The organism is Pseudoalteromonas sp. P1-11, from assembly GCF_001399995.1.
In the GTDB taxonomy this organism is placed as follows: Bacteria; Pseudomonadota; Gammaproteobacteria; order Enterobacterales; family Alteromonadaceae; genus Pseudoalteromonas; species Pseudoalteromonas atlantica.
In genome coordinates, this window is sequence record NZ_LJSP01000011.1 from 1 (window position 1) to 40,594 (window position 40,594).

Consider the following 40,594-nt stretch of genomic DNA (forward strand, 5'->3'; position numbering starts at 1 on the left):
AGCGATGTGACGGGTTTTTTGCTGTCTGGGATTTAATAAATAGCCGAAATCAGTAGAAAAACGAAACAGCTCGAGGGCGAGCCCTACGAAAGGCCGACCCGACACAATGATAATGTCGCATTTGCTATGTGACTCTCTACCGCTGTGGGCACCACGACATCGCCAGGCTCCAAATACAAGAAAGCCCGACTCAAAAGAGCCGGGCTTTTTTACGTCCGCAGAAAAGTGAAATACATGTCTTTACGTAATATCACCACCTCCGGAGCGTGGGTTGAGTATCACGAAACCCGCGGATAAGGCTCGCCTCACCAATAACAACCCATTTTACATATAGTTAAGTAGCAGTTTGTTTCTGTATTTAAGCTTTAAGATAAACAGTATTTATTCAACATAGCTAGATTACAAATATAATTTTGCTTTGTTACTGGCTTTGATTTAGGATCAAAATAGTTTAAAACCAAGAACTAATAGCCAGTGTATAGATTATTAATTAGTGCCATATCATTTATATTTTGTTTCTCTGTATCGGCAGTTGAAGTAACTGATCTGTATCAAGATATATTAAAAGTCGATGATAAAAGTCGAGACACGCGTTTAGCCGCTAGCCGCAAAGCATTACTCAATGTATTAGTAAAGGTAAGCGGGGATGAATCTGCTGATCAAAATAGGCTTGCTCAACAACGCACCAAAAACATTTCAGATTACATGCTCAAGTTTGAATACGACGAAAAAGCGAATGGACAGCTTAATCTAGTTGTTAAATTTGAAGCGCGTAAAATAAATGAATTAATTAAAGAATTAAATTTACCTCTTTGGGGCGTACAGCGCCCATTAGTTGCTATTTGGTTAGGTATTGAAGATAACTGGCGTAGAGAGCTTGTTACGCAAGAAAGCTATCCTCAGTTAGAGCAGCTTATATATGACAAAGCGGGTCGACGTGGTTTACCCGTTGTAGTGCCGCTATTAGATTTACAAGACAGACGTTTGGTTGGCATTCCTGAAGTATGGGGTAATTTTTCAGAGCCTGTGGAAGAGGCGTCGCGCCGTTATAGTGCAGAGCGAAGCATTACAGCAAGAATGTATCAAGAGCCCGACAGCGAAACCTGGATTTTAGACTGGCGTTTTACTAATGACGACTTATTCGATTCAAACCGTCTTGAAGGTGATAAACAACAAATAGTAGGCCAGATGATAGACAGCTTAGCGTTGGGATTAGCCAATGAATACGCTATCGACCCTAACGCGTATTATGAACAGGCAGCGGCTACGCTTACCTTAAAAGGCACTCAAAGCTTTGTCGATATTGAACTTGCAAAGCGTCGTCTACAAAGTTTGAGTGTAGTGACGCAAGCAACAATAATGCGCAAAACCCCAGAATTTGTTGAGTTTAAGCTTAACCACACTGGCAGTGTGGGCGATCTTAAAAAAGGCCTTGGTCTTGATAGTGCCTTTAGAGATTATGTTGACCCTCGCGCATTTTACCATGTTGTAGACAAAAACAGTCTTGAGTATCAGTGGGTCGGTGAGTAATGCTAAGTGCTGAGCCAATGCAAATGGCACTACCAGTCACCTTGCCTGATGATGAAACATTTGCTTCTTATTTTGGTGGGGAAGACTCTTTAGAAGTAAACCACCTTAAAGCGAGCTTCTCAAAGCTTGCCAACAAATTTCAGTACACTTATTTGTGCGGCTTAGGCGATTCTGGTAAATCTCACTTATTGTACGCAACCTGTATACAAGCCCAAGAGCGTGGTTTGTCAAACATGCTGTTGTCTATGCGTGAAGTTATCGACTTTGGCCCTATGGTGTTAGATGGTTTAGAAGCACTCGATGTATTATGTATTGATGATGTGCACTTAGTCGCTAGCAATGATGCATGGGAAAAAGCCCTTTTTAACTTTTTTAATCGCTTTAACGAGCCCGGAAAAATGTTAGTGGTTACGGCCGATTTACTTCCTGACATGCTTAATATCAGCTTGCCCGACTTAGAGTCTCGGCTAAAGTGGGGAACTACCTTTCAAATTCGATCAATGAGTGATGATGATAAAGCACAAGCACTGGTTAAGCGAGCGCATATGCGTGGGCTTGAACTAAGCGATGAATGCGCGCGCTTTTTATTGACTCGCTTGAGTCGTGATATGCGTGCTTTATTAGACGTATTAGACAAATTAGATCATGCATCAATGGCCGCACAACGAAAATTAACAATTCCCTTCATAAAATCAACGTTAAAGCTGTAGTAGGTCTAGAATCTAGACCCTGCTTTCAGTTATCATTAGTCAACAAAATTGTAATCACCTTCTGTGAAAGATCAGGTATCGAATGAACTTAGAAAATATTTTAGCGCAAGCACTTGAGGCAGTTGCCAGTGCCAGTGAAATCGCGCAACTAGAAGAGATCAGGGTTAATTACCTTGGTAAAAAAGGCGAAATCACAAGCTTACTTAAAACACTGGGTAAAATTGCTCCTGAAGAACGCAAAGAAGCAGGCCAAGTAATTAACCAAGCTAAGCAAGATGTACAAGCAGCCATTAACGAAAAGCGTGAGCTTTTAGCAAGTAAAGCGCTTGAAGAAAAGCTAGCAGCTGAAACAATTGATGTAACTTTACCAGGGCGCGTAATGCCTACGGGTGGCCTTCATCCGGTAACACGCACAATCGAGCGTATAGAAAGCTTTTTTGGCGAGCTAGGTTTTGAAGTTAAATCAGGCCCAGAAGTAGAAGATGATTTTCATAACTTTGATGCGCTAAATATTCCTGAGCATCACCCAGCGCGCGCTGATCACGATACCTTTTATTTTAATCCTAAGTTAGTACTGCGTACCCAAACAAGTGGTGTGCAAATTCGTACTATGGAAACAGAGCAACCGCCACTGCGAATTATTTCGCCAGGTCGAGTATATCGTAACGACTACGACCAAACGCATACTCCAATGTTTCATCAGGTAGAAGGTTTAATGGTTGATACTGATGTAAGCTTCACAGAGCTTAAAGGTATTTTACACGACTTCTTACGTAACTTTTTTGAAGAAGACATGGAAATTCGTTTCCGTCCTTCATTCTTCCCATTTACAGAGCCTTCAGCTGAAGTAGATGTTATGGGTAAAGACGGTAAATGGCTTGAAGTATTAGGTTGTGGCATGGTTCACCCTAACGTACTTAAGTCAGTAGGTATTGACCCAGAAAAATACACTGGTTTTGCTTTTGGTATGGGCGTAGAGCGCTTAACCATGCTGCGCTATGGCGTAAACGACTTACGTGCATTTTTTGAAAATGACTTAAAATTCCTAAACCAGTTCCGTTAAGAGTGAAAATATAAAATGAAATTTAGTGAAAAGTGGTTAAGAGAGTGGGTAAATCCTGCTATTGATACGCAAGCTCTTTCGGAACAGCTTTCTATGGCTGGCCTTGAGGTTGATGCAGTTGAGAGCGCGGCAGCGGATTTTAACGGCGTAGTGGTTGGTGAAGTGGTTGAGTGCGCACAGCACCCAGATGCAGATAAACTTCGCGTTACTAAAATCAATGTAGGTGGCGATGAGCTGCTTGATATTGTGTGTGGTGCACCAAACTGTCGCCAAGGCATTAAAGTCGCTGTTGCAACAGTGGGCGCTGTTTTACCGGGCGACTTTAAAATTAAAAAAGCCAAATTACGCGGTCAGCCATCACACGGTATGCTGTGTGCCTTTGTTGAGCTAGGTATTAGCGAAGAAGGCGACGGCATCATGGAATTGCCAAGCGATGCGCCAATTGGTAAAGACCTGCGCGAATACTTAGGCCTTGATGACAACATAATTGATGTTGACTTAACGCCAAACCGTGGTGATTGCTTGGGTATAAAAGGCCTTGCACGCGAAGTAGGTGTATTAAACAGCGTTGATGTAAACGAGCTACAAATTCCAGCAGTTAGCGGCACTATTGACGATGAAGTATCTATTGAACTTGTTAATGCTGATGCATGTCCGCGTTACTTAGGCCGTGTAATCAGAGGCATTAGCCTTGATGCAGAAACACCGCTTTGGATGGTTGAAAAGCTTCGCCGTAGTGGTATTCGCTCAATTGACCCTGTTGTTGATGTTACTAACTATGTATTACTAGAACTTGGCCACCCAATGCATGCATTTGATTTAAATGCAATTGAAGGCGGCATTAAGGTTCGCAGTGCCAATGCAGGCGAAGAGTTAGTATTGCTTGATGGTAATACTGCAAAACTGAACGAATCAACACTTGTGATAGCCGATCATAATAAAGCACTTGCGATTGCCGGTATTTTTGGCGGTGAGCAATCAGGTGTAACAGAAAAAACGTCAGATATTTTATTAGAAAGCGCGTTTTTTAACCCTGTCGCAATTGCAGGTCAAGCTCGTAGTTACGGCTTACATACCGATGCATCACACCGCTATGAGCGTGGCGTAGATTTTACCCTGCAACACGATGCAATGGAACGCGCAACTGCTTTATTACTTGATATTGTTGGCGGTGAAGCAGGACCTGTTGTAGAAGCTGTGGCTGCTGATAAACTGCCAAAGGTGACAGAAGTACGCCTACGTCGTGCGCGTTTAGACCGAGTAATTGGTCATCATATTGACGATGAGAAAGTGACTGATATTCTGACTCGCTTAGGGTTAGACGTTAAGTTTGAAAACGACAGCTGGAGCGCTGATATTCCAAGCTACCGCTTTGATATTCGTATTGAAGAAGACTTAATTGAAGAAGTTGCTCGTGTTTATGGTTACAACAGTATTCCAAATGTTGCGCCAACCGCAAAATTAAAAATGACTACACATGACGAGTCAACAATTGCGCTAAGTAAGTTTCGAAATACGTTAGTGACACGTGGCTACCAAGAAGCAATTACGTACAGCTTTGTAGACCCTAAAGCACAAGCTATTATACACCCACAAAGTAATCCGCTTATACTGCCGCACCCAATTTCAATTGAAATGTCGGCTATGCGTGTAAGCTTAATGCCAGGGCTTTTAGCATCGGTTGCGTATAATCAAAACCGTCAACAACCACGTATTCGTTTATTTGAGCATGGTCTTAAATTCATCAGCGACGACAGCGCAGAAAATGGCCTGCAGCAAGTCCCTGTCATTGGCGGTGTGATCACTGGCCTTGCACACGGCGAGCATTGGGTTGAGCAAAAACGCAACGTTGATTTTTACGACCTAAAAGGTGATGTTGAAGCCTTATTAGCAATCACCAACGATACAAGCCGTTTTGAAATTAAAGCAGAGCAGTCAGACGGTTTACACCCAGGCCAATCAGCAGTTATTTATGTTGAAGGTAAAAAGGTAGGATTTTTTGGTGCTCTTCATCCTCAAGTGCAAAAATCGTTAGATATCAATAACGCAACTTTTGTATTTGAAATAGAAATGTCTGCAATAGAAAAAAGAAATTTACCGCAAGCTGTAGGGGTTTCAAAATTCCCTTCAAATCGCCGCGACATCGCGATTTTAGTGGCTGACAGCGTTAATTCAGGTGATATTTTAAGCACAATAGAAAAAGTTGGCGGAAATCAATTGGTTGACCTAAACTTATTCGATGTGTATAAGGGCAAAGGTATTGAGCCAAATTATAAGAGTTTGGCGATTGCTCTAACACTGCAGGCGGTTGATAGAACACTCGAAGAGAAAGATATCAATCTGGTAGTTGATAACGTGGTGGCCACATTGGCCGAAAAGTTTAATGCATCGTTGAGGGACTAGATATGGCGCTTACTAAAGCCGACATAGCTGAACACCTATTTGAAAAGCTCGGGATCAATAAAAAAGATGCCAAAGATTTAGTTGAAGCGTTTTTTGAAGAAATCCGCTCAGCGCTTGAAAAAGGCGAGCAGGTTAAGCTCTCTGGATTTGGTAACTTTGATCTTCGTGATAAAAAAGAAAGACCAGGCCGTAACCCGAAAACAGGAGAAGACATTCCTATTTCGGCGCGCCGCGTGGTGACCTTTAGACCAGGTCAAAAGCTTAAAACCCGTGTAGAAGTGGGCACAAGCAAAGCAAAATAAAAAAGGGCAGCGTAAGCTGCCTTTTTTATTTAAGAAAACCATCTGGCATCATGTTTTAAAACACATTAAATGCCAGGGGTTTTGCTTACCTAAAATTCTCGCGGCGATACAAACTCACCGTTTTGTATTTGTTCATACGTTTGTTGAGCAAGGGCATCGAGCGCATCTAAATTTTTACCATCGCTCATCAGTTGGTGCTCAATGGGTAGTAAATCTATATTCTCAATGCCAGCGCTTTGCGCCACTTTCGAAAAAATGTAAGCGTGCTTATATTTATCATGTTTATAAAATAAGCTGATTAACGAGGTATACACTTCAGGATTTGGCTGTTGGCCTTGTTTATTTAGCTCAAGCGTTTTATATAGCAAATCAATTGTTTTTTCATCGTCAAACTTAATGTAATAAGAAGCTAGATAAAACTGCATTTCTGCACTGTTGGTTACACTTTCATCATTTTCCATTGCAAGTAAACGAGTCAGCGCACTTTGCTCATTGTTACGTGACCAATGATAGTAAAGCAAACCTGGGTGGTTAGTGTTTTTTGTATCTTGATAAAGTCGGGTCATCTCTTTAATGCTAGTAAGCTGACCTTCAATACGCGATGTTGTTTTAGACTTTAGTTTAATATGTTCTATTTTTGCGGCTAAAGTAATACATTGATTATACGACTCAAATCCCTTAAGCAATTGGTATTTGTTTTCATCTGTGGGTTTTTTATATTCTATATAGCGTTTTAAAATAACCTCAGAGCGCTCATTTTTACAATGGCTATCTTTATTTAAATCACTACAAAAGCCAGGTGTTTCTTTACATACCTGAGCGAGAGTCAGTGGTTCTTCGCATCCTGTTAACGCTAGCATTGTTAGTATTGCGCTTGCTCTTAAAACCATCCCTTAACCTCAAATGAATATATACATTACTATTCTAGCGCAATCATTTGTGCGCTAACAGTAGAGAATAACTTTAGATTAACTTAGAATAGCCCTGCCTGAAGTGCATTACTCTCAAAATCTAATGCATTTTTAAAGGCTATCCGTTCAAAATGATTAAATTAGGTAAATAAAATGACCTCATCTCACGAATTAGAATATACAAATAGTTGGCAAGAACGCCAAGATTACGCTGAAAGCATGCAACCTATCATTGGTAAGCTTTATCGTAACCGTGGCATAGAAATCGCTGTATATGGCCGTCCTCTCGTTAATGCCAGTACTATCGATATTATCAAATCACACAAAACTGTAGCGCAATTTGAAGGCACTAAATTACGTTTACGCGAAAGCTTTCCGTTTTTAGAAGCCATTAGTAAAATGGAGCTAAACTCAGCACGTATTGATATTGGTAAACTTGCTTATAGCTATTTGTACAGCGATGCTGCTAATGGCCGCACAGTTGATGAATTTGTTAAAGACGAATTAGCCGAAATTGCAGACTCACCAGCCAAAGAGCCACGTGATGTTGTATTGTATGGCTTTGGTCGTATAGGGCGTTTGTTAGCACGTTTACTAATCGAAAAATCAGGCCCTTATGCCGACTTACGTTTACGCGCAATTGTGGTGCGTGGCGGTAAAGAAGGCGACCTTGAGAAACGTGCAAGCTTACTGCGTCGCGATTCAATTCATGGTCCATTTAATGGCTCAATCACAATTGACACGCAGCGTAATGCAATTAAAGCGAATGGCAGCTACATCCAAGTGATTTATGCTAACTCGCCAAGTGAAGTTGATTACACCGCTTACGGTATCGAAAATGCGCTCGTAGTTGATAACACTGGTATTTGGAAAGACGAAGCAGGCCTTGGTCAGCACTTAGAGTCTAAAGGGGCTGCAAAAGTACTATTAACAGCACCGGCTAAAGGCAACATTAAAAACATTGTTTATGGTGTAAATAACCAAGACATTAAGCCTGAAGATAAAATCGTGTGTGCAGCAAGCTGTACCACCAATGCGATTACGCCAACGCTTAAAGCATTAAACGATAAGTTTGGTATTAATAACGGCCACGTAGAAACCGTACACTCTTACACAAACGATCAAAACCTTATTGATAACTACCACAAAGCAGAGCGTCGTGGACGTGCTGCTGCACTTAATATGGTAATTACCGAAACAGGCGCAGCTAAAGCGGTATCTAAAGCGCTTCCTGAGCTTGAAGGTAAGCTAACAGGTAATGCGATTCGTGTGCCTACACCTAATGTGTCGCTTGCTATATTAAACTTAAACCTTAATAGCAGCACGTCTGTTGAAGAGCTAAATGCGTTTTTACGCGAAACAGCACTGCATTCAGAGCTGCGCGACCAAATTGACTACACCGCATCAACCGAAATCGTATCTACCGATTTAGTCGGTAGCCGCTACGCAGGTGTTGTAGACTCGCAAGCAACAATTGTTGAAGGTAACCGCGTTGTTTTATACGTATGGTACGACAATGAATTTGGCTACAGCTGCCAAGTTGTTCGTTGTATGCGTGATATGGCTGAAGTTGCTTTCCCAAGCTTACCTCGCTAATTTAAACGCAATTATACTAAGCCAGCTTTTTTGCTGGCTTTTTTAGTCGCGTTATATTTTTAAAGTGTACCCTGTGTGGTAGGCTTTAATTATTGAAATGCTTATTTGATTTCATTCAATAATGCATTTTACTATTTAACCTGCAGTCTGCTTGAGATAGCTTAATCATCCACAGTACAGGTTTTAAATAGTGTCAGTTCTGCACTTTTAGGCCGCTCTTTTTTGTAATTTAGTGACCCAAAAATAGAGTCAATTTAATCCAAAATATCAACGTGCCTAACAAAGCAGATAAACTTATTCTACCTTAAGGTTTTTTCATGAAAATCAGCAGCAATTTTGATAGTGGTAACATAAAGGTTATCGAAGCCAACGATCCGTTAAATATTCAATTAGAGATAAACAACGATCACCAGTCTGAATTTTACCAGTGGTTTCACTTTCGTCTAGAAACAACGCCTTATCAACTGCATAAGTTAAACATTAATAATTTAGAAAACTCTGCCTACCCAGATGGATGGGAAGGCTACCAGGCTGTTGCCTCATATGACCGTCAAACATGGTTCCGTGTACCTTCAAATTACGAAAATGGCACGCTTACCTTTGAACTAGAGCCTGAATGCCCCAGTGTATATTTTGCTTACTTTGCGCCATATAGCTACGACCGTCATTTAGATTTATTAGCCTGGGCGCAAAGCGAAGAGCTTTGCCAATTACAAACATTGGGTGAAACACTTGATGGCCGTGATATGAGCGTGCTTAAAATTGGTCAGCCTAGTGAAGATAAAAAAACAATCTGGATCACCGCGCGCCAACACCCAGGCGAAACTATGGCAGAATGGTTTGTAGAAGGGCTATTACACAAACTACTAGATGATGAAGACCCGCATGCCGCTGCGCTTCTATCAAAAGCTGTATTTTATGTAGTACCAAACATGAACCCAGATGGCAGCGTACGTGGTCACCTTCGTACTAACGCAAAAGGCGTTAACTTAAACCGTGAATGGCAAACGCCTAGCATGGAAAATAGCCCAGAAGTGTATTTAGTACTGAATAAAATGCGCGAAACTGGCCTGGATATGCATTTAGATATACACGGTGATGAAGCTATTCCTTATAACTTTGTGGCAGGCAGTGAAGGTATTCCAAGCTACGATGACCGCTTAAAAGACTTAGAAGATAGCTTTAAAGCTGCGCTGCTTACTATAACGCCAGAGTTTCAAGATGAGCACGGTTACGATAAAGACGAGCCGGGCAAAGCTAATTTAACAGTTGGCTCATCTGCAACGGCAGAAGAATTTAAAGCACTTACTTACACAATTGAGATGCCTTTTAAAGACAATAACGACTTACCAGACCCAGATTACGGCTGGTCAGACCGCCGCTCGTATCAATTTGGTCAAGATACTTTAGCGGCAATCGTAAATGTCGTTGATAAATTAAGATAAATTAGTATAAGGTAAGGGCAACATTAAAATGTTGCCCTTTTTTATTACAAAATTAACAAATAATAAAAGTGCGCAATAGCTTAGTTATCGTATTACCTAGCTCTGAGTAAGTAATAAACAATCAACAGTCTCAAATAAAATAATAAGAGGTATTTAGCGTGGATGCATTCGGACAACTTTTAGATAGCCTAGATGGCATGTTAGGGGGCGCAGTTTGGTTTCCCTATGTGCTGCTAGGAGTCGGTCTATTTTTTACTATTTATTTAAAGTTCCCACAAATTCGTTATTTCAAACATGCGTGTAAAGTAGTTACAGGTAAATTTGATAAAAAAGGCACCGAGGGTGACACAACTCATTTCCAAGCACTGGCTACAGCGCTCTCAGGTACGGTAGGTACAGGTAACATTGGTGGGGTAGCCTTGGCTATTTCTATTGGTGGCCCCGCGGCATTATTTTGGATGTGGATGACGGCATTTTTTGGTATGACCACCAAATTTGTAGAAGTTACGCTTTCACATAAATACCGCGAAAAAACCCAAGATGGCACCATGGCGGGTGGCCCTATGTATTACATGGATAAACGCCTAAACATGAAGTGGCTTGCTATTTTATTTGCCGTTGCCACTGTAATTAGCTCTTTTGGTACGGGCAGTTTGCCACAAATTAATAACATAGCGCAGGGTATGGAAGCCACATTTGGTTTTGCACCTATGGCAACCGGCGCTGTGTTATCTATTTTACTTGCGTTGGTTATTTTAGGTGGTATTCGTCGTATTGCTGCTATTACATCCCGCGTTGTGCCCATTATGGCCGTGATTTATATCATAGGTGCGTTAGGTGTTATTTTTTATAACATTGAAAACATCGGCCCTTCGTTTGCGTCAATATTTGTTGATGCATTTACAGGCTCTGCTGCAGCCGGTGGCTTTTTAGGTGCCTCTTTTGCGTATGCATTTAACAGAGGTGTAAACCGTGGCTTGTTCTCAAATGAGGCCGGTCAAGGTTCTGCACCCATTGCCCACGCATCGGCAAAAGCTGATGAACCTGTGTCTGAAGGCATGGTGTCAATTTTAGAGCCGTTTATCGATACCATTATTATTTGTACATTAACAGGCTTAGTTATTTTATCGTCGGGTGTGTGGAATGAAAAATTCGAAACACATTTTGAACGATCGTCAATGAGCATTATTAAAGGTGACTACTCAGAAACCAACGAAGCGCAGCGCCAAGAGCTATACAATTACCTAAACGGTAATGAGAGCAAGGTAGAGCTATTCAACGGCAACATTGATGTAGTTAATGGCGAGCCAACAAGTAATGGCTTTACCGTATTACATTCACGCTCAATTGGTGAAGACATACGTTTTGGTATTACCGACAAACATAAGTACACAGGTATTGTTGAAGTTAAAAACGGCATGCCAACCGACGACAGCATTAGTTTAATTGGTAAATCGTTAGTGCACTCAGCAGAGCTGACAACCAAAGCGTTTACCCGAGGCTTTTTTGGCGATAGCGGCCAATACATAGTATCGATAGGCTTATTGTTATTCGCGTTTTCTACTGCCATTGCGTGGTCGTACTACGGTGACCGTGCCATGATTTACTTACTTGGTAATCGCTCAGTTATGCCGTATCGCGTATTTTATGTTGCCGCGTTCTTTTGGGCTTCGTTTGCCGATACCACTTTAGTATGGAAATTAGCAGCCGTTGCAATTGTCGTTATGACCTTGCCTAACTTATTTGGCATTATGTTATTGCGCAAAGAAATGAAACAATCCGTAGATGACTACTGGGTTAAATTCAAAAAAGACAACGAGCAATAAAACAAGTACAATAAAAGGCGCCGCAAGGCGCTTTTTTTATGCGTAGTATGGAGAGTAGTATGGCGATTATTCATTGCCCCAAATGTGCAAAATCAATTTCAGATAAACATCAGCAGTGTCCGCATTGCAATAGTAACATTGGCGCGCTTAACTCTGAGCAGGTACAACAGCTTCAGCGCGAACAGCGAATTAAAAAACAGCAAATGTTTATGAACCATTCTTTCTTGGCGCTCATACTATTTTTAGGTGGCTTTTTTTGCTTATACTTTTTACAACCCGCAAAAGAAACCCTGCAATGGTACGCGTATACAGTAGCGATTGGTGTTGGCTGTATTTGGTACTTAGTAAACCGCGTTATTTTAGTGACTCTAAAAAAGAAAAGATGACATGAATATTGACAACCTTGTACAAAATATAACCCCAGAATTATTTGAGCGTTTACAGTACGGTGCTTCAACCGGCAAATGGCCCGATGGCACGCCGCTCTCTGATGAGCAAAAGCAACAAACGGTGCAACTTGTTATGCTTTACCAAGCTAAAATAGCGCAATCAAACGAGCAATTTACCATTGGCGCTAATGGCGAAATGATCCAAAAGACAAAAGCACAACTACAAAAAGAATTTAAATCAGAAAACGAAATAGCTAGGTTTAGTGAACATGATCTTTAAACACCTTTTTACACCTAAGTGGAAACACCCAAAGCAGCAAGTTCGTCTAGACGCAATTGAAAAACTTGATGTAGAGCGCGACGCATCAATTTTAAGCACATTAGCGCTGGAAGATAACTCAGCCGAAATACGCCGCAAAGCATTACAAAAAGTAAATAACTTACCACTGTGGTGGAAAGCCTATAAACAAGATCACGCGCTAAAAGATGTAGCTGAAATACAAATTTCAAACGCAGTGTTAAACAACGAAAGCGCACTGAGCACGCAAATTAAAAGTGAGTATATAGACCGTTTTGCACCGGTTAAAACACTAGAAAAACTCGCCTTTGCAGAGAAAGAACTGCAAGTACGCGTTAAACTTTTAAAGCGCTTAGCTAATCCTAAATTAATTGAAAAAGCGTTTAAAGAGGGCAGCGAAGAGCTTCAAAGCCAACTTGTAGAGCTCGTTATAACGCATCAACTTATTAAGCCATTAGTAAAGCACGCTAAAGGCGATGCTAAGCAGCAGCTTGAGCAACACGTTGAAAACGAACGCTTAGCGATTGAAATGCCCGCTCAGGTAGAGAGCGCAACACGCGTTATTTTAGCTAAGCTAAACGCCTTGCGAGATAAAAACGATTACGCCATAGTAAACCCACAAGCCGGCGAGTTAATGGCGCAGTGGCAAGCACTTGAACTTAAATGGTTAAGCGAAGAGCACGTTAAAGAGCTAGATAAAAAATACATCAGCATTACCGATAAACTCGATGCGCATATTGCTACTTTAAAAGCTCAGCACGAGCAACAACAGCAGCGTTTAGCCGAGCAACAACGTCAATTATTAGCCCTGGCAACACTTGAGGCATTGAGCGAAGAAATAGAAAACGCGTTGCAATTAGGCTTAGAAACCCCAGAGCAAATTCAGCAAGATTGGTTAGAGGCTAAAGTAGCGCAAGCTAAGCAAACGTTAACCGATGCCCAACACGGCGATAACGCACAAACTAAGCAAGTTATTACAAAGCTTGAAAAACTATTCAATCAGGTGGCTAAACTACCAGAGCTTAGTAGCGCAATTGCACAGTATAAAATTGCTTTTGAACAGCTTAAAGCAATTGAGCCTGCGCAGCAGCTAGCTGATTACGATGATGTTTTAACTTGTTTTAATAACGCATTTAAACAAACTCGTAGCCATTTAAATGTGGTTGATGGGGCATTGCAGCAAAACTTTAAATCGCAATTAAATACGCATAAAAAGCAGTTTTTAGCGCAAATGAGTGAGCTGACAAAACCGCTTGAAAAAAACCAAAGCACAGCCAAACGTAAAGCACGCGATGTAAAGCGCCTTATTGAGCAAGGCCGCTTTAATGTTGCTTTTGGTGTATTTAAAGGCTTTGAAGAGTTGTTTGATAAGTTAACACCGCAATTTCAGCAGCCACTCGTAAACTTAAAAGCCGATTTAGAAGCACAACTTGCAGAAGCAAAAGATTGGCAAAAATACGCAGCCGCGCCAAAACGCGAAGCCTTACTTGAAGAAGTGGCAGGTTTAGTCGACCAACCGTGTGACGACCCACAACATCGCGCTGAGCAAGTTAAAGCGTTTCGTAAGCGTTGGAACGAGCTTGGCCGTTTAGATACAGAGCAAGAAAAGCAACAAGGTGAGCAGTTTGATAGCAACATAGAGCTGTTGTTTGCACCGTGTCGTAGTTACTTTGCCGAGCAAGAAGTGGCGCGCGAAGCTGCAAAAGCCCAGCGTGAAGTACTGATAAACGATATGCAAGCACTAAGCGAGCAAGACACCGCTATTGAAAGCTTTGATTGGAAGCAGTTTGAAAGCCAATACAACCGTTTAAATAAAGCGTGGCGTAGCGTAGGTAAAGTTGACCCTAAAACATACCGCGTATTAAACGAAAGCTTTAAAACACAGCAGCAGAGCGTACTTGCTATATTAAATGCGTACCATAAAGGTAACGCAGCACAAAAAAATGCCTTAGTGGAGCGCGCCTCAGCGCTTTCGCAAAGTGAAGATTTAGCTGCAGCATGCCAAGAGTTAAAGCAATTACAACAGCAATGGCAAAGTATAGGTTTTGCAGGTTTAAAAGCCGAAAATGCGCTGTGGCAAAAGTTTCGCCAGTATAACGATGAAACCTTTAGCAAACGTAGCAGTGAGTTTGAGCAGCAAAAGCTGGCTCAAAACGAAATAGATAAACAAGCTGCAATAGAACTGGCTGAGCTAGAAAGTGCCCTTGAGCAAGTTAATCAAAAAGCCCAATTGCATGACCTAGAAACCAAAGTAAAAGGCTACGCACAATATAAATCGCTTGCGTCAAAAGTGGCAGCATTATTAAGTGCTATTGACGAAAAGCTAGCTTTACTTACAAGCCAAGCGCAGCATGCGCAATTTGAAGCGCTGATCACTGCACTTGAAAACAACGATGTAGTGCCGAGCCAATTTCAAGCTCCGTTAGCGACGTCGCTTAGTAGTGAACAGCTTATTACAAGAATGGAAATTCTTGCCAATGTAAGCTCGCAAAATGCAGCGCTTAGAATGGCAGAGCAAGTAGCCATGCTTGATGATAAACACCGTGGTGAGCATGCTGATTTAAACTATTATTTAAAGCAGCTATTAGCGCTCAGTAAGGGTTCAGTTGAGCCTGACACACTAGCTAAAATTAAAACTATTTTTACAGCATAATATGTAATTAACTTGTATTAAATACAGGTATTGCATAATAAAAGCCGCTGTTTAAGCGGCTTTTTTATAATTACAACGAGGATAAAGGTTAGCATGAGAATTTTATTACTGTTTTTAACCACACTATTTTTAAGCGCATGTAATTCTACACAAGGCGTGTCTGTTTACTCATTTACCAGCTCAGAAGTAGAAAGTGTGCTAGGTAAACAGTTGCCTAAGTTAAGCGAAAAGGTGAGCTTAATGGGGCTGCCAGTGCAGTTTGATGTAAACGATTTAAGTGTAAATATTGGTCCAGATAACCGTGATGTAGTAGTACTTGGTGCAGACTCAAGTGCAGAAATAAATGCATTTGCATTAAAATACCCAGTACGCTTAAAGCTGCAAATTGAAGGCAGCCCGTTTTACGACAGTGAAAAAAAAGCCGTGTTTTTACGCAATGTTAAACTACTAGATTCAAGTGTGGATGCAGGTGGCTTTAAAGGTAATTTAGCGGCGCTTGATAATGAAGCGATGGAAGTAATTAATGCTTTTTTAGCCCTCAACCCTGTTTATACGTTAAATATGGACGACCCTAAAATGATGCTGCTAAGCAAATTACCCCTTGATATGAAAGTGGTTGAAGGGGCAATTAAATTAGTACCGCGCCTTTAATGTACAGCACACTGCTTGCGATAGTTTTATTACCAAAACGTTTGGTTAATTAGATCGAGCCCAGTAAAATATACGTATTAATTAGCCTGTTTCTCAGGCTAATTAGGTTTTTATAATGGCAGCTTCGCGCAGCATACCTACCTCAAGACTCTCTCGATTTGCAAAGCTTGGCTCCTTAGCCGGTGGTGTTGCAACCAACATGCTTATAGATGGCACTAAAAGTGCGCTCTCGGGTAATGGTTGGAATAATAAAGCTTTACTCTTACAACCTAAAAACATAGAAAAACTAGCTGTTCAGCTAGCACACCTTCGTGGTGCTGCCATGAAACTAGGGCAATTACTTTCTATGGATGCTGGCGAGCTATTAAGTCCTGAACTTACTCAATTACTCGCATTGCTTCGCGCTGATGCAAACCCAATGCCGCACAATCAATTAGTTAAGGTACTTAAAAGTGAATGGGGTGAAGACTGGCTTAATCGTTTTTCGCATATTGAACTTAGGCCATTTGCAGCGGCGTCTATTGGCCAAGTGCACTTAGCTTATCAAGAAAATGGTGAAAAGCTGGCGGTAAAAATTCAATACCCAAGTATAGCGCAAAGTGTACATAGCGATGTAGACAATGTTATTGCACTATTAAACATTGCGCGGTTAATCCCTAAAGAGCTTGATATACAGCCACTAATAAATGAGGCTAAAGCGCAGCTACTTGCCGAGGCTGATTATGAACGCGAAGCACACTACCTTAAAAGATACGGTGAGTTGCTAAGCCAGCACGTTAATTTTAAAGTGCCTAAAGTATATGGCGTTCACAACACTAAACGCATTTTGGCAATGGAGTATGTGCAAGCAACGCCTATAGAAGCGCTTAGTAATTTACCTCAAGGTGAGCAAAATAACATTGCAGCTAGGCTCATAGATTTATTTTTTAAAGAAATGTTTGAGTTTAAGCTAATTCAAACCGATCCTAACTTTGCTAATTTTCATTATCAGACTCAGAGTAAGCAAATTGTGTTATTTGACTTTGGGGCAACCCGAGAGATCTCGAGTAAATTGAGCAAGGCTTACCTGTCACTATTTATTGCAGGCACTGAAAACAATAGGGCGGGCGTGTTAAGCGCAGCACGTGAAATAGGTTATTTTAAAGATACCCTACTAGATTCTTACAAAAGCCATGTTATTGATTTGTTTTTAATGGCGTGTGAGCCGCTAAGAACCACTGGCGAGTTTGATTTTAAAAACAGTCCCTTAGCAACGAATATTAAAAATGCAGGGCTAGAGCTGAGCGCACAGTCACAGCAATGGCATACACCGCCCGTTGATGCGTTGTTTATTCATCGTAAGCTAGCTGGGCTTTATTTAATTGCGGCAAAGTTAAATGCAAAAATAGATATTAACGCTTTATTTAAGCCTTATATTAAAGGCCACTTTATTTAACTGTTTAGCGCGTCACTTTATGGCATAATAATCGTGATATTTCGCGAGGATGATGCAATGATAAAACAATTTTTAAATGACCCCAAACTTTTACTTAATGCAGTAGGAGAGGGCATTTACGGCTTTGATTTATCGGGCAATGCGGTGTTTGTTAATCCAGCCGCTGAACGAATGACAGGCTGGAAAGCCCAAGAATTGTTGGGCAAAAAAATACACCAGTATCATCATCACAGCCACGCCGACGGCTCTCCTTATCCAGCCGATGAATGCCAAATATATTGCACCATGTTTGATGGCAAACGCCGCGAGGTTAAAAACGAAGTATTTTGGCGCAAAGACGGCACCTCGTTTGCAGTAGAATACACATCAACCCCCGTTTACAGGCAAGGTGAGTTAATTGGTGCGGTCGCGGTATTTCGCGATATATCGGCGCAGCAGCAAACCCAAAACGAACTTAAGCAAGCGCTTGAGCAAGTTAAGCATTTAAGTGAGCAGCTTCAAGATGAAAATAACTACCTAATTGCAGAGCTTAACGAAGACTGGCAAGACTCAGGTTTAGTTGGCCAAAGCCATGTTTTTCAAGCTATGTTGGCGCAAATTAAACTCGTTAGCGAAACCGACAGCACAGTATTAATTTTAGGTGAAAATGGAACAGGCAAAGAGCTGGTGGCGCGTAACTTACACCGGTTAAGTAAACGCAGTAATCAAGCTTTTATAAAAGTGAACTGCGCAGCGTTTACGCCAAGCTTGTTGGAGTCTGAATTATTTGGCCACGAGCGCGGTGCGTTTACCGGTGCAAACGAGCGACGTAAAGGCCGCTTTGAACTGGCCGACAAAGGCACACTGTTTTTAGACGAAGTTGCTGAGCTGCCATTAGAAGCGCAAAGTAAATTGCTACGGGTATTACAAGAGCAAGAGTTTGAACGGGTTGGCGGTAGTACTACGCTTAAGGTAAATATTAGAGTATTGGCAGCAACCAATCGCGACTTATGGCAAATGGTGCAAAAGGGCACCTTTCGAATTGATTTATATTACCGCCTTAATGTGTTTCCTATTAAAGTGCCAGCGCTTAAAGAGCGCAAAGAAGACATTCCTTATTTATGCACCAATTTAATTACTCAACTAAATAAACGCTTAGCAAAGCAAATAAAAGGGGTGAGTAAAAAAGCAATTAGCCAACTACAAGCTTATGATTGGCCTGGTAATATTCGCGAGTTACAAAACGTACTAGAGCGCGAAGCTATTTTAACTAAACATACTGTCCTTAAACTGAGTCAGCCATTGCATGGCGATGCAAGCACAGCTGTAAATACATCACTTACGCTTGCAGAGGCGCAAAAACAGCACATTATTGCGGTGCTTGAATTGTCACAGTGGCAAATATCTGGCGATAAAGGCGCTGCTTGCAAATTAGGTTTGCCCGAGAGTACTTTGCGCTCAAAAATGCGTAAACTAGGAATAAGAAAAAATACGTGATATATCGCGCTATTCGTTAAATATCGCGGATTAATTTTTCCGGTAATTTATAAATTTATTTAATATCAATTGGTTAGTTAAGCTTTCAGCTTGGTCTGAAAGTTGCAAAAGTAGCATTAATACCGTCACTATTAAGTAGCTACTATGAAGTTTGATATTAAAGAAGAAGATATGATCATCAAGCCCTATAACACACCAGGGCCTATTTATATTCGTGAGCAAAAAGGCTTTTACCAACAAATACGCCGTAACCTTGGTTGGTTACTTATGCTTATGTTTATTGCCATTCCTTGGATTCAATACAAAGGTGAGCAAGCCGTGCTACTTGATGTAGCCACGCAAAAGTTTACTATTTTTGGTTTAACCTTACTGCCGCAAGACTTTATGATTTTAGCGCTGCTATTTATGGTAGGCGCGTTTGCTTTGTTTTTTGTCACGAATTGGCTTGGCCGAGTGTGGTGTGGTTATACCTGCCCCCAAACAATCTGGATGTTAATGTTTAGTTGGGTTGAGCAACGTATAGAAGGTACTCGTAATCAGCGTATAAAGTTAGATAAATCGCCATGGAGTGCATTAAAGTGGCGTAAAAAAATAACAAAACATGCTGCGTGGCTTGTTATATCGCTGCTTACTGCAACGTCGTTTATGGCGTATTTTATACCCGCTAAAAGTTTATACCTTGAAATGTTTACCTTACAGTGGTCGGGCATTACCAGCTTTTGGGTGTTTTTATTTGCATTTTGTACTTATGGAAATGCTGGCTTTTTACGCGAAAAAATGTGTAACGTGGCGTGTCCGTATTCTCGCTTTCAATCGGTGATGTTTGATAAAGATACATTGGTAGTGAGCTACGATGCAAAGCGCGGTGAAAACCGAGGCCCTCGCAAACGCAAAGCTGATCCTAAAGCCCTTAATTTAGGCGACTGCGTTGATTGTAATTTATGTGTAGAGGTATGCCCCGCGGGCATAGATATTCGTAACGGTTTGCAATACGAGTGTATAAATTGTGGCTTATGTATTGATGCCTGTGACGACACTATGGATAAATTTGGCTATCAAAAAGGGTTAATTAAATACGCCAGCGAAAAACAGCTAGAAGGTAAAAAAACCAATCCATTTAGGCTTAAATTAGTGGGGTATGGTGTATTAACAGGGGTATTACTTATTTCTATGATTGCGTGGGTATTGCAACGTACGCCAATAGAGGCATCGGTACTGCGTGACAGAAACGCATTATACCGTGTAAATTATGAAGGCTTGGTAGAAAACCCATACACACTCACTATCATCAATAAAACCCAGCAGCCATTGCACTACGGCGTAGCCATTGAAGGCCTACCTGTGGCCACACTTAGTGCGCCAAGCTCTATTTTGGTATTGCCAGGAGTGATGAAAAAAATTCCGGTTACAGTCACCGCCGATGGCTACGACATAGCAACAAAAGTGACCCCAGTTAGCTTTGTGATTACCGCCTTAGAAAACCCTGACATAGCGATTACTAAAACAAGCCAGTTTTATAAAAACTAGCAATGGCTTGGGCTAAAGTTAGCTCACGCCATTATTTAATTGCGATGAAATAAAACGTTTTGCAGCATCTAGGTTATCAAATAAACATTGGTTAAAATCTACATCGCGTTTAGCGTTTTGCATTATTCGCTGCATTTGGCTTATAGCAATAGGGGAGGTGAGTACAAATGCACTTATCAAGCAATTAGTGTGCTGCATTTGTGTGCTTATGGCGACCATTTCTTGCTCTGCATCGGGCGTAGCTGCAAGTACACACGATGAGTCGCTTATGTAACCCCATTGCTTACCTTCAAATTCAGCCACAGTATCAAAAAGGGCAGTTTTAAAGTTGGCCAATAGCTCTAGGTCTAAATTTCCGCTAAATTGGGCAATAATTATATTGCCCTCAACGGATAAAGTTACCTCGGCATGCTTATTTTTATACTTCATCGTAGGTTCCTAATTTAAATTAGTTTATAACTTATACCAATTTGCTTAATTAAGTTAGCTATCTTGAGGCTAGAAAAACATGTTGATAGCTTGGCAAAAAATTCGCTATTCAGTTGTTCTTGGCAATTGCTCCTGCATTGCTCTCCCTTCTGCATCCATGCAGTCGTAAATGAGCTTTTTGTAACGAAGGTAGCGACACGTTCAACCCCGCAAAATGATTAAGTATTATCGCACATGGGTATTTAAAGCCCCTAAAGCGACTTTAAATAATCTAACGCGCCGGTAATAACAGCAACTTGCGCTTGAGTACACTGCTCATCTGAGGCAGTTGGGCTATCTGGGTATACTTCGGTTGTCGTTACATAAGGGGCATTAGTAAAGCCCATGCATAAGCCCAATTCGCGAGCGGCGTAATTTATAACGCCAAATTGCTCCTGCGGTACACCAATTAATTGATTGTTTTCGTCACTGGGGGCTATGTGCGTTACCTTTTCAACACTATTTAAAATGGCTTTTTGAAAATCAGGTGCTGGCTTTTTGCTATCAGCCACTAAATAAAAACCATCTGGTATGTTCCAGTTGGTGTTAATTTTACCATCGCGCGCCGCCAAAGCGGGTCTAAATTCACTGTTGTCTGTGTCTGTGGTTTCGTGCAGATCAATATGCGCAACTAACTCAGTGTTAAGCGAGGCTACATATTTCATAATAGCTGCAGATTCTTGGGCAGGGCTGTTATCGTAAAAAGAGCGATTTGGATCAATAGCTTCTGGGTTCCAGCGGTTTATGGTTTCAAAACCCCACGGGCTAATACAAGGCGCAATAATAAAGTTAAAACGCGTTGTATAAGGTGCAACAGCAGTTTGAGCAAATGCCAGCGCACCCATAACGCCGCTTGTTTCGTAGCCGTGCACACCCCCAGTAATTAACACGGTAGGGCGATCACTTTGCCAATTTTTACTTTTAAATAAATAAAGTGCAAAGCTAAGTGGCGAATAATTTAATTCGCCGTACTGCTCTACATCTAAAAACTCATTAGGCTGGGTGATTTTACTTACTACGAGCTGGTTATAATCGCGCTTTTTTTGTTGAAGTTGTAACCATGCAGCTTTATCACTGTCGTTCCATGGTTTATTAGGGGTACCAATTGGGTATAAAGTGTCGCTCATTGTGTGCCTTTAACTTGTCGCTTTATAAAGGCGTTAGCTTATCGCTGCAATTAACAGCCTGCAACTAGAAATGCTCAGTTACACCTGCCGTGTTTTCGTACAAGGTGGCGTTTTCGCGTTTATGTTTCTCAAATAAATACTCACGTAATGCCTCTTTACCACTTTTGATACTGACAATTTTTGCGGCATAGCCTAAATTAGTTTTACGGACTAAATCTATAAGTAGAGTGACTTTTTTCTTATTGGGTAGTTTAAACGTAATATGTTGCGCGTGGGTAAGGCTATAGCGATGATCGCGCGGCTTTAATAGCACGCCACTGCTTGAGAGCGAAAGCACATAAAAGCGCTCGCTTTGTAAATGCAGGTCTGAATAACGCCAGCTTCTGTCTACACCTTCGGTATCAATTACCTCAGGCGCACTCAGTACGGGGTTTAAGTAGCCGTCATCGTTGAGCTTAAACTCAAGCGGAAACCACAACTGATAATGGCCCACCTCAGCTAACATGGTTAATTTAGCGTGAGACAACAAACCTTTTAGTGTATCTGGCAAAGCCGTTTTTAAGCTAAGCTGCGAGTTATCGTTTGTATTGTCCTTGTTACTGCCTACAACAGACGAAATAAAACTTAACTCTTCCTTAGTTAAATCCATATTATTTCTCGTTTAATAAAAGCTTCACATTAAACCAATAGTGCAATTTGTTCAATATTCAAACGTAAAGTTTAAGCAAATTTAAACACCTGTTTAGAGTAAATACTTAAGGCCTGTTGATTGTTTTAGGAGGAGTTTACCGCAGTTTAAACACCCAATGTACACAGCCTTTGGGCTATTTATGAGGCCTGCTTGTACATGCTTTGGTTAACCAGGCTGCCACTTTTAAGGCGCGGCGCGCCTTGGCGTTTAAACTGTGATAAAATTTATTTTTTAATTTTAGTTTATTCAAGGTTTTATGGCGCAGTTTATTGCCACTCCAAGCTGGTTAGGACGTTTTTTTACGCGTATTAGCACCGTTACTATTAAGCAAAGTTCACTCGTTATACATTTTAAAAATACTACTTCACGCGCCTATTTAATTAGCGACTTTACTAATTTTACACAATTTAAAAAAGGCCTGTTTAGCGGGAAAATAACCCTCAACCATAATAAAAAAACGGTAATTAGCTTTTTAAATAAACAGCAGGCTCAAACGCTTAGTGAGCAGCTAAACAGCGTTTTTGCCAATCACCTAGAAGAAAAAGTGAATACAGCAAAAACGCTTGTAAAACGTTATGCAACAAACGAGTATCTTCGCGACTCAAACGTGCCGTTATTAAAATCGGCGGTGTTTCCACTGGCACAGCAGTACGGCGCAATACCTGCACTATGGCAGCAGCATTTATCGGCCATTAATATTAAGTTTTTAACTATTTTAAGTAGCTCACCAACAGTAGCGCATGCCACAGAGCAGCTACGTAAAAGTTATGAGCAAAAAACACTAACGGCAAGAGCCGACTTTTATAATGTGGTTGAATCAAACCCGCTCACACATGAGCAACGCCTTGCTGTTATACGCAATAACGACAAAAATTTAGTGCTAGCGGCCGCAGGCACTGGCAAAACCTCAGTAATGGTTGCAAAGGCCCTGGATTTAATTGCCCATGGTGGTGTAAAGCCCGAGCAAATATTGATACTTGCTTATAATAAAAATGCGGCAAACGAATTAAATCAACGCTTTAATTTAAGGGCGCAGCAAGCAAATTTAAACGTTACGCCGCCTACTATTTTAACCTTTCATGCGCTGGGGCTTAAGTTACTGCAAAGCGCTAATAAAACACGTAGCTTATCGCCTTTTGCAAACGATGCTATGGCGCTTAATAAATGGTTTACCCAGTGGCTTAGTAATACCCTAAAAACAGACTCACGTTTTTGTAAAACCTTTGTTGAGACCCTGTATGAACCTACTGATAGCCTCAATACCGAAACTAGAACCGCAACTAAAACCACAATAAAAGCACAAACCTATCAAACCCTATCGGGGCTAGAAGTAAGCAGTTATCAGCTCTTATTAATTGCCAACTGGCTTTACATGTATGGTATTGAACACACTTACCAAAATGATGACACCGCCGATTTTTACTTGCCACAGCACCAGGTTTACTTGGCGCATTTTGTGACAGATAGGCAAGGTAATTCAGTGCAGCACGCGGCTAACTTGCAAAATAGCGAGCATATTAAATATGTACGCGCGCACCATAAAAAACAGGGTCATGCGTTGGTGCAAACATTTCATTATAACTGGCAAGAAGGTCAGCTTGAGCAGCGTTTAAAAGCACAACTACAAAAACATAAAGTACACATTAACCCCGTAGATAACCAGGCAGTGTACGACCGCTTATCTGCAACAGGGCTGTTAAAGCAAAATATAAATAAGTACTTAAACTGCCTAAGCGCAATACGGGGTGAGCAACTATCTAACGCTCAAATTGCAGCGCGAATAGCTAAAAGTGGCATTATAAATCATAAAAGTTATGCAACATTATTGGTGGCAATGCAGCGTGCATACTACGAAAAATTAAAAGAGCAAGATGCTATTGATTTTGACGACATGATTGCAAGCGCAGCTCAGGCGGTTAAATTGGGGGAGGTAAGTGTACCTTGGCGCCATATTTTAGTTGATGAATTTCAAGATATTTCACGCGCACGCATGGCGTTTTTAAATACGTTAATAAAGAGTGGTCCACAACCTTGTTTTACTGCGGTTGGCGATGATTGGCAGGCTATTTATCGGTTTTCAGGCGGTAATTTGGCGCTCACCACGCAGTTTAACGATTTAATAGGCAGTCACTCACTCACGTTATTGCAAAAAACGTTTAGATATAACAACAGTATTAGTGAGGTAGCGGGGCGCTTTGTAATGCAAAACCCTGAACAATATAAAAAGCACATCACCACACATACGCAAGTAAGCACCCCTCAAGTTGTTTTGCTTGACGATTTACACCAAGGTAAAAAGTCAGTAGCACTAAAAGTGCAGCAAACTATAGCCACAATTAATAAAAATAATAACACAGCCAGTATTGCCATATTGAGCCGCTATCGGTTTATGCTTAATGAGGTAGAGCAGCACTTAGCAGGTAACAACTTTGCTAACCCACTGCACTTTTGGACACTGCATGGCTCTAAAGGACTCGAGGCCGATTACTGTATTATTATAGGTTTTGAGCAGGGCAAGTTAGGTTTTCCAAGTAATAATCCGGGCAATTTACTTGTTGAGGCATTATTGCCCGCACCAGATACCTTTAATCATTCAGAGGAGCGACGTTTATTGTACGTAGGGATCACGCGCGCTAAGCATAAAAGCTATTTAATTGCTCCGCCATCTGCGTGTTCTGAATTTATTAGCGAGCTAATAAACGATAATTACCCTATTGATATAGCCTCTAATTTGTTTGTAAAACAGAGTAAGCTTAATAAGTAAGATTAATGGTTAAATGTAAGAGTATTGGCTGCGTAAAACGCACATCGCGCTTTTTTAACTAGCAGGCAAACTTGCTTTATACACTAATGCCATGTGTCGCAATCATTGAGACCCACATTTACTATTTAGCCTGCCATTACATGCTGTTAAACTTAACGCCTATTTAGATCATTTTTGAGAGCGTTATGCGTACCCGTGCTTTTTTTACTAAGCGAGTGAGCTTTATATTCGTTTTATTTACTTTATTTTCATTTAAAGGGGCTGCCCAGCAGCAAGATCAAACCCTTATTTTAGCCGGTAGTACCATTAATAGTTGCAGTGCTAATACGGCGCAAAGTTGCAATACGCAAAATAACTCAAAGTCACAAAGCGTGTTTAAGGTAACCAATACTAATATTGAGCAAATAAAATTAAATTGGCCGACTAACAATACAAATAACCAAGCAAATGTTTTAAATACCTTACGTGCCCTTAGTAGCAAAAATGCAAACGCAGTCTCTAAAAGTGAGCTGCTTTGGCAATGGCGAGATATAAACAACGAGCAACTTAATAGCCTAACAAAGAAAGAGTTTAACTTTGTGTTTGATATGCTCGAACAACCTCATGCAAACACCACCCCAAAAGCTGAGCCACAAAGCAACGGCATATTGCAATTTATAGCGGGGAGCTTAAAGGTTGCTAACCCAACACCTACCTTATTAATTATTAGCGCAGCCCAGCGCGACCCATACGCACAGGTAGAGGCGCTTAAATCGCTTTTACCAAAAGGTGTAACCAGCCAATGGTTGCCGCTTACACCTGCACTTGCTAAAGCAATTACTAACAATACCTGTAGTGATTTACCGGCGCTGCGTCACTCACAAATGAACCTGTATAATCGCAGCAATGTATACCCTGAGCTCACAAAGGCTGAGCAAACACTTTGTAATAATGGGGTTGAGGCGTTAGTTAATTTAATAAACACCAGTACCGGTGTTTTATTTAGCGACGGCAAGGCTAAAAATGCTTTAAAAGCACTGTATGATGAAAATAATACTGCCTACCCCTGGACGAATGCGCTTAAAACTCGCCCAGTTATTGTAGGGCTAGGTGCAGGAAGCAAAATACAAAGCGAAAACGTCTATCTTTCACTGCACCAAAGCGAAGCGGTATTAAAAGCAAAGCTTACCCCACAACCTAATGCACTTAACGGGTTAAACACGTTTACCTATGGGCCACTGAGTACCCGCTTTAGTGAGCAAAATCAAACGTTAAACCTAGCGGGTACATTAAATACCGCAAAGCAAAAAAACGGTGATATTAAGCACGGTTTTGGTATTGATGAAAACACAGCCCTTGTTGTTATTAAATCCAACAAAGGAAATTTAATGACCGTAATAGGGCAAAGTGGGGTTGCGCATTTAAGTACGCAGCAAAAAGCAAACAGCTATAACTACTCGTACTGGCCTGCTCGCAGTGTAATAGATATTACTAATGCCGGGTTTGAACTTAGCGAGCGCACCATTAGCCAAGCATTAGCGCCTGTTAAAATACCGCCTTTACCGGTACAGCGATTTGCCAATATTTTAACCGATTCAAAACTACGCTCGCTTACGCAAGCTATGTGCCTAAGCCAAGAGCAAAGTGCGGTAGGGCAACAAGATGACCTTTTAATAAATTTAACTGCTACAAAAAATACGCATTATTACCGCGTTAATACCCTGCCGTATGGTTGCGCGTTAAGTAATTTGTCACTGAATGTAGAGCGCTTTTAACCTTAAGCGCTAGTACTAAATATACTTAATAACCCGATACAAAGGTTTATGTTTATTTTAATCGGCTATAAAATAGCGCCCAAGTAATTTATACCTATTCGCTTAATTTAGTGGTTACGTTTTGCGAATAGGCATTAACCAAGCAGATTTTACAAAGAGCAATTTATGAATAACGAGCACGACATAATCGACAACCTAGCAGAGCTAGAGAACTTTTTAGTTATGGTAGAAAACGGCGGCTTAGGCTTAAAAGGTGTATCGGGTGTAGGTATGGCTACAAGCAATAAAGACGGCAGCCATTTTGTTGCAGTATTCGACGACAAACAACAGTTATTACTGGCGCGTGGCATAACAGCCGAGGTATTTGAAAACGGTAAAGACATGGTGCGTAACGGCGTAGGGCGTACACACTAATAAAAACTAAAAAGCGCCGTATGGCGCTTTTAACTGCTTAAAACTAACTCTAAAATATTTAAAGCCTGTCGACTTGTTTTGAACTAATACTGGTCACAATATTATTTTCAAAACGGATCAATACAATGTACATCCCACCAATCGAGCCTTTTAGTTTATAAGTAAACTCTTCTGTTTTAACTAAATTGTCGCCATTACCAATATCAACAGCCTCATTAAGCACATCTTTATAAAGTGGTGCGCCCACTACAGCTACAATGTCAGATTTAGTTTTACCCACACTTAATAGATTTCCGTTTTTAAGTCGAAAACTACCTTGGGCAAACGCAAAGCTTGAAATAAAAAGAGATAAAAGCAGAGGAAACACAATACGTTTTTTCATAAGTCATCCTTAAACACATAGTATTTAATGCTAGGTATACAAGGTAATACAGAAAAATGACAGTGAAAAAGAAATAAAGAGGAGGTTAAATGGTCGGTATGGCAGGATTTGAACCTGCGACCCCTGACACCCCATGACAGTGCGCTACCAAGCTGCGCTACATACCGACGTTGTTTGCAATAGTACGTATATTTTATTAAAAATCAATAAGTGATTGTTTGTTTGCGTGTTTATTGTGCAAATGAGCTAAAAAACTTTAAGCTAAGGGCGTATCGCCCTTAGTAAGCACATGCCGTGCAGCGCATGTTAAGCCACCAAACAACACGCCCTAATCTTTATTTAGCCATTGATTGATCGAGTCATACATTTCATCGCGTATCAGCGGTTGTGCTTCTTTATTTGGATGTAATTGATCTCTTTGCATTAAGTTTGGCTTATCTGCCACATTAAGCATAAAAAAGTTAAGTAAATGAGCATTTGTTTTTTCACTTACTTGTGTAAAACTGTCAGTGAACATTTTACTGTAACGCGGCCCGTAATTAGGGGGAATATAAATTTCCATTAACGCGACCATGGCATTTTCAGCTTGGCTTTTTTCGATTAAATCCGTTAAGTTGGCCTGCATTTTTGTTACCGGAAAACCACGTAAACCATCATTAGCACCAAGCTCAATAAGTACATGGCTTGGTTGGTATTGCGCCAGTAAGGCATCTAGCCTGCGTAAAGCGCCACCGGTAGTTTCGCCACTAATACTGGCATTAATTAGCTCTATATTACGCTGCTCTGCATCGTATTTATCTTGTAACAATTTAACCCAGCCTTGCTCTTGTTTAAGCCCATAGGCTGCACTTAAACTGTCTCCAAGTATTAAAATCGTGTTGTCGGCCGCCGCACTAAGTGGTTTGATAACTAAAAATAAAACGAATACAAAACGTAGGATTGAATGAGTCATATGTCAGCGCTTTCTCAATTAAATATTATTCAAGTAAATGGTTTGTCTAAAGTAGTTTCTACCTTCGAAGGTGAGTTGCCCATCCTCAGCGACATCAGCTTTAATGTCAAGCATGGCGAGTCAGTTGCTATTGTTGGCACCTCTGGCTCAGGAAAATCCACGTTATTAAGTTTATTAGCGGGGCTAGATACCGCCAGCAGTGGTGAAATTACCCTTGATGGCGAGCCGCTACATAAATTAGATGAAGAGCAGCGCGCGGCATTGCGTGCTGAAAAAGTAGGTTTTGTATTTCAATCTTTTATGTTGGTACAAAGCTTAACCGCACTTGAAAACGTGATGCTGCCGGCAGAGCTTGCTGGCGAAAGCGATGCCAAAGAGCAAGCTCTAGCCCTATTAGAAAAAGTGGGGCTGAGCCATCGTATTGATCATTACCCATCGCAACTCTCTGGTGGTGAGCAGCAACGTGTAGCCATTGCCCGCGCTTTTATTGGCACACCTAAAATTTTATTTGCCGATGAGCCCTCTGCAAATTTAGACAGTAAAAACGGCAAAATGGTGGAGTCACTATTATTTGATTTAAACCAGCAGCACGGCACAACGCTAATTTTAGTAACTCACGATGAAGCACTCGCGCAAAAGTGCCAGCATATTGTACAAATTGAAGCGGGCTGCTTAGTTAAAAACTCAAAAGAGGACGTAGCGAATGTGGGCTAAGTTAGCACTTAAATTATTTGCACGTGAATTTCGCCGCGGCGAACTTACGGTAATTAGTGCCGCCATTGCGCTGGCGGTGTTAACGGTGCTTACACTGTCTATGGTCACTGAGCGAATAGCACAAAGCATAGCGCAAAAAAGTAGCGCGTTTATTGCCGCAGATAGAGTATTGGCAAGCGCCCATGAGCTAGATACGGCGTTTATTAGCAAAGCCAAACAAGAAAACTTACAAACTGCGCAAATGATCTACTTTGACACTATGTTATTTGCCAACGACGAGATGCAATTTACCTCGGTAAAAGCGGCGTCTAACGAATACCCGTTAAAAGGCGAGTTAAAAGTAAAATCATCATTGCTTGGCGAAACACAAGTAGCGCAGGGCGGCCCAAAGCCTGGCAATGTGTGGCTAAGCGAATCGGTTTTTTACAGCTTAAATATTGATATTGGCAGCCAAGTAGAGCTAGGCGCAGCAGTATTTAATGTAGAAAAAGTGGTGGTTGAAGAGCCAGATGCGCCGTTTAATGTATTTTCGAGCAGCCGCAGAGTGCTTATAAATATTGCTGATGTTGAAAAAACTGAGGTTATTCAACCTGGCAGCCGAGTAAATTATCGCCAGCTCTATGCAGGCGATGAATCAGATATAACGCGGTTTTATGAATGGTTAAAGCCGCAAATGGCGGAAAACCAACGTTGGTATGGCGTAAAAGATAGGCAGTCGCCCATATCAAATAGCTTAAACCGTGCCGAAAGCTTTTTATTACTGGCCGGTTTGCTGGGCATTATCTTGGCTACGGTTGCTATTGCTGTGTCGGCAAAGCGTTATTGTGAGCGCCAATACGACCCCGTAGCAATGATGAAAACACTTGGCGGAAGCCGTGCATTAATTCGTAAAATATATTTTATGCACTTACTCATGGTGTGTGCTTTAGCAGTTATTGTGGGTTTAGCCATAGGCTACGGTTTACAAGAAATAGCCACAGGTTATTTAGCAAAAAGCATGGATATGAGCTTACCTGCCGCCGGGTTTAAACCTTGGCTGGTGGCCATTAGCACAGGTGTTATATGTGCGGTTATGTTCTCTATTAAGCCACTGCTTGATTTATTTGATATTCCACCGCTTAGAGTATTGCGCCGTAATTTAGGCGACAGACTAGCGGTAAGCCGTGTGCACTTAGGTTTAAGCGCGCTTACGGTGTTTTTATTAATGTGGTTATTTAGTAACAACATTAAAATAACGCTTATTTTATTTGTCTCCACGCTTGCTTTGATTGCGGTTTTGTTTGTTATTTCAAAATTAATATTTGGCGGTGGCCGTAAATTAGGTTTAAAACCAAGCAATAGTTGGTCGTTAGCCATTGCCTCTATACAAAAGCGTGCCAACGTAAATGCGGTGCAGCTTATTAGCTTTTCATTGGCGATAAAATTGCTATTGTTTTTGATTGTGCTTAAAAATGACATGATCTCAGATTGGCAGTCTCAATTACCCGCCGATGCGCCTAATGCATTTTTAGTTAATATTACGCAAAACGAACTTGAGCCTGTAAATAATTACCTAGCAGAGAACGATATTTTAGTTTCGGATTTTTATCCAACCATTCGTGGGCGAGTAAATGCGGTAAATGGCGAGCTTGTTGCGCGTAAAGTGTCGTTGCAAGATAACGAGAAAAAAGATGAAGAAGCGCGTTCAGGCATAGGCCGTGAGCTTAATCTAACCTGGCTTGATAATGTGCCAGCCCAAAACGAAATTGTGCAAGGGCAGTGGTTTGGCGAAGGCGCAGTGGGTGAGGCATCGGTTGAGGAGTCTATGTTAGAGCGCCTAGACGTAGAAATAGGCGACACTTTAACATTTTTAATTGGTGCGCAATCATTTGACGCTAAAATTACCAGTGTGCGTAAAGTAAATTGGGCGACGCTAAAACCCAACTTTTTTATTATTTTAAGCCCCGATGTGCTAAAAGATTTTCCGGCTACGTATATTTCATCTGTGCGTATAGAGCCAGAGCAAAAGAAAGTGTTTAGCCAGTTACTGCGCAGCTATCCAACCATTACCGCCATCGATGTAGATAACTTTGTTAAGCAAATACAATCAACCATTGAGCAGGTGTCGTTAGCTATTGGCTTTGTGCTTGCTATTGTGGTGTTGTGTGGCGCATTAGTGCTTATATCTCAGGTGCAAGCGAGCCTTGGCGAGCGAATGCAAGAAATAGTAATACTGCGAACTTTAGGCGCCAAAGGGCGGCTAATAAAAAATGCGACGCTTTATGAGTTTTTGCTATTAGGTGGCTTAGCCGGGTTTGTAGCTGCATTATTTAGTGATGTAGCCTTATTGATTGTTCAGCAGCAAATGTTTGACTTAGCCGGTAAATTGCACCCGGCAATTTGGCTAATAGGGCCTGTGTCGGGCGGGGTATTTGTAGCCGCACTTGGCTACTTTATGATTGCCCGTAAACTTAAACAAAATACCCAAGGTTTAGTACGTGCTTTAGCCTAAGCTATACTTTTAACGCTAAACGCCCGTACTAAGTTGCGGGCGTTTTTGTTTTTACTCGCCACTGGTAATTTATACAGTGCTCTGGCATTATTACCGTTATTGAAAAATAACAATAATGAGTGTGCTGTTTGGCCATTATTTTAGGGATAGACCCAGGTTCGCGTTTAACCGGTTATGGTGTGGTTGCGCATCAAGGCGCTAAATTTACCTATTTAGGAAGCGGGTGCATTAAATTAGCCGAGCATGAGTTCCCCATACGATTAAAAATGATCTACCAAGGGATCACGCAAATAATAGAGCAGTTCTCCCCCGAAACCTTTGCCATAGAAAAAGTATTTATGGCGCATAACCCGGATGCCGCGCTAAAACTTGGCCAAGCCCGAGGAGCCGCCATAGTGGGAGCTTCTATGGCCGACTTACCCGTATTTGAATACTCAGCACGGCAAATTAAACAAGCCGTGGTAGGTAATGGCGGCGCCGATAAGTCGCAAGTGCAACACATGGTAAAAAATATTTTAAAATTACCTGGCACACCGCAAGCCGATGCGGCCGATGCGCTTGCCATTGCAATTTGCCATGCGCACTCAGAACAAAATTTAATAAAACTAGCGGGTAGCGCAAGCAAAACCGTTAGAGGACGTTTAAGGAAATAAATATGATTGGCCGTTTAAATGGCACTTTAGTTGAAAAGCAACCGCCTGAAATTTTATTAGAAGTAAGCGGCGTAGGCTACGAAGTACAAATGCCCATGACCTGTTTTTACGACTTACCCAATATTGGCGAAAACGCCATAGTGTACACGCACTTTGTAGTACGCGAAGACGCACAACTATTATTTGGCTTTAATAATAAAACCGAGCGCGCGCTTTTTAGAGAACTATTAAAAGCAAATGGTGTGGGCCCTAAACTAGGCTTAGCTATTTTGTCGGGCATGTCGGCGCAGCAATTTGTTAGTTGCGTAAACAACGAAGATGCCACAACATTGGTTAAATTACCGGGTGTGGGTAAAAAAACCGCTGAGCGTTTAGTGCTAGAAATGAAAGACCGCTTAAAAGATTGGGGTAACGATTTATTTACGCCATTTAGCGATAATGCCGTTATAGAGCCTCCTAGCGATGCAACGATAGCCAATAATGCTGCAGACGATGCCGTATCGGCACTTGTTGCGCTTGGTTATAAATTGCCACAGGCGCAAAAAGCAGTAAAATCGGTAAGTAAACCCGATATGTCTACTGAGGTTCTTATTAAAGAATCTTTAAAATCAATGTTGTGAGTAACCCATGATTGAAGCAGATCGTTTAATTGACGCGAGCGAAAAAACCAACGAAGACACCATAGACCGCGCAATAAGGCCCAAGCTTTTAGCCGACTACAAAGGTCAGCCGCATGTTAAGCAGCAAATGGAAATATTTATAGAGGCAGCGCGCAGCCGCGGTGAAGCGCTCGATCATCTATTAATATTTGGCCCGCCGGGCTTAGGTAAAACCACGCTTGCTAATATTGTTGCCAATGAGCTTAATGTAAGTATTAAAACCACTTCAGGCCCAGTACTTGAAAAAGCCGGCGATCTTGCTGCATTGCTTACCAACCTTGAAGAAGGCGATGTGCTGTTTATTGATGAAATACACAGACTCAGCCCGCAAGTTGAAGAAATACTTTACCCCGCAATGGAAGATTACCAACTCGATATTATGATTGGTGAAGGCCCCGCTGCACGCTCTATTAAATTAGACTTACCGCCGTTTACGCTTATTGGCGCGACAACACGCGCAGGCTCACTTACCTCACCACTTAGAGACCGTTTTGGTATAGTGCAGCGCTTAGAGTTTTACTCGGTAGCTGACTTATCGCATATAGTGGGGCGCTCTGCACATTACCTAGATTTACAAATGTGCGACGATGGCGCTACCGAAATTGCAAAACGCTCACGAGGCACACCGCGTATAGCTAACCGCTTATTACGTCGTGTGCGCGATTACACGCAAGTAAAATCAGATGGTACAGTAAATGCCTCAGTTGCCGAGCTTGCCCTTGATATGATTGACGTAGATAAAAGCGGGTTTGATTACATGGACCGTAAATACTTACTTGCCATTATCGAAAAATTTATGGGTGGGCCTGTAGGGCTAGATAATTTAGCCGCCGCCATAGGCGAAGAAAAAGAAACCATTGAAGATGTAATAGAGCCTTTTTTAATTCAACAAGGTTTTATACAGCGCACACCGCGCGGGCGAATTGTGTCAGACAATGCGTATCATCACTTTGGTTTACTCCCAAAACAAGATTAACCCCTCTTTAGCCTGTTACAGAAAATGTAGCGGGCTACTTCCTCTGTTAAATGTAATACCAATTTGCAATAACACTTAATCATTTTACGAGGCAAACGTATCGCTACCTGCGTTAAAAACTCTCATTTACGACTGCATGCAGAATGTATTGCAGTGCAGGAGCAATTGCCAAGAACAACGAAATAGCGAATTTTTTGCCTAGCTATCAACACGTTTTTCCAGCCTCAACATAGCTCACTTAATTAAGAAAATTAGTATAGTTTTTTAAAACTTACTCAGCTTTCATCCACTTTGTTGCAAATGTAACCAATAAATTAAAATCGTTTTGTAATTCACTTAACGTTAAGACTGGCGTGGCTATGCTGCGTACCATTAAAACCAGTTAGCTTTAAAGCAGTAGCAACATAAGAGACTAGATGTAGCACTATTCGTGTTAATAAGTTTTACCTTGTTATAAACATGCTTTTTACTGAAAGTAGATAATTTAATGATACGAACTGGTAAAAAAAGATAGTAAATACACCGTTGGCAATTAAACCGATTGTGTAATTTATACCGGTTATATGCCAAGTTGGCGGTAAAATTTAGGCAAAAAAAAGCCCGCATATAATGCGGGCAAACAACAAGTTGAAGGAAGTAATCCAGGGAACTACGTTTTACTTAATCAGGTTTTATCCAAAAAGAGTAAAACAATGTAATACGATTAAAAATCCTATTACTAAGAACTTGGCTTAATGAAAAATGTTTCATTCAGTGCGTAAGCTCGGTATGGGAGAATAATACGGAATAAGCATTTTTTGTTCAAACTAGAAAATTTAAAATTTCAGATAAGAAAAACTAATCTGATGAATTTTTTTGTTGTTCGAATCTTGTACGTTAATTATTCGTTAACTTTATAAGTGGCTGAAAATTAATAAATAACTGGTCTGAGCTGTATTATTACAGTATTAGTTATATTAGTACATGCAACGTGGCGTGAATTACTTTTGCGTGCTTATGCACTTTTTATGAATAAACGGTGCGTTTTATTAAGTTTACTGCGTATATTTACGCACTTTCGTAGTATTAAGTTGTGTTTTACTAAACGCGGTAGTCGCGTTTTAGAAACAAACAAGCGATTAAGCGTATGTTTAACGTTTTTTGTTGCCAATTCATAGCAATATCGTTGTCAGTAAACCCTTGACTCGATACACTAGATGCAACTTATGGCCGTTACAATGGTCTTATTTACACAAAATAACCAAATTGACGTTTTTTGAAATTATTTAGGAGTTTAACGTGGGATCAGGGCTTAATTTTTTAGATCTAATTCTAGAAGCCAGTTTGCTTGTGCAGTTAGTAATGCTAGCGCTAGTAGCAATGTCTGTTATGTCATGGGCAATTATTTTTCAGCGCAAAAAAGCAATTAGCGACGCCTTGTCTGATGCAAAAAAATTCGAACAAAAATTTTGGTCAGGTATCGACTTAAGCAAACTATACAACGAAATCTCATCACGTAGCGGTCAATCTCATGGTATTGAAGCGTTATTTACATCAGGCTTTAAAGAGTTTGCACGCCATAAAAAGAACACCTTTCAAAGTGCTGGCATTGTAATGGAAGGTACACATCGCTCTATGCGTGTGGCACTGTCGCGTGAAATCGAAAAACTAGAATCGAGCTTATCGTTTTTAGCAACAGTGGGTTCAATTAGCCCATATATCGGCTTATTCGGTACGGTGTGGGGTATTATGAATGCCTTTATAGCACTTGGTGAAGTGAAGCAAGCAACATTACAAATGGTAGCGCCAGGTATTGCTGAGGCACTTATTGCAACGGCAATGGGCTTATTTGCGGCTATTCCGGCTGTTATTGCGTATAACCGCTTTGCTAATAAAGTTGAAAAACTAGAATCACACTACATCAACTTTATGGAAGAATTTGCCAATATTTTACACCGTCAAGCAGCTACCCAAATAGAGGCTAAAGCGAATGTATCAGCGTAAGAAGCGCCGTCCGGTCGCAGAAATTAATGTAGTACCTTACATTGATGTAATGTTGGTATTGCTAATTATATTTATGGCAACAGCACCGCTTATTACTCACGGTGTAAAAGTTGATTTACCAAAAATGGAAGAGTCGGATTTAGTTGATACTAAAGACACGCCACCCATTATTGCCTCAATTGACTCGGCAGGTAAGTACTATGTAAGCATAGGGACTGATCCAGAGGAACCAATGGAAGCACTTGATGTGGCCGCGGTTATTAAGCTTCAGCTAATGAAAAACCCTGATGTACCAGTAATGATTAAAGGCTCTGGTAAGGTTTCTTACCAAGAAGTGTTGTTATTAATGGACTTTTTAAAGAATGCTGGCGTACCATCTGTGGGTTTAATGACAGAATCCTTTGAGGGGACACAGTAGTAACATGAATAGTTCTATAATCAAGTCAGTACTTTTACATTTAGGTTTAGGGGGCTTTTTGTGGGCAACTGCAAATATACACCCACCGGCACCTAAAGTAATGGAAGTGACTCTTAATTCGGCTATTCCTGAGCCTGATAATGCGGTTTCGGCGGTCACTGTTGATCAAAAACAAGTTGAGCAAAAAATTGCTGAGCTACAAATAAAAGAAGATGCTAAAAAACGCGCTGAAGATAAACGCATTCGCGACTTAGAACGCAGAGCCGCCAATGCGCGTAAACAGCGTGAAGCCGAAGCGCGTAATATTAAAAAGTTAGAGCAACAGCGCAAAGCAAAAGAGAAAGAAAAAGCACAAGCTGAGGCTGAAGCTAAAAAAGCGCGTGAAATTGAACAAAAAGAGCGTGCTAAAGCAAAACAAGCTGAAAAGCAAAAGCAAGAAGCTGAAAACGCCGCTAAAGCTGCTGCAGATAAACGCAAAGCAGAAGAAGAGGCACTGAAAAAAGCCGAAGCAGAGCGTAAAAAGCGTGAAGCAGAAGCTAAAGAACGTGCAAAAGAAGCCGAGCGTAAACGTCAGCAAGCGCTGCAAGAGCAAATGTTACAAGAACAACTTGCTAAAGAGCAGGCTGCACGTAGTAAAATACGCCAACAGCAAGTAGTGAGCGAAGTTGATAAGTACCGTGCTTTAATTATGGCGCGCATTCAGCAAAACTTACTGATTGATGAAAAAATGAAAAACCAACAGTGTCGAGTAAATATTCGTCTTGGGTTTAATGGTTTAGTAACGCAAGTTAAATCGTTAGGGGGTGATAAGCTAGTGTGTGAAGCTGCACTTAGAGCTGTGCGCATGGCCGATACATTACCTGTATCTAAAGACAAAGACGTATTCGAGCAACTTAAGAATATTAATTTAACAATCAAGCCAGAATTTTAAAGGAATGATATGTTCAGCAAAATTAAAATAGCCTTTGTAGTTATATTATTAGGGTTTCAGGGTGTAGCAAATGCGGCACTTGAAATTGTAATAACTGAAGGTGTAGACGGCGCACGTCCTATTGCCATTGTGCCTTTTAAATACAACGGTGTTGGCCCAATTCCACAAAAATTGAGCGATGTAATTGCTGCAGATTTAATGCGCAGTGGTAAGTTTAAACCGGTAGATGTAGCACAAATGCCACAGCTTCCTAATAAAGACGGCGACATTGACTACGCAGCATGGGTAAACCAAGGTGTAGAAGCGGTTGTAGTAGGCGAGGTAGAGCAACAAACTGATGGGCGTTACTTAGTACGCTACGAATTAGTTGATGTTATTCGTGGGCAAATTACCGGTGGCCAAACTCAAATGATGAGCAGCGGTAAACTAGTAAAAAGCCAAGATCATATTTTAGAAGCGCGCGAAAGCGTAATTGGTGAAAGTGGCTTTCGCCGTTATTCACACCGCATAAGCGATGTAGTATATGAAAAGCTAACCGGTGAAAAAGGCGCGTTTTTAACTAAAATTGCTTATGTAATTGTACGTGAAGACCAAGCTAAGCCATACCAATTAGTGGTTGCCGATTACGATGGCTTTAACGAGCAAGTATTATTGCGCTCAAAAGAGCCGTTAATGTCGCCAGCTTGGTCACCAGATGGTACTAAGCTTGCGTATGTAACGTTTGAAAACCGCCAAAGCCAAATTTACATTCAAGACCTATACTCAGGTAAGCGTGAGCTGATCACTAGTTACCGCGGTATTAACGGTGCACCGCAGTTTTCACCAGATGGCAAAAAAATGTTATTGGTGCTTTCTAAAGATAAAACAGGTGCAACCGAAGTTTACGTTTTAGATTTAGCAACCCGTAAAGAAACACGCCTTACACGCCACCGTAGTATAGATACTGAACCATCTTGGTATCCAAATGGCCAGGATATTGTGTTTACATCTGAAAGGGGTGGTAATGCCCAGATTTATAAGTTAAATTTAAGAACTGGTAGGTCACAACGATTGACCTTCGACGGCGATATGAACCTAGCAGGTTCTATAACGCCAGACAGTAAAGAATTAGTGATGGTTAACCGTACCAACGGGCAGTACCATCTTGCTAAGAAAGAGCTGGCTACAGGTGCGTTTCAAGTATTAACGCGAACTCGCCTTGATGAATCACCGAGCATAGCGCCGAACGGTTCGATGATCATTTATAGCACGCTTCATAATAATAAACAGGTACTCGCGCTGGTATCGATGGACGGTCGCTTTAAAGCACGTTTACCCGTGCTAGACGGACAAGTAAAGGCACCAGCTTGGTCGCCATATTTACAGTAATATTTGCTGGTTTACTCAAAAATAGGAATCTACTCAATGCAACTTAACAAAGTACTTAAAGGCCTGCTAATCGCTGTGCCAGTAATGACATTAGCCGCTTGTAGCTCATCTTCAGATATTGATGAAGGCGCAGCTAACCAATCAAATCAAAGTGCAGTTGAGCAATCAACAAACACGGATACAGTTGAAGTAGCAACAATTTCACCTGAACAACAAGCAGAAGAGCAACTTCGTCAAAAGTATGAAGCGCTTCGTCAAGAGCAAATTATTTACTTTGACTTCGACAAAGCAACTGTTGAGAACAAGTACGCAGAATTACTTCGTGCACATGCTGAGTTTTTAGTTCAGAACCCTTCAGTAAAAGTATTAATTGAAGGTCACGCTGATGAGCGCGGTACACCTGAGTACAACATTGCACTAGGTGAGCACCGTGGCCAAGCTGTAGAAAAATACCTACAAAGCTTAGGTGTTTCTGCTAGCCAAATGTCAGTAGTTAGCTACGGTGAAGAGAAACCAATGGTTAAATCTCGCACTGAGTCAGCTTTCGCTAAAAACCGCCGTGCGGTACTAGTCTACTAAGATAAGAGATATTATGAAGCCGAAAATTATTTTGGCAGCCATGATATTGAGCGGGAGCACCCAAGTTTTGGCTGCTCCCGCTCCTGTTTCAGAAGCTGCAAGTTCACAGTCGAGCATAGAGAAGCGTTTAGCGTCACTAGAAAACATGATGCAGTCGCGAAACTTATTACAAGTTGAATTACAGCAACAACTTAATCTACTTCAAGATGAAGTAAGCCAAATTCGCGGTGTTACTGAAGAGCAAAGTTATAAACTTGAAAAAGTACTTCAGCGCCAGCGTGAGCTTTATCAAGAAATAGAAAACCGCGTAAGCCAAGCGTACACACAACCCGCTGCTGCGCCTGCAACCGATTACACGCAATCGAGCGACGCACAAACCTATAGCAGTGACTTATCTGAAAACGAAGCGTATGAGCGTGCAGTAGCGCTAATAATGAAAGATAAACGCTACGACCAAGCTATTCCTGAGTTTCAAACATTTTTAACAACCTATCCTAATTCTGTGTATGCCTCTAATGCACATTATTGGCTTGGGCAGTTGCTGACCATTAAAAATGATGGTGTAAAAGCAAGTGAGCATTTTAAAGTTGTGGTTAATGAGTTTCCTAACTCAAATAAACGACCAGATGCCATGTTAAAGTTAGGCACGCTTTTACAAGAGCAAGGCCTAAATCAAGAGGCACAAAAAATATTGGGTGATCTAATTAACCAATATCCAAGTACAACTGCTGCAAAACTTGCAACCGAGCGTCTAGCTAATTAGGACGCATTTAAGCGGTGTATTTAAAGCTCAAACTACATAGAAATACTCGGCGAATCTTGTATTTGCATGTAGTTTGAGCACAAACGCTTTAATTTTGCTCACCTAGGCATAAAAACTGAAAAAAAGAGACATTTTCGGTTGCACTCATTTTATAAATAAGTATTATAAGCGCCCGCAGCAAACGAATGGTTACCCCACTCAAAATGCGGCAAAAAGAGCGGGTCATTAGCTCAGTTGGTAGAGCAGTGGACTTTTAATCCATTGGTCGATGGTTCAAGTCCATCATGACCCA

Annotated in this window: 35 protein-coding genes and 2 tRNA genes; 30 read left to right on the plus strand and 7 right to left on the minus strand. The window is 41.2% G+C overall.

Translation table 11 applies throughout. The annotated features are described in order from the left end of the window. Positions 1-474: 474 nt before the first annotated feature. From AN390_RS15630 to ihfA, 5 genes are all read left to right on the plus strand, one after another. On the plus strand, positions 475-1,530 hold the full coding sequence (locus AN390_RS15630) for a DUF2066 domain-containing protein (RefSeq protein ID WP_055255312.1): 1,056 nt from the start codon (positions 475-477) through the stop codon (positions 1,528-1,530). Continuing rightward, entirely contained in the window at positions 1,530-2,240 is a 711-nt protein-coding gene (hda, locus tag AN390_RS15635; RefSeq protein ID WP_173644039.1) for a DnaA regulatory inactivator Hda, read from the plus strand. Before AN390_RS15630 ends, hda begins: the two co-directional genes overlap by 1 nt. An 82-nt stretch (positions 2,241-2,322) precedes the next feature. Continuing rightward, the gene (pheS, locus tag AN390_RS15640; RefSeq protein WP_004587232.1) at positions 2,323-3,303 is read left to right on the plus strand and encodes a phenylalanine--tRNA ligase subunit alpha; all 981 of its coding nucleotides are present in this window, start codon (positions 2,323-2,325) and stop codon (positions 3,301-3,303) included. A gap of 15 nt (positions 3,304-3,318) precedes the next feature. Next, positions 3,319-5,706, plus strand: coding sequence for a phenylalanine--tRNA ligase subunit beta (gene pheT / locus AN390_RS15645; protein ID WP_055255313.1), 2,388 nt, complete (start codon positions 3,319-3,321; stop codon positions 5,704-5,706). Between the two features lie 2 nt (positions 5,707-5,708). Beyond that, complete coding sequence (gene ihfA, locus AN390_RS15650) at positions 5,709-6,008, plus strand: integration host factor subunit alpha (RefSeq protein ID WP_002960690.1); 300 nt, start codon at positions 5,709-5,711, stop codon at positions 6,006-6,008. Between the two features lie 89 nt (positions 6,009-6,097). Here the strand turns inward: ihfA and AN390_RS15655 are convergent, their stop codons facing one another. Continuing rightward, entirely contained in the window at positions 6,098-6,898 is an 801-nt protein-coding gene (locus AN390_RS15655) for a DUF2989 domain-containing protein (RefSeq protein WP_004587234.1), read from the minus strand. A 174-nt stretch (positions 6,899-7,072) separates the two neighbouring features. On the opposite strand from AN390_RS15655, the gene AN390_RS15660 reads away from it, so the two are divergent. The 10 genes from AN390_RS15660 to ccoG all read left to right on the plus strand — a co-directional run bounded on the left by AN390_RS15660 (position 7,073) and on the right by ccoG (position 20,215). After that, complete coding sequence (locus AN390_RS15660) at positions 7,073-8,515, plus strand: glyceraldehyde-3-phosphate dehydrogenase (protein WP_004587235.1); 1,443 nt, start codon at positions 7,073-7,075, stop codon at positions 8,513-8,515. 317 nt (positions 8,516-8,832) lie between these two features. Beyond that, a complete protein-coding gene (locus tag AN390_RS15665) occupies positions 8,833-9,960 on the plus strand; it encodes a M14-type cytosolic carboxypeptidase (RefSeq protein ID WP_004587236.1) in 1,128 nt (375 codons plus the stop codon). Positions 9,961-10,118: 158 nt separating this feature from the next. Continuing rightward, positions 10,119-11,786 (plus strand): sodium:alanine symporter family protein, encoded by a 1,668-nt coding sequence (locus AN390_RS15670; RefSeq protein WP_055255314.1) that lies wholly within the window; start codon positions 10,119-10,121, stop codon positions 11,784-11,786. 59 nt (positions 11,787-11,845) lie between these two features. Next, the gene (locus AN390_RS15675) at positions 11,846-12,172 is read left to right on the plus strand and encodes a hypothetical protein (RefSeq protein ID WP_004587238.1); all 327 of its coding nucleotides are present in this window, start codon (positions 11,846-11,848) and stop codon (positions 12,170-12,172) included. Between the two features lies 1 nt (position 12,173). Beyond that, positions 12,174-12,455, plus strand: coding sequence for a YeaC family protein (locus AN390_RS15680; protein WP_004587239.1), 282 nt, complete (start codon positions 12,174-12,176; stop codon positions 12,453-12,455). Next, a complete protein-coding gene (locus AN390_RS15685) occupies positions 12,445-15,126 on the plus strand; it encodes a DUF349 domain-containing protein (protein ID WP_055255315.1) in 2,682 nt (893 codons plus the stop codon). Before AN390_RS15680 ends, AN390_RS15685 begins: the two co-directional genes overlap by 11 nt. 93 nt (positions 15,127-15,219) lie before the next feature. Further along, the gene (locus AN390_RS15690; RefSeq protein WP_004587241.1) at positions 15,220-15,777 is read left to right on the plus strand and encodes a DUF1439 domain-containing protein; all 558 of its coding nucleotides are present in this window, start codon (positions 15,220-15,222) and stop codon (positions 15,775-15,777) included. Positions 15,778-15,892: 115 nt separating this feature from the next. Beyond that, complete coding sequence (locus AN390_RS15695; RefSeq protein WP_055255316.1) at positions 15,893-17,212, plus strand: AarF/ABC1/UbiB kinase family protein; 1,320 nt, start codon at positions 15,893-15,895, stop codon at positions 17,210-17,212. A 57-nt stretch (positions 17,213-17,269) separates the two neighbouring features. Further along, a complete protein-coding gene (locus tag AN390_RS15700; RefSeq protein ID WP_055255317.1) occupies positions 17,270-18,688 on the plus strand; it encodes a sigma-54-dependent Fis family transcriptional regulator in 1,419 nt (472 codons plus the stop codon). Between the two features lie 144 nt (positions 18,689-18,832). Continuing rightward, entirely contained in the window at positions 18,833-20,215 is a 1,383-nt protein-coding gene (gene ccoG / locus AN390_RS15705) for a cytochrome c oxidase accessory protein CcoG (RefSeq protein WP_055255318.1), read from the plus strand. 18 nt (positions 20,216-20,233) lie between these two features. Here ccoG and AN390_RS15710 read toward each other — a convergent pair whose 3' ends face one another. The 3 genes from AN390_RS15710 to AN390_RS15720 all read right to left on the minus strand — a co-directional run bounded on the left by AN390_RS15710 (position 20,234) and on the right by AN390_RS15720 (position 22,459). Further along, positions 20,234-20,644 carry a hypothetical protein gene (locus AN390_RS15710; protein ID WP_055255319.1) on the minus strand — a complete coding sequence of 137 codons (411 nt, stop codon included), beginning with the start codon at positions 20,642-20,644 and terminating at the stop codon, positions 20,234-20,236. A 251-nt stretch (positions 20,645-20,895) separates the two neighbouring features. Then, complete coding sequence (locus AN390_RS15715) at positions 20,896-21,810, minus strand: M14 family metallocarboxypeptidase (RefSeq protein ID WP_055255320.1); 915 nt, start codon at positions 21,808-21,810, stop codon at positions 20,896-20,898. 64 nt (positions 21,811-21,874) lie between these two features. Beyond that, positions 21,875-22,459 carry a hypothetical protein gene (locus AN390_RS15720; RefSeq protein WP_024032189.1) on the minus strand — a complete coding sequence of 195 codons (585 nt, stop codon included), beginning with the start codon at positions 22,457-22,459 and terminating at the stop codon, positions 21,875-21,877. Positions 22,460-22,757: 298 nt separating this feature from the next. Between AN390_RS15720 and AN390_RS15725 the strand changes: the two genes are divergently transcribed. From AN390_RS15725 to AN390_RS15735, 3 genes are all read left to right on the plus strand, one after another. After that, entirely contained in the window at positions 22,758-25,265 is a 2,508-nt protein-coding gene (locus tag AN390_RS15725) for a UvrD-helicase domain-containing protein (protein ID WP_055255321.1), read from the plus strand. Positions 25,266-25,450: 185 nt separating this feature from the next. After that, entirely contained in the window at positions 25,451-27,019 is a 1,569-nt protein-coding gene (locus AN390_RS15730) for a hypothetical protein (protein ID WP_055255322.1), read from the plus strand. Between the two features lie 165 nt (positions 27,020-27,184). After that, positions 27,185-27,433, plus strand: a complete 249-nt coding sequence (locus tag AN390_RS15735) for a hypothetical protein (protein WP_004587250.1) — start codon at positions 27,185-27,187, stop codon at positions 27,431-27,433. Positions 27,434-27,491: 58 nt separating this feature from the next. Here the strand turns inward: AN390_RS15735 and AN390_RS15740 are convergent, their stop codons facing one another. The 3 genes from AN390_RS15740 to AN390_RS15750 all read right to left on the minus strand — a co-directional run bounded on the left by AN390_RS15740 (position 27,492) and on the right by AN390_RS15750 (position 28,767). Continuing rightward, complete coding sequence (locus AN390_RS15740) at positions 27,492-27,815, minus strand: DUF2845 domain-containing protein (RefSeq protein ID WP_055255323.1); 324 nt, start codon at positions 27,813-27,815, stop codon at positions 27,492-27,494. A gap of 90 nt (positions 27,816-27,905) precedes the next feature. Next, positions 27,906-27,982 (minus strand) — tRNA-Pro (locus tag AN390_RS15745). A 161-nt stretch (positions 27,983-28,143) separates the two neighbouring features. Continuing rightward, the gene (locus tag AN390_RS15750) at positions 28,144-28,767 is read right to left on the minus strand and encodes an arylesterase (protein WP_024032180.1); all 624 of its coding nucleotides are present in this window, start codon (positions 28,765-28,767) and stop codon (positions 28,144-28,146) included. Here AN390_RS15750 and AN390_RS15755 point away from each other — a divergent pair, their 5' ends adjacent. From AN390_RS15755 to AN390_RS15810, 12 genes are all read left to right on the plus strand, one after another. Next, a complete protein-coding gene (locus AN390_RS15755) occupies positions 28,768-29,481 on the plus strand; it encodes an ABC transporter ATP-binding protein (RefSeq protein ID WP_004587268.1) in 714 nt (237 codons plus the stop codon). It begins immediately after the preceding gene. Further along, a complete protein-coding gene (locus tag AN390_RS15760) occupies positions 29,471-31,972 on the plus strand; it encodes an ABC transporter permease (RefSeq protein ID WP_055255324.1) in 2,502 nt (833 codons plus the stop codon). The genes AN390_RS15755 and AN390_RS15760 overlap by 11 nt, the downstream gene beginning before the upstream one ends. 128 nt (positions 31,973-32,100) lie before the next feature. After that, a complete protein-coding gene (gene ruvC, locus AN390_RS15765; RefSeq protein ID WP_004587270.1) occupies positions 32,101-32,625 on the plus strand; it encodes a crossover junction endodeoxyribonuclease RuvC in 525 nt (174 codons plus the stop codon). A gap of 2 nt (positions 32,626-32,627) precedes the next feature. After that, entirely contained in the window at positions 32,628-33,245 is a 618-nt protein-coding gene (ruvA, locus tag AN390_RS15770) for a Holliday junction branch migration protein RuvA (RefSeq protein WP_054983649.1), read from the plus strand. A gap of 7 nt (positions 33,246-33,252) precedes the next feature. Further along, positions 33,253-34,260 carry a Holliday junction branch migration DNA helicase RuvB gene (gene ruvB / locus AN390_RS15775; RefSeq protein ID WP_004587272.1) on the plus strand — a complete coding sequence of 336 codons (1,008 nt, stop codon included), beginning with the start codon at positions 33,253-33,255 and terminating at the stop codon, positions 34,258-34,260. A gap of 1,278 nt (positions 34,261-35,538) precedes the next feature. Next, the gene (gene tolQ, locus AN390_RS15780; protein WP_004587273.1) at positions 35,539-36,243 is read left to right on the plus strand and encodes a protein TolQ; all 705 of its coding nucleotides are present in this window, start codon (positions 35,539-35,541) and stop codon (positions 36,241-36,243) included. Further along, positions 36,230-36,661, plus strand: coding sequence for a protein TolR (gene tolR / locus AN390_RS15785; RefSeq protein WP_004587274.1), 432 nt, complete (start codon positions 36,230-36,232; stop codon positions 36,659-36,661). The genes tolQ and tolR overlap by 14 nt, the downstream gene beginning before the upstream one ends. A gap of 4 nt (positions 36,662-36,665) precedes the next feature. Next, a complete protein-coding gene (gene tolA, locus AN390_RS15790; protein WP_055255325.1) occupies positions 36,666-37,592 on the plus strand; it encodes a cell envelope integrity protein TolA in 927 nt (308 codons plus the stop codon). A 9-nt stretch (positions 37,593-37,601) separates the two neighbouring features. Further along, positions 37,602-38,960: a Tol-Pal system beta propeller repeat protein TolB gene (gene tolB, locus AN390_RS15795; RefSeq protein ID WP_004587276.1), complete on the plus strand. Its 1,359-nt coding sequence runs from the start codon at positions 37,602-37,604 to the stop codon at positions 38,958-38,960. A 36-nt stretch (positions 38,961-38,996) separates the two neighbouring features. Next, positions 38,997-39,539 (plus strand): peptidoglycan-associated lipoprotein Pal, encoded by a 543-nt coding sequence (gene pal, locus AN390_RS15800; protein ID WP_004587277.1) that lies wholly within the window; start codon positions 38,997-38,999, stop codon positions 39,537-39,539. A 13-nt stretch (positions 39,540-39,552) separates the two neighbouring features. Next, the gene (ybgF, locus tag AN390_RS15805; protein ID WP_004587278.1) at positions 39,553-40,302 is read left to right on the plus strand and encodes a tol-pal system protein YbgF; all 750 of its coding nucleotides are present in this window, start codon (positions 39,553-39,555) and stop codon (positions 40,300-40,302) included. Between the two features lie 219 nt (positions 40,303-40,521). Further along, positions 40,522-40,594 (plus strand) — tRNA-Lys (locus tag AN390_RS15810).

Bases quoted from the DNA above. Each gene is read 5' to 3' on its own strand.
- hda (WP_173644039.1), top strand. From the start codon at position 1,530: ATGCTAAGTGCTGAGCCAATGCAAATGGCACTACCAGTCACCTTGCCT.
- pheS (WP_004587232.1), top strand. From the start codon at position 2,323: ATGAACTTAGAAAATATTTTAGCGCAAGCACTTGAGGCAGTTGCCAGT.
- pheT (WP_055255313.1), top strand. From the start codon at position 3,319: ATGAAATTTAGTGAAAAGTGGTTAAGAGAGTGGGTAAATCCTGCTATT.
- ihfA (WP_002960690.1), top strand. From the start codon at position 5,709: ATGGCGCTTACTAAAGCCGACATAGCTGAACACCTATTTGAAAAGCTC.
- AN390_RS15655 (WP_004587234.1), bottom strand. From the start codon at position 6,898: ATGGTTTTAAGAGCAAGCGCAATACTAACAATGCTAGCGTTAACAGGA.
- AN390_RS15660 (WP_004587235.1), top strand. From the start codon at position 7,073: ATGACCTCATCTCACGAATTAGAATATACAAATAGTTGGCAAGAACGC.
- AN390_RS15665 (WP_004587236.1), top strand. From the start codon at position 8,833: ATGAAAATCAGCAGCAATTTTGATAGTGGTAACATAAAGGTTATCGAA.
- AN390_RS15675 (WP_004587238.1), top strand. From the start codon at position 11,846: ATGGCGATTATTCATTGCCCCAAATGTGCAAAATCAATTTCAGATAAA.
- AN390_RS15680 (WP_004587239.1), top strand. From the start codon at position 12,174: ATGAATATTGACAACCTTGTACAAAATATAACCCCAGAATTATTTGAG.
- AN390_RS15685 (WP_055255315.1), top strand. From the start codon at position 12,445: ATGATCTTTAAACACCTTTTTACACCTAAGTGGAAACACCCAAAGCAG.
- AN390_RS15690 (WP_004587241.1), top strand. From the start codon at position 15,220: ATGAGAATTTTATTACTGTTTTTAACCACACTATTTTTAAGCGCATGT.
- AN390_RS15695 (WP_055255316.1), top strand. From the start codon at position 15,893: ATGGCAGCTTCGCGCAGCATACCTACCTCAAGACTCTCTCGATTTGCA.
- AN390_RS15700 (WP_055255317.1), top strand. From the start codon at position 17,270: ATGATAAAACAATTTTTAAATGACCCCAAACTTTTACTTAATGCAGTA.
- ccoG (WP_055255318.1), top strand. From the start codon at position 18,833: ATGAAGTTTGATATTAAAGAAGAAGATATGATCATCAAGCCCTATAAC.
- AN390_RS15710 (WP_055255319.1), bottom strand. From the start codon at position 20,644: ATGAAGTATAAAAATAAGCATGCCGAGGTAACTTTATCCGTTGAGGGC.
- AN390_RS15715 (WP_055255320.1), bottom strand. From the start codon at position 21,810: ATGAGCGACACTTTATACCCAATTGGTACCCCTAATAAACCATGGAAC.
- AN390_RS15720 (WP_024032189.1), bottom strand. From the start codon at position 22,459: ATGGATTTAACTAAGGAAGAGTTAAGTTTTATTTCGTCTGTTGTAGGC.
- AN390_RS15725 (WP_055255321.1), top strand. From the start codon at position 22,758: ATGGCGCAGTTTATTGCCACTCCAAGCTGGTTAGGACGTTTTTTTACG.
- AN390_RS15730 (WP_055255322.1), top strand. From the start codon at position 25,451: ATGCGTACCCGTGCTTTTTTTACTAAGCGAGTGAGCTTTATATTCGTT.
- AN390_RS15735 (WP_004587250.1), top strand. From the start codon at position 27,185: ATGAATAACGAGCACGACATAATCGACAACCTAGCAGAGCTAGAGAAC.
- AN390_RS15740 (WP_055255323.1), bottom strand. From the start codon at position 27,815: ATGAAAAAACGTATTGTGTTTCCTCTGCTTTTATCTCTTTTTATTTCA.
- AN390_RS15750 (WP_024032180.1), bottom strand. From the start codon at position 28,767: ATGACTCATTCAATCCTACGTTTTGTATTCGTTTTATTTTTAGTTATC.
- AN390_RS15755 (WP_004587268.1), top strand. From the start codon at position 28,768: ATGTCAGCGCTTTCTCAATTAAATATTATTCAAGTAAATGGTTTGTCT.
- AN390_RS15760 (WP_055255324.1), top strand. From the start codon at position 29,471: ATGTGGGCTAAGTTAGCACTTAAATTATTTGCACGTGAATTTCGCCGC.
- ruvA (WP_054983649.1), top strand. From the start codon at position 32,628: ATGATTGGCCGTTTAAATGGCACTTTAGTTGAAAAGCAACCGCCTGAA.
- ruvB (WP_004587272.1), top strand. From the start codon at position 33,253: ATGATTGAAGCAGATCGTTTAATTGACGCGAGCGAAAAAACCAACGAA.
- tolR (WP_004587274.1), top strand. From the start codon at position 36,230: ATGTATCAGCGTAAGAAGCGCCGTCCGGTCGCAGAAATTAATGTAGTA.
- tolA (WP_055255325.1), top strand. From the start codon at position 36,666: ATGAATAGTTCTATAATCAAGTCAGTACTTTTACATTTAGGTTTAGGG.
- tolB (WP_004587276.1), top strand. From the start codon at position 37,602: ATGTTCAGCAAAATTAAAATAGCCTTTGTAGTTATATTATTAGGGTTT.
- pal (WP_004587277.1), top strand. From the start codon at position 38,997: ATGCAACTTAACAAAGTACTTAAAGGCCTGCTAATCGCTGTGCCAGTA.
- ybgF (WP_004587278.1), top strand. From the start codon at position 39,553: ATGAAGCCGAAAATTATTTTGGCAGCCATGATATTGAGCGGGAGCACC.